Raw genomic sequence first — 54805 nt, forward strand, 5'->3', positions numbered from 1 at the left:
CAAGGTCCCGGTCGGCCTGGTCGGCATCGACTGCAAGCGCGGGGTTGAACAGCGCGGATACGCACCCCGTCTCTCTGCCCTTGCCATCACCCCGGACGAAGCCTCACAGCTCCTGGAAGTCCTCGTGCGGGAGATGGAAGAGCGCTTCGACACCCTGAGCGCCCACGGAGTCTCGGACCTCTGGGACCTGCCGGCCAAAGCGCGGCCGGTGCCGTTGGTGGTGCTAGTGGACGAGGTGGCTGAACTCTTCCTCGTTGCCGTGAAGAAGGACGAGGAACGCCGGGACCGCATGGTCATGCACCTTGTGCGCCTCGCCCAGATGGCCCGTGCGGTCGGGATCTATCTGGAGATCTGCGGGCAGCGCTTCGGCTCCGAGCTCGGCAAGGGCGCAACCATGCTCCGCGCCCAGCTCACCGGCCGCGTCGTCCACCGCGTCAACGACAAGCAGACCGCCGACATGGGCCTGGGCGACATCGCCCCGGATGCGGTCTTCGCTGTGACCACGATTGCGCCGGACCGTCCCGGTGTGGCCGTTGCGGGCGACTCCTCGGGGGGCTGGTCCCGCATTCGCACCCCCGAATTGTCCGCCGCCGACGCCGTGGCCATCTGCCACGAATACGCGCACCTGACTCCCGACGTTCCGGCTCTGGCCCCGTTCCGCCCGGTCGTCCGCACCGCCCCGGGGTCGGCTTCGCCGCTGGGCGCCCCGGTCACCGCGTAGCACCGCACTTCTCCCCCGGAAAGGAGGTGCCCTGATGTCCCGCAGCATCCGCCTGGACGCCGTGCTCGTCCAGGCTGTCATTGCCGGTGCGCTGTCCTTCGCCCACCTGCATGACCTTGCCGAAGCGGCCGGACAGGACGGCTGGAAAGCCTGGGCCTACCCGATCAGCGTGGACCTGCTCCTCGTCGCCGCCTGGCGCCGCATGCGCACCCACGCCGACAACCGCGCCGCCTGGGTCTGGTTCGTCATCGCCCTCGCCGCGTCGCTCGGCGCGAACATCGCCACCGCCGGACTCCTCGACCTCGAAGCCGTTCCAGCCTGGCTCCGCATCCTCGTCGCCGGGTGGCCTGCCCTCGCCTTCCTCGGCGGAACCCTCCTCGCCCACGCCCCCACCACACCGGAGCCCACGGCCCCGGACACTGCACCGCTGGCCGCTCCGGAACCCGAAGAAGCCCCGGGCCTCACGGTGGAACGGGCCCCCGAACCTGCCCCGGAACTTCCGCCGGCACCCGCCCCCGTGCCCAAGCCTGCCCCGGTGTCCGCGCCGACTGTGGCTGTTCCTCCGGCCCTGCTCGATCACGCACAGAAAGTCGCCGACACGCATCACGCGACGACCGGCGGCCGCATCGACTCAGCCACCCTCCGCGCTCGCCTCAACGTCCCCGCACCGCTCGCTGACGCCATCACCGCCCAACTCGCCTGAGCAGAAGAGGAGGTACCGCTATGCCGCGCCCGAACCGCTTCACCGACGTGATCCGCATAGGCCCTGTCCAGGTCGGCACGTACTACGACGGCCGAGGCCGCACGAAGCACACCGCGGCCTGCACGGCTCCCGGCTGCAACTTCTCCGCCGACTACCACGGCCGTCCCGCCGCCGAGTTGGCCGCTCGCACTCACCGCTGCAATCCCTGAGAGGAGAAACCCATGTTCACCCCGAAGTACCCGGCCCCGGACACCGCGCCCACCGCAGACACATCCCTCGTTCAGCCGCTCACCGGCCTCGTGCACCCCCCGGCCTGCGACTGCCCTCACACCACCACGGCGGCCCCCGGGCCCGTGCCCGCTCCGGTTGCGGTCGGGCGGCCCTCGGTGCAGTTCACGCCCGGCGCCCTGGTCGTCGCCGCCGCGGGCGGGACCGCCTTGGTCCTCGTGGTGGGAACGGTCCTGGTCTCGATGCTCCTCGCGGTCGCCATCACCGCCGCGTCCGTCGCGATCTGCGCCGTCGTCCTGCGCTCGCTCCTGAACCACCAGCACAACCGCTGACAGCCCCCGGGGCGGCCTCAACCGCCAAGTTTCCGCCGCCCCGGGCGCCCAACCCAATCCAGATCCAACGGACCCGAAAGGGAGCTCCATCATGCCCCAGCACACCCGCCCCCGGCCGATCTGCGCCCACTGCGACGGCTTCCCCACCGTGGCCGTCACCACCGGCCAGACCACCCCGACCGGGCACCGGCAGACCATCACCGCAGCCTGCCCGGCCTGCCACGGCACCGGCCACAGCCTCCCCGCTCGCTCCCGCACCCGCGTCGGGGTGTGAGCCCCATGGCACTCCTGGACTGGAGCGACAACCACCCGCCCGAGGAGAACCAGTGACGGACACCGCCACTGCGGCGGGCCTGGACCCGGCCACCCTCGCCGATGTGCTGAGGGTGGCCGGGTCTACCGGCTTCGACCGCTGGGAAGAGCAGATCCGCCGCACCCAAGGGTGCGCACAGCCCATCCACCTCACCGGCGCCACCAAGACCACCGACCGGGCAACCGGTACCCTCCTGCACCACTACACGACCGACACCGAGCCCGGCGGCCGGTTACGCATCGCCTGCGGCAACCGCCGCGCGTCCCGCTGCCCCGCCTGCGCCTGGACCTACGCGGGCGACACCTACCACCTCATCCGCGCAGGACTCACCGGAGACCCCGACAAAGGCACCCCGCACACCATCCGCGATCACCCCCGCGTCTTCGCCACCCTCACCGCACCCTCGTTCGGCCCCGTCCACAACCGGCCCGGAAACCGGCCCTGCCGCTGCGGCACCCACCACCCCGAGACCGCCCCGGAACTCGGCACCCCGCTCGATGCGGCGACCTACGACTACGCCGGTGCGGTGCTGTGGAACAACCACGCCTCCGACCTCTGGCGCTACTTCACGATCTACCTCCGCCGCGAAATCGCCCGCCGCGCCGGCCTCACCCAGAAAGCCGCCCGGGAACAGTCCCGGCTGTCCTTCGGCAAGGTCGCCGAGTACCAAAAGCGCGGAGCGGTCCACTTCCACGCGGTGATCCGCTTCGACGGACCTGACGGGCCCGACTCGCCGCCCCCGGCCTGGGCCACCCTCGATCTCCTCGACGACGCGATCCGCGCGGCTGCCGCCCGGGTCGAAGTCACTGTGCCGGCCAATCCGGCTGCCGGGATCGCCAATGACTGGGTGCTGCGCTGGGGCACGCAGCTCGACGTCCAGCCCATCGGCGCGTTCGGGAACGGTGAGGACCTCACGGAGCAGGCCGTGGCCTCCTACGTCGCCAAGTACGCCACCAAAGCGGCCGAGACCACCGGCACCGTCGACCACCGCATCGGCAACAAAGAAGCCCTGATCCTCCTCGACGTGCCCGAGCACCCACGGCGGCTGATCGAAGCGTGCCTCGACCTCCACCACGCCTACCCCGACCGCAAGCTCCGCGACTGGGCCCACATGCTCGGCTTCCGCGGTCACTTCTCCACCAAGTCCCGTCGCTACTCCACCACCCTCGGGGCCCTCCGCCAGGTCCGCGCCGACTACCGCGCCAACCAGCAACGCGAAGCCCTCGGCCTGCCCAACCCTGACGACCACCCCGAAGCCACCACGCTCACGCTCGCCCACTGGACCTACGCCGGGCACGGCCACACCCCCGGCGAATCCTGGCTCGCCGCCAACATTCACCGCGACATCCAACACAACCGCGACACCGCCCGCGAACACCGCGCCGAACTCCAAGCGCTCGACACCACAGGGGAGTGGTGAGCATGGAACGACTGCTCAGCGTTGACCAGGTCGCCGAACTCCTTGGCACGACCGTCCGGTTCCCCCGGCGGCTGATCGAGGAACGCCGGATCACCTTCGTCAAGGTCGGTCGACACGTCCGCATCCCTGAGACGGCCGTAGCGGCTTTTGTCACGGCCAACACGGTGGAGCCCGTGACGATCCGGCGAGCCGGACTCCGGAGGGCTGCCTGATGACCAACAAGAAGGGCATCCGTCGGCGCTTCGGCTCCGTTCGGCAGCTGCGGTCTGGCCGTTGGCAGGCTCGATACCGCGACCCTGCGACGGGGCAGCTCCGCAGTGCCGAGCAGACTTACGCGACCAAGACAGACGCGGACGTCGCGCTGACCCACATCGAGGCGGACATCTCGCGTGGCCAGTGGGAAGACCCGGACAAGGGCGTTGTCCCTTTCACGACGTACGCCGATGCCTGGCTTCGGGACCGCAAGCTCGCCGACCGCAGCAGGGAACGGAACGAGGCAGTCATCCGGCTGCACATCACGCCGACGTTCGGATCCGGATCTCTGGCCGATGTGACCACGTCCCGAGTCCGGGCCTGGCGCGGAAAACTGCTCGCGGCCGGAGTGGGGGAGCCGACCGTCGTCAAGGCTTATCAGGTCCTCCGAGCGATCATGAACACGGCGGTTGATGACGAACTGATCCGTCGTAACCCCTGTCGGGTCAAGGGCGCAGACCGCTACGACGTGCCCGAGCGGCCTGTGTTGACCGTGGCTGAGGTGTACGCCGCTGCCGACGCCATCGCTCCCCGGTACCGGCTGCTCGTCCTGCTCGCCGCGTTCACCACGTTGCGCTTCGGTGAGCTGGCCTCTCTACGCCGCCGCGACATCGATACCGTCGGGCGCGTGGTCCTGGTGCAGCGCGCTCAGGCCGAGATGCAGAACGGCAGGCTCTTCGACAAGGCTCCGAAGTCGGCGGCCGGCGTCCGCCCCGTCGCCTTCCCGGACGAAATCCTGCCCGATGTCATCGAGCACCTGGAGCGCTACGCGGGTGCCGGCCGCGACGGCCACATCTTCCTCGGCCCCCAGGGCGGACAGTTGCGGCGCAGCAACTTCCGGGACGACTGGATCAAGGCGCGTAAGGCCGCGGGCATCTCTGCGGACGTCCACTTCCACGATCTGCGGCACACGGGGAACAACCTCGTCGCTGCGACGGCGAGCACGCGTGAGCTGATGACGCGCATGGGGCACAGCACGGCGCGTGCGGCACTGATCTATCAGCACATGACAGCCGACCGGGACCGCGCGATCGCCGATCGGCTGGGGGCGATGATCCGTAAGCAGCAGGGAGACGCCGGGACGTAGTGGCGCGTCTGTGGCACAGACGCGATCATGCGAAAGGGCCAGTTCGGGAGGATCAAGCCTCCGAACTGGCCCTTTGTGCTGTGCCCCCGGCAGGATTCGAACCTGCGACACCCGCTTTAGGAGTCCGTTCGGGGCACTCCTGTAACCAGCGCTGGAACCCTCACAGGCCGGTTGACCTGCGGATTTGGCTTCTCGTCATATCCCGTGTCATCCCGGCTAATCCCGTTCTCATGTGTACGCAATGTGTACTGAAAACGGGACGGCCCCGGGCGGTGTGCAACCACCTCCGGGGCCTGGCCGGACCCTTCACAGCAAGGAGTCCGAACCATGCGTAACACCATACTGACCAACGGCCCGGCACTCGACGGGCTGGCCTGCATCGACTGCAGCAGCTCTGACACCCCGCAGAAGCCGACGGGCGACCGCTCCCCGAACGGCGCCCAGTTGTTCCGCTGCGCCGACCTCTCAGACTGCAGTGCACGCCGCAGCGTCGACGAACCGCCCGCCCGCTCGTGCGTGCCCTGGTGTACGAACACGAGCGGCAACGAACACGAGTGGTGCGAGGGCGCGCACGCCGAGATCGCTACCGCCTCTCACGGCGCAGCCCTCTCCGCCTACCTGTTCAACCTCAGCGCCGGCAACCCCGTACTGGCCGTCTACGGCGAGGGGGCATCCGGCAGTGAGCTCGACCTCGCCGGGGCCGACGCGCTGATCGAGAACGTCGAGGCGTTCCTGCCGCAGCTGCGCGCGATGCGGCAGCAGCTCGCGGAAAGCGCCGCCGCGCCGGCCGCTGCGGAGCTCCAGTGACTGCCGAGCGCACCGTTACGGTGCCGACCGTCGACCAGGGCAACGTCACGATCACCGAACCGTCCTGGTGTACCGGGCACGAGGGGCAGGTTCCGCACCTACTGTCCGACACCGGGCACATCGGTGCCCCGCACCGCGCCAAGTTCGACGGGGAGGAGCTGGCGTTCGCCGCGCTCTCGCAGGACCCGTTCGCCGTGAAGTCCGACCGTGGTGTCGGTGTCCACGTCGAGATGGGGGCCCTTGCTTGCTCGCTCTCCCCGTCCGAGCTCGACGACCTGGCCGTGGTCCTCGTCAACTACGCGGGGACGCTGCGGCACCTTGCCCGCCAGCTGTCCGCGCTCCGTGCCGGTGGTGAGGGCCGATGAAGCGCGTCGTCGACCCTTCCCGCGCACTGGCTATCGCGGCCGGGCTGGTCATCATCGCGCTGACCGCCGTCGCGTTCTGGCTGTCCTACGCGCACCTGGCAGAAGTCGCCTTGGCTCACGGGCTGGGGCAGGCCAAGGCGCGCGCCTGGGCATGGCCGGCCACCCTCGATCTGTTCATCGTCGCCGGGGAGCTGATGATGCTGCGGGCCGCACTGGCACAGCGGGTCGACTGGTGGGCGATCGGGCTTACAGCGGTCGGCTCGGTCGGCTCGATCGTGTTGAACGTCGCCGGGGTGACCGGCGTCCGTGACCCGGGCATGGTGCCGATCCTTGACTTCGTCGTTGCCGCGGTACCGCCGGCCGCCGCCCTGCTCGCCTTCGGAGCGCTCATGCGGCAGGTTCACCAAGCTCTCGCCGGGCACGGCGACGAGGAGCCGGTGACCGACGTGGTTACCACCAAGGTGACCGTCGACCGGGCCGACGAGGATATGCCGTCCGTCGACGAGGAGCCCCCCGCCGTGGCTGCTCGCCCGGTCATCGAACTGCCCGCTGCGATCCCGATGTGGGACGGCTTCACCACCTCGAAGGTGGCCACTGCGGTACCCGCTGAGAAGCCCCGCCACGTGGTCACCGAGGTGGTGACCCGCACACCGGCTGACCTGCGGCGAGAAGCTGCCCGGCTGCACCGCCAGGTGGTCAGGTCGGGTGGGCGCGGGGTGACCATCGCGCAGCTGCAGGACGAGCTGGGTCTTTCCCGCCGCGACGCTACTGAGCTGCGCCGCCAGGTGGTCACCGAGGTGACCGCATGAGCAACCTCGACAAGGCGTCACAGGACGCCATCGACGCTGCAGCGAACAGTGAGCAGGTGGCTCTGATTCTCGCCGTCCTGCAGGCGCAGCAGCTCACACAGCAGCCGGTCACCCCGCCCGCACCGGCGCCCGCCCCCCGGACATCCGGCGGAACGGCCAAGTGGATCGGCATCGGGGCCGGCGGATCCGTGTTCCTCCTCGCCCTAGCCGTGTCCGCGGTCGCCGTCGCGATCAGCGCGGTCGCCCTCACCATCTGCGTCCTCGTCCTGCGCTCCGTCTGGCAGGACATCCGCAAGGGCTGACGACTGCCACGGCGCCCGGAGTGTGACCGGGCGCCAAGGGGAGCCGGGACAGCCCGGCCCCACATATCCAGGAGGACCCCATGACCGAACAGAACCACAAGTTCGACCTTGCCGAGCTCGCCGCCGAGGCCGCCCAGTGGGATGCCGCCGCACGGGCCGAATACCTGGCCGCTCACGGGCCCATCGACCACCAGGAGGCCATCTACGGGTGCCACGGAAGCCACGGCAGCCGAAGCGTCCGCTGACCACTGACGATCAGGAAGGACACCCCATGTACAGCTACACCCGAGCCGAGTCCCGCGAGCGTGGCCGCCTGTTCCGCAAGGGCTTCCACCAGGCCATCGGAGACAACCTCGACCCCGCGGTGACCCGCCGCATGCACGAGATCGACGCGAAGGCCGCCGAGCGCGGCGCACGGGAACTGGCCGCGCTGCAGTCCAAGACGGACGCCGACCGCCAGGCCGTCGCCGACGCCAAGGCCGCGGTCCGCACCAGCAAGTGGGGGCCCGACCGGGCCGCCGCCCGCGACGTGCTGCGCGCCGCTGAGAAGCAGCTCAGGCGCAGCGAGCGCGTCCTGCACCGCGCCGAACAGTCCTAGCCACGCCACGGGGCGGCCGCACATGCTGCCAGGCCGTCGGCCGCCCCGTGTCCCTGACCAGCCAACAGACCAGCAGGAGAGACCATCATGACCGACGCCCTCATCCGCCCCCTGAACGGGCACACCATCGAGAAGCTGCACCCGATCCCGCCGGAAGCCCTCGACACCCCGGCGCCCGTCATCGCCGAGCAGGCGCCGGCCGACGCCGAGGCGCCCGCGGTCGTCGAAGCGGTCGACCGCCCGGACAATCCGCTCGCCGACTGGCTGACCGTGCCCGACGCCCCCGTCCTCCCCGCATGGGCGCGGTCCGCCGCCTCGATCAAGGCGAACGTCGGCGCGTTCGTCCGGCTCACCTGGTGGCAGGCCCGCTACCACGGGATCCGCACCCCGAAGTACCTCGTGAAGACGCTGCTGTTGGCCGCTCGCGGCTTCTACCGGGCGACAGTGAGACTGTGGCCGACGCTGTCCGCGCAGGACCACAGTGCGGCCGTGAAGGCGCTTCGCGTGCAGAGCAAGGCCAAGCCCGAGGACGTCGAGTTGGCGCTGCGGCTTCAGATGGCGCACGCCAAGCGAACCCAGACCCGGCGGTGGCGCTTCGGTACGGCGGCCGTCGCGGTTGCCGCGGCAACGATTGGTATCGCGCTCGCTGACCCGCTGTTGCAGATGGGCATGGCGGGGGCGATCGTCACCCCGCTCGCCTACCTCGGCCGCGGGAAGGAGACTCACCTCCTGGACCACGGCGCCCCGCCGCTGCGGGTGGACATGTCCGCGCAGCAGCTCAACGACGCGTTGCGGGCGGCCGGCCTCCTGAAAAGCGGCCGGGCCTCCGACGACGAGAAGGACGCTCCGCGGGTCTCTTGCTCGATGGGCCCGGTCCGTGACGGCCGCGGCTGGGCTGTGATCTTCGACCTGCCCCGGGGTGGCGGCAAGACCGCCTCCGACGTCCTGGCGAAACGGGAAGTCATCGCGCAGGAGCTCGGTGTCGACGAGATCCAGGTCATCATGTCCCGCGTCCGTGCGGCCAAGGGCGGCAACGCCGGCCGGGTGTCCATGTGGGTGGCCGACGACGACCCCTACCTCGGCACGCCGAACCCGTCGCCGCTCGCGTCCGCCGAGACGTTCTCCATCTGGGACCCCATCCCGTTCGGCCAGGACGCCCGCGGCAACCGCATCGAAGTCCCGGTCATGTGGCAGAGCATGTTCTTCGGCGGCCTGCCCCGCCGGGGCAAGACGTTCACACAGCGCCTGATGACCGCGGCCGGGCTGCTCGATGCCTACGTGCGGCACTACGTCGCCGACGGCAAGGGTGGCGCCGACTGGATGCCCATGCGGGCCGTTGCCCACCGCCTGGTCATGGGCGCAGAGGACGATGCGATCGAGGCGCTCAAGGCGATGCTGCAGGAGCTCCTCGTCGAGATGGAGCGCCGCTTCGCGATCCTGCGGGAACTGCCCACCAGCATCTGCCCCGAGGGGAAGCTGACGCCGGAGATCGTCCAGCGGTACAACCTGCCGGTCATCTTCGTGACCATCGACGAGCTGCAGGAGTACTTCACCGCGATGGAACGTGAGGACCGTGAGCAGGTCATCAACGACCTGTGCCGCATCGCCCGCCGGGGGCCGGCCGCCGGGTTCGTGTCCAACTTCGCCTCCCAGCGCCCGGACGCCGACTCGGTGCCCACCAAGCTGCGGGAGATCATCACCCTGCGGTACTCCACGCAGGTCGTCGACCGGGCCAGCTCCGACATGGTGCTCGGCAAGGGCAAGGCCGCCCAGGGCGCCGACGCTTCCGTCCTGTCCGAAGACCACGTAGGCACGGGCGTCCTCGTCACCGGGCCCGCGTCCTACGTCACCGTGCGGGCCGACTACCTCGACGGCCCCGGCTTCGCCACCCTGTGCGCGAAGGGCCGCGCCCTGCGGCAGGCTGCCGGCCAGCTCACCGGGGACGCGTCCGGAGACGTCACCGCGGCCGCCGACGCCGCCGGGGTCAAGCTCGCCCCGATCCTCTCCGACGTCCTCGAGGTCATGCGGCACTCGCCGCGCATGTTCACCACCGACCTGCTCGCCGGTCTCGTCAACCTCGACGAGGACGTCTACGGAGACTTCAACGCCGAGCGCCTGGCCGCCGAGCTCGAGACGGCCGGCGTCAAGCGCACCAGCAAGCAAGTGAAGATCAGCGGCACGAACGCGGCCGGGTACCAGCGGCGCGACATCGAGGGAGCCGTGCCCGCCGAGATCCTCCTCGGGTAGAGGGACCTCCCCCTACCCGGCCCCAATACGGCCCCTGCTACCGACGCCCTCAACGCTCTTCTGAGGGGCCCGGAAGTAGCGGGGGCCCATTACCCCGGTAGCGGGGGCGGTAAGGGCTTCTGACCTGCTAGGTAAAGCGGGTAGAGGGGGCCGTACCCACATACGAGGAAGGCCCCCAGACGTCAGCCTGGGGGCCTTCCTCCTGTGCATGGGGGACGGTCAACGCCGGTGGCATGAGCAGTCGCACCGGTGAGATTCGATCGGCCGCTCCCACGCCGGGGCACCTGGCCGGCGAATGACATAAGGGCCGGAACACTCTCGGTGCTCACCGATCCGGCAGGCCGGAGCAAGCGCGACCGGCGTGGTTGTCACGGCTGGTCGACATACGAGGCAAGCCCGCGCTGCTCCCGGCACGGGGCACACGCGTACAGCCCGGCCCCCGGACCCGAACCCTGCTCAATCACACGGATCAGCACCGCAGTGCCGGACGGCCCCTCGTGCCAGTGGCACCAGCCGAACCCCGCGGAAGTCGAAGGGCCGCCAGTAGTCTCGGTCATGGCTTCCTGCTCTCTCAGGTCGTCCACGCCCCCGAGCCCGGCCAGGCTGCGGGGGCCTTGTCGTGCTTCCGCAGCGTAGAGCACTTGTATCGCTCTGTCTCGGTGCGTCTCTATACGTATCTCAAGATGCCGACACATGGTGCTCTACCTAGCTTCGGACCATGGCCACCAACCCGGACGCCGAGATCGACCACGAAGGACCAGTGACGCCGTACCGGCAGCTCGCCGAGATTCTCAAGTCGCGCATTGCCCGCGGCGACTGGGCGGAGGGTCGGCCGATCCCGTCCGAGAACCGGCTCGTGCAGGAATACGGGCTGGCCCGCTCGACCGTGCGGCGAGCGATTGCCGCGCTCGTCGACGAGGGCGTCGTCTGGACCGTGCAAGGGCGCGGAACCTATGTGGGGCAGCCGGGCGAAGACGCAGAGCAGTAGCGGCGCCCCTGGGGGGTGACTCCCCCTCCCCACCCCCCGCGCCGCCCGGGAGGTGCTGCTGCTGTCCGTCTGTACGGGTCTGGGGAAAACGGCCCGACGGCCCTTTCCTGGCTCTCAGCGCCCGCTCTGCCGCCCGTTCGCCGGGCTTCCGGGGTGTTTCGGTCCCTCCGTGCGGCACGCGGGCGCCTGTCGCTTCGGCGTGTCGCCGGACCACATAACCCCTGGTCGGGCGGCTGGAAGCGTACGCCGGTAGAACGGCGAAGCGCCCCGCCGGCCGGGATGGCTGACGGGGCGCTTCGGATCAGTCAGGCCGCGGGCGGCCGGTCGTCGTTGCTCTCCCACTCGGACAGCCGACCGCGGGCAGCGGCGCCACGCGTGCCGCCCTGCTGCGCGATGTGCGCGAGCTTGATCCGGTTCATCCGGGAGTCGTTGAGAGCGCCGAACTCTTCGGCGGGGGTATCGGTGCTCAGTGGCCCGAGGAGCTCTCGGTACAGCTTCCGACCATCGGCCTCAATGTCCCTTTGGCGCCTGCTGGTGTCGGTCATGATGTCGCCTCAGCCTTCGATCGTCTGGAACTGGACGTACGCGTCGCCGTCGCCGTTGACGTGCCGTGTCGGGATGCGCCGCGGTTCTCCGGTCGTGCGCGTCTTGGGTGCTTCCCCGTCGCGCTTCGCAGCTTCTTCGCGCTGGTCTTCGTACGCCTTCTTCAGCTCACCGATCGTCGGCACCCATGGCCGAACCGTCGGGTTTGTCAGCAGCCACATGAGCCATTCGCGGTCGTGCTGTACGTGGAAGGGGCGGTTCGGGCTGCTTGCAGGCCACGGCGGTCGGATGGGGTGTTCGCCGTGCGGGGTCGGTGTCCACTCGGGCCAGACTTCGGTGACGTTCTGGATCTCGGACCAGACGTTGAAGACCGTGTTGAAGCCGATGTGACCGGTCTTGGTGGCGACGTCCTGCCCGATCGCCATTCGGGTGATCGTGTGTTGTGCGCTACGGATGGCGTTGTAGCGGGAGATCACGTCAGCGAACCCGGACCAGGCGGCAACGGCGTCGGGGCCCCGGTCGATGGCGGTCTGTGCGTCGTGCACGTTGCAGAGTGCTGCCGCCATGGGCCGCGCCTGGTCGAGCAGCTCGTCGAGGACGGGGCGCAGGGCGCGCAGGCCATGGTCGGCGCCGGCCCTCGCGGTGTTCTCTCCGTGGTTCTGCAGTCGCTTCGCAACGCCGAGGAGTACCTGCAGTTCGTTGTCACGGAACACGTCGGCCTGCTGTGCCTCCCATGCTCGGCGGCCGACGTGGTCGGGGATGGGCTTGCCCGAGGTGATCGCCTCGAACGTCTCGGCGCCGAGGTCGACGGGTGTCCGGCTGGTCGAGGAGCGCAGTTCGGTGATCCGCTCCTGCAGGATGGTGTCGGCGGCTTGCACTGCGCGGAATCCGGGGATGGCGTCGCGTGCGACTTCGAGCGGTTCGCGCTCGGTCATGGCGGTGTCGGTCATGGTGGTGCCTTTCATGATCAGGTTGCGTCGGGGTTGCAGTTCGGGTGGGCGGTCTGTCCGGGCTCGATGAGCGCCATCGGAAGCCCGCACTCAGCACAGAGGGAACTCTCAAGTTCAGAGAGGGGCTGCGAACGAGCACCCGCAGCACCCGCAGCACCCGCAGGCTCGTGTTCGGGCACGTCAGGCAGGGTGCTCGCTGCGGGTGCTGCGTCGACCGGAGCACCCGCGCTAGCGCCCGCAGCGCCCGCCGACTGCCCGCTGCGGGTGCTGGATTTGCCGCTGCGGGTGCTAGCCCTTGACGCAGCACCCGCGCGTTCGTGCTGGTCAGCGGCGGTGGCGGGCGCTGCGGGCGCTGCGGGTGCTGTCTTGCGCCTACTCTCCGATGACGTGAGCTGGTAGAGGCGCGATCGGTTGCCCTTCGGCTGTCGCTGCGAGTCATCCACGTTGACGCCGACCGTGCGCAGCGCAGGCGCGAGACGCTTGAGCTGTCCGGCGGCACGGGTGGAATCCTTAGGCCACTTCTTCGGTAGACGCTCAGGGGTGGGCACGGCTTCGAGGAGTTCCTGCGCGGTCAGAGTCACACCGTCGGGGCCGGCCGCGTCGACCAGGGCGACAACGGCTTGGGCGAACGGCTCGCCGTCGAGGACGTCCGCGACCGCGTCCCGTGCGCTGCTCTTGTACGAGTCGAGGGTGTGCCATCCCTGCACCTGGTCGACTGCGGCCAGGACGCGGGCAAAGTCCGCCATGCGGGGCCGCTCGGTCAACTGGATGTCGGGCAACACCTTGAGAACCTGCGCGAGCAGATCGAACAATGAAGCCAGGATCGAGGCGTGTGCCTCCGCGTATACGGCGTCCAACTCGGCTTCCTCGCGCCGCTTATGGTCTGGAATCAGGTTCAACTCGATGGTCAGTAGCCGTTCGGCCAGGTCGCCCGCGAGAGCGCCGGCGTCGATCGTCGTCATGGCGAGCACCCGCCGGAACTCCAGGACTACGACATCGTCGTCGGTGTAGAGCGCGCGGTCGACGATGCCGTCTCCGGTCACTGCGCGGCACAGCGCGTCGGACAGCCAATCGGCGATGATCGACACATTGTCGAGGCACAGCGCCCACGAGTTGAACGCCTGCGTTGCCCACGACTTGATATCGCGGGGAGCCGTACGCTTCGGGGCCCCAGACGGGTCGATGATGCCGATGACCATCGCGGCCCCCTTCGACTTCCCCGTGCCCTGCTCCCCGCGGAAGGTGAGGATCGGGTGCGGTAGGTCAGGGATGAACGTCGCGACGAGCCACCCGACGAGCAGCCGAAAGCCCTCATCGCTGGTGTTCATCAGGTCCCGCAGCTTGGTCAGGCCGTCGCCGTCGGCGAGCGGTTCGGGCAACGGCTTCATGGCACCCGAGCGCCGGAACAGGACCGGGGAGCGTGCGACGCGCTGCCATCCGTCCGGGCTGATGACGACGCACCGGCCGTCGGCGGTCGCGAGGTCGACGACGATCGAGTCACCGTCCCGGGCGACCCGGACGTGGGGCACGCGGGGTTCGGCGGACGCCGCGACGCCTTCGAGCACGGTCATAGCGTCGGCGAGGGCCGACTGCGAGGGAACCGCGCCGCCGTTGTCGTCGGTGTAGATCCGGGCGAGCTGGGAGCGGAGCCCTGCCCGACCTCGCAGGGGCAGAGCGATGTTCGCGCCGTCGTGCTTGACGCCGTACGGCCGCCCGTCCTCGGACATGAAGAGCTCGTACCGTTCCCGGGCCAGGGCGACGAGTTGTGATGCCTGCGAAGGGCCGCGGCCCTTGCTGTCGTCGGCGAGCCCGGCCCGCTGCAGGATCTCGCGGGCCTTCTCGTCGATGTTCTCGTCGTCTTTGCTCATGTGCGGTTCCTTGAGGGTGCGTGGCGTGCGCTCGCGACCGTGCGCGACGCCGCGGCTTCCGGGTGCCCTGCCGCGACTGCGGCGTCTACGAGCGCGTTGGTGACGGCGACCGGGTCGACGCCGGTCTCGAAGGCTCGGCAGGCCGCCCAGTAGAGGCGGTTGTTCAACTGGCCTTGCGGGGCGTTGAGGATGTGCCGGATCAGGCCCGTGAGCACGGCAGAGCGGCGCCGCAGGGGGATCTGTACGGGCCTGGGAGTCTGTACGGGTGCGGACTTAGGGATCATGAGGCTGATGAGCCATGCGGGGGCCTGCGCCACCGGGTGCATGTGCTCGACGCGGTAGGTGCCCTTTGGTGTCCATGAGCCAGGGCCGACCAGGTATCCGCCGTATCCGCGAACGTCGATTCCGGGCCCGAGCTTTCCCGCGCTGTTCTGCACGAGGGCTGCGGCCGGCCCGGTCAGCCACAGGTGCAGTCCGCCGCTCGGAGTGCTGATCACGACGGTCTCGGGCACGCTGGATCCGTGCTCGTCGGCCAGGGCCTTGAGCGAGGCGACGCCGTCCACGCCGTTCTTCCGGTCGAGGTCGACCCCGAGCAGAGGCCGCTCGCCGCGCCCGCAGGCGATGCCGTAACCGGTGGCGTGCGGGGCCGCCGCGAACAGTTCGGCGAGTCGCTGCGGGTCGCCGGTGGCGTCGTGGACGCCGTGGCCCGGCCGACCGCATTCCGCTCGACACTTCGGTGTCCCCTTAGGGTCATCGCGGTGCGGTGAGCGGATCGCGGGCATCTTGGTGCGCCCGATCGGGAAGACGTGCATGCCGCGGCGGGTCGCTTCGGTCGCGTCGCGCAGGGCGTTTCGCCACCGGTCGCCGTGTGGCACCATGTCGAGTGACTCGCCCGCCAGGTAGTCACTTGCCCCCGCGACCTGTTCCCGCAGGCCGGGGGTGTTTTCGTTCGTGTGGCTCATGCGGCTGCCCCGGTCTCGACGGTGCGTGAGCACATCCAGGCTTCGACCGCTGCGCGGTTGTAGCGGATGCGCCCGCCCCGACCGGGCGTGAGCTTGATGTACGCCGGGCCAATGCCCTGCCAACGCCAGTTGGCGAGCGTCTGCGGACTCACACCCATCAGTTGGCCGGCCTGCGCCGGTGTGAGCTTTTCCGATCCCATGTGAACTCCTGTCGAGATTTTCTCGATGAGTACTTGCATCATCGCGGTAAAGTCCGTGATGATGTGGAGCGTAGCCGGGATGATCCCGGTCTGCAAGATCCGGTTTTCTGTCGAGAAAAGCTCGACTGATAACGTCCGGATCATGACGACAGGACGTATCGAGTTGGGACCGACCGGGCGGACAGTTGCCGCCAACGTGAAGCGTCTGCGAGAGGCGCGCGGGCTCACCCTGCGCGGCCTCTCAGCAGAATTGAAGGAGCGCGGCCGGCCTCTCAGTGCCGACGCCCTTAACAAGATCGAGAACGGCGCGCAGGCTGACGGCCGCGCAGTTCGGCGGGTCGACGTCGACGACCTGGCTGCGCTGTCCGCAGCCTTCGGTGTCGGCCCCCTCGCGCTGTTGCTGCCTGTCGACACCGAGGCGTCCACCGCGGTGCATGTCACCGGCACGCAGCCCGTCAGTGCCCACTCGGCGTGGATGTGGGGCACCGGCGAGGGGCCGATCGAGATGCCGCAGGAGCGTGGCACCGCTGCATCTGGCAGGGCCCTATACGCAGCCGTTTCGCACTACCGCCTGCACGGCCTGCCTCACTGGCTCGCCGAACTGCAGGATGCCCAGCATGACCAAGGTGCACGAATGGCCGCAACAGAGGCGGTACGCGAGGCCGGCGGGTACATCGGGCCGGAGCGCTATCGGCCGAAGCGACCTGGGGGTAGCGATGGCTAGAGTCTGGATCGAGGACCGACAGAACCACGCCGACTACCAACAGGCGTGGGAGAAGTGGCAGGAAGCGAAGAAGGCTGGCAGTAAGCGGCAACCGCCCGGCCGGTGGCGCGTCCGCTGGTACGGGCCGGACAACAAGCCGAAGGCCAAGACCTTCGGCAAGCTGCCGCAGGCCGAGGCAGAGAAGCAGCTGCTTCTCGGTCGTCTCGACAAGGGTTCGTACCGCGACCCGCAGTCGGCTAAAGCGGCGCTGCGCGTGGTGGCCGAGGAGTGGCACGACTCGCTGCGGAAGCAGGGGCGGCGCACGAAGGACGACTACCGGGAACTGCTTGATCTGTACGTCCTGCCGAGGTGGGGGGACTGGCAGGTTGGCTCAGTCCAGTGGGCCGACGTCTCCGAGTGGGTCAACGAACTGTGCCGCCAGCCCGGGAAGGCCGGCCGCCCGCTCAGCCCGTCCCGGATCGCGAAGACGTACTACGTGCTCAGCGGCGTGATGAAGCACGCGGTACGGACGCACCGGATCGCGGCAAGCCCGGTCACCAATCACGACCTGCCGCGTGCGGTCGACGACGAGGATCACGTCTACCTGTCGCATGGCCAGCTCGAGGAGCTGGCCGAAGCTGCAGGCCGGTACCGGACGTTCGTCCTCGTCCTCGGCTACTGCGGCATCCGGTGGGGTGAGGCGATCGCGGTTAAGGTCGGACGACTGCAGCTTGAGCAGCGGCGCATCCGGATCGCGCAGGCGTACTCGGACATCGACGGAAACCTTGAGCTGGGACCGGTGAAGAATCACGAGAAGCGGTCGGTACCGCTGCCGCGGTCGTTCGCCGAGGAGCTGCGGCCGCTGACCGTAGGCCGCGCTCGGGACGAGCTGTTGTTCACCGCGCCTGAGGGCGGACCGATGCGCTACCCGAACTTCCGCCGGCGCGACTTCGACAAGGCAGTCAAGGCGGCGGGGCTTGCCGAGCTCGGGGTGACGCCGCACAAGCTGCGGCACACTGCGGCCTCGCTCGCGATCCGGGCCGGTGCCGACGTGAAGGTCGTGCAGACGATGCTCGGGCACAAGTCGGCGGCCATGACACTGGACGTCTACGGGCACCTGTTCCCGGACCGACTGGACGAGGTGGCGGACGCGCTCGATGCGGGCCGCGCTGCCGCTCTCGCCAGGCGCACGGCGCCGATCACGCTGGGAGGGTGATCGAAACCATGTGTACAAAATGCGTACTGCCCGCCCGGGCTTCCCCGAACGGGCAGTGACTAACTGGCCTGTGACCAGCGCTTTACCGCTGTGCCCCCGGCAGGATTCGAACCTGCGACACCCGCTTTAGGAGAGCGGTGCTCTATCCCCTGAGCTACGAAGGCCGGGATCTGCCGGGCCGTGTGTCCGAAGGCCGGGTGGTGACCGGTGGCCTCGGGCAGCTGGTTTCCAGCAGTTTCGTGGTGGTGCGCCCGACGACGGCCGCCTCACCGCTGACAGTGTAGCGGGTGGTCGCCCGGCGGCCGGAGGGTCGTGCGGCGGGGGCGTGGCCGGGCGGTGTGCGACCGTGGGGCGCCTGTCCGGCCGGGCAGGCGGGACGGACTCCGCGGCTGGGTCCGGGGACCGGGAGAGGACGGTCTGCGGGATGCGGCGCGGGTGCCTTGACCGGGCTCAGGTGCGGGCATAGCGTCGCCGGATCGCTGAGCCAGTACGTGGAGAGGCCGTTCGTGCCGCACACCGACCCCAGCCGTTCCTCCGACCCGGCGGCCCTCGCCCGGATCGAGGCGGCCCTGACCGGCCCCGGGGCTCCGTTCGCCGTGGCGCGGGCGGAGCACGGGCCCCTCGTCTACGCGAACGGGCCCCGCACGCTACGGGAGTTCGTGGAGACCACCTGGGCGTTCGGTGACCAGCCGTTCCTGGTCTCGGGTGAACGGACCGTCTCGTACGGGGACTTCTTCGCGGCCGCCTCCTCGCTCGCCCGGCGGCTCACCGGGACCTACGGGCTCCGCCCCGGGGAACGGGCGGTGGTGGCGATGCGTAACCGCCCCGAGTGGCAGATCGCGTTCTGGGCGGTGCAGCTGGCCGGTCTCGTCGCCGTGCCGCTCAACACCTGCTGGACGGAAGGGGAGTTCGGTTACGCCCTCGACGACTGCGAGCCTGCGGTGTTGCTGGTCGATGCGGAGCAGCTGCCGAAGGTCGCGGACCGTGGGCGGAGGTCAGGGGCGCGCTTCGTCGTCTTCCACGGCGGGGAGGCTGTCCTCTCCGGTGGAGGAGGCGTTCTCTCCGGCGGGGAGGAGCTGCCCGTACGGGCCGAGTGGTACGCGGCCCTGCCGGAGCCCGACCCGTCGGCGGCACCGCCCGGGGTGGAGATCCGGCCCGAGGACGATGCCACGATCATCTACACCTCCGGCACCACCGGGCGGCCCAGGGGCGCCGTGGCCACCCACCTCGCCCAGGTGGGTGCCGCCCTCAATCCGCGCTACCAGGCGGCGGCCTCCGCGCTCGGCCGTGGGGCCGTCCCGGGTCAGGGACCGGCACCGGTGACCCTGATGACGTTCCCGTTCTTCCACGTAGCCGCGTTCACCAGTCTGTACGCGGCGATGGCGGTGGGCGGCACCCTCGTCCTGATGCCGGAGTGGGACGCGGGTGAGGCCCTGCGGCTGATCCGCCGGCACGGGGTCTCGCATTACGCGGGCGTCCCGGCCACCGCGCTCCAGCTCCTCGCGGCGGCGGACCGCGAGGGTGACGGTCTGGAGGGCCTGAAAGGGCTGGACACCGGCGGGGCGGCCCCGCCGGCTCTGGTCACGCGGCTCACCGCCCGGTACGGCGAGCGGATCGAGCCGCGCAACGGTTACGGCCTGACGGAGACCAGCGGCGGCGTGCTGGCCGATTCCGGCGCCGCGTACCGGGCGTACCCGGATTCCGTGGGCACTCCGACGCCGGTCACCGAGGTGCGGATCGCAGGCCCCGGGGGCGAGTCCCTGCCGGACGGTGAGCCCGGCGAGCTGTGGCTTCGTGGGCAGTCCCTGGTCCGTGGCTACTGGCGTGACGAGGCCGCGACGGCCGAGGCGTTCACCGGCGGCTGGTTCCGTACGGGGGACCTCGCAGTCGTCCGGGACGGGCGGGTGGCCGTCGTCGACCGGATCAAGGACATGGTGGTCCGGGGTGGCGAGAACGTGTACTGCGTGGAGGTCGAGGCCGCTCTGCACGAGCACCCCGATGTCGAGGACGCGGCGGTGCTCGGTGTTCCGCACCCGGTGCTGGGAGAGGAGGTCGCGGCGGTCGTCCTGCTGCGCCCGGGTTCCGCCGTCACGGCGGAGACACTGCGGGCGCATGTGGGCCGGAGCCTGGCCGCGTTCAAGGTCCCCGCCCATGTGCTGGTGACGCGGAAGCCGCTGCCGCGGAACGCGGCGGGGAAGATCCTCGAGCGGGAGCTGCGCGGAGCGCTCCGGGAGTACGCGGGCGAGGGCCCGGGTGAGGGCCGAGGCCCGGGGCCGAGGGCTCGGGGCCGCGGGCTCACGGCCGGGTGATCCGCACCCGGTAGTGGCCGTCGGCGTGCTTCGCCAGCACGGATATGCGTATGCCGTTGGCCCGGTCGGTGAACGTCTCGCCGGGTTCGAACGGGGCGTCGGAGAGCTCGGCGTGGACGTTGGGCCGCCGGGTGCAGCCGCCGCTTCCCTCCGTACTGTCCTCGACGGCGACCGGGCCCCGGCCCGTGTCGACGTCGGCGCTCACCTTGTAGATGAGTACTCCCGGCCGGCAGACCGCTTCGTCGTTGCCCTCCGCGGTCCGTACCTCCACCGCGTAACCGGACTGCGCGCTCACCGGTACGAAAGCCAGCTTCGGGCCTCCTGCCGTGGCCAGCGGCTCGAGGACGTGTTCGCTGGTGCCGGGCATGGCGGCGCAGCTGACCTGTTCGCCGCCCAGCCAGCCGAGCTTCCACTTGTGCCAGCCGAGGAGGTCGTTGTCGGCCCCCCAGTCCTCGGACATGATGTCCCAGTGCCCCACGGAGCCGCCGCCCTCCAGCGTGTAGAGGTCGGGCAGCCCGAAGACATGGCCGTTCTCGTGGGGGAGGACCCGGTAGCCGGTCTCCTCGTACGAGCCCGAGCCGTCGTCCTGGCGGCTGTAGACGAAGGACGTGTTGGCGAGCGGAACGCCGTCGGCGGACGGGGCTTCGTCGTTGCCGGCGAAGGTCACCGACAGGACGGTGTCCAGCGCGGAGGGGCCGGCGTTCGGGGTGACGAGCACGTTGACCAGGTCGTACTCCGAGAAGTCGACCTTCGGGTCGGCGACGGACACCAGATCCTTGACCATCTTGCGGTAGCCCGGTTCGTACGGGGCGCCGCGCTCTATCCCGTACTCGGAGAACGGCAGCGGCATCCGCAGCCAGTCGTCCACGGGGGCTTCGGGCTGGTAGACGAGCCGGCCGTAGGAACTGGTGCGGAACCAGTCGGAGGTCTGCGGAAAGAATTCCGCCAGCCGGTCCGCCGCCGGTTCCGTCGCCTGTGCGTCGGGGAAGTCGATCATCAGGTTGAGGGCTCTGATCCGGCCGGTGGAGCGTGCGTAGCCGGGTGGTGTCGGCATGCCCTCCGACATCTGCACGCCCATCGCCGTGGGTATGCGGCATGGTGCGAGGCCGGTCCCGCGGGGTGCCGCCACGGCCCCCGGGGAGGCCTGGCCGACGGCGGGGAGGGTGGAGCTGGCCGATGCCGTCGCCGCGATGACCAGGGCCGTCGCCCCGGCGAGCACGAGGGGGCGGCGGCGTCCGCGTATCCGGTGGCGTGACTGCTGCATAGGCGTCGCCTTCGGGTCCGCGGCAGCCGGCCGGGTCCTGACTGCGCTCTGGCGATCAGCCTCTTCCGGGTCGTGGAGGACCGCTCGCTGGGTGCGCCGATGGAGGGTTTTTGCCCCATGGCCCGTGTGAGCCGGGCCGCATGGCCCGTGTGCCTCAAGCCGCATGGCTCATGTGACGCAGACCACATGGGTCCGGGAAATAACCGGGGACGCTCTCCCCGTTTGCACCTGTGTCCTCGGGAACCGGGGACGCGGTCCCCGGTTGCAGCGGTGGGCCGTCGCACACGCCGGAAGGGGAGGACCGTGGTCGTGAAGCCGTCCGTCACCGGAACCGCCACCTGCGCCGCGCGGGGCCGTGCGTCCCGTCCGCGGGCCGACGCCCTGCGCAACCGGGAGCGGATCATGGCGGCCGCGCTCGAGATGTTCGTCGAGTTCGGGCCGGACGTGCCGCTCGACGAGGTCGCACGCAGAGCCGGAGTCGGCAACGCCACGCTCTACCGCAACTTCCCCGACCGGGCGGCTCTGATCCATGAAGTCGTCCTCGCCGTCACCTCCCGCACCACCGACCGGGCGCAGGAGGCCGTCGCGGCCGAGTCCGACCCCTTCGCCGCGCTCAGCCGCTTCGTGCACGCGGCGGCCGACGAGCGGATCGGGGCCCTGTGCCCGATGCTGTCCGGCGGCTTCGACAACGACCACCCCGAACTGCTCAGCGAGCGCCGTCGCCTCGAAGAGGCCGTCGAAGGACTCGTGGAGCGTGCCATGTCCGCAGGGAGGCTGCGCACCGACATCGCCGTCGGTGACGTACTCGTCGCCCTCTCCCAGCTCACCCGGCCCCTGCCCGGCATCGCCTGCCTGGACATCGACCGGTTCACCCACCGCCATCTGCAGCTCTTCCTGGACGGCCTGGAATCCCCGGCCCGCTCCGAACTGCCCGGATCGGCGGCGACCTTGGAGGATCTGCGCAGCGGGCGTTGACCCCCGCGCACCGGAGAACCGACCCACAGCCCCGGCCCGCACCGGCCCAGAAGCGGGCCGGACCTGACACGCAGGTCCGGCCCTGGTGCCCTCACCCTTTTCCGTCGTCTTCCGCGCGTCCGATTCGCCGACTTCGCAACTCTTCGTGTCTTTAGGTGGCTATTCCCATGCCGAAAACAGCCGGCACCCTTCCGGATCCCAGTCGCTGGAAAGCGCTGAGTTTCATCGCCCTCGCCCAGCTGATGGTCGTGCTCGACGCGACCATCGTGAACATAGCCCTGCCCTCCGCCCAGACCGACCTGGGTATTTCCGAGGGGAACAAGCAGTGGGTCATCACCGCTTACGCCCTGGCGTTCGGCGGTCTCCTGCTCTTCGGCGGGCGCATCGCCGACCTCTGGGGCCGCAAGCGCACCTTCGTCGTGGGTCTGCTCGGCTTCGCCGCGGCCTCCGCGCTCGGCGGCGCGGCCCAGAACGAAGCGATGATGTACGGCTCCCGTGCCCTGCAGGGTGTCTTCGGCGCACTGCTCGCGCCCGCGGCCCTCTCGCTGCTCGCCGTGATGTTCACGGACGCCAAGGAACGCGCCAAGGCCTTCGGCATCTACGGGGCCATCGCCGGTGGCGGTGGTGCGGTCGGCCTGATCCTGGGCGGATTCCTGACCGAGTACCTGAACTGGCGCTGGACCTTCTTCGTCAACATCCCGTTCGCGATCATCGCCGCGGCCGGCGCCTACTTCGTCATCCGCGAGCCGGCCGGCAGCCGCAACCGCTCGTCGCTCGACGTCCCCGGCGTCGTCCTGTCCACCCTCGGCCTGGTCGCGCTGGTCTACGGCTTCACCCGCGCCGAGTCGGCCGGCTGGTCGGACTCGCTGACCATCGGCATGTTCGTCGCGGCCGCGGCGCTGCTGCTGGCCTTCGTGGTCACCGAGGCGCGCGTGAAGTCGCCCCTGCTGCCGCTGCGCGTCCTGACCGAACGCAACCGCGGAGGGGTCTACCTCTCGCTGGGCCTCGCCATCATCGCGATGTTCGGGCTCTTCCTCTTCCTGACGTACTACCTGCAGGTGGTCAAGGGCTACACACCGGTCAAGACCGGCTTCGCCTTCCTGCCGATGATCGTGGGCATGATCACCGGGTCCACGCAGATCGGGACCCGGCTGATGACCCGGGTCCCGCCGAGGCTGCTGATGGGCCCCGGTTTCCTGGTGGCGGCCGTCGGCATGCTGCTGCTGACCCAGCTGGACGTCAACACGTCCTACACGACCGTCATCCTGCCTGGCCAGCTGCTGCTGGGCCTGGGCATGGGCACGGCGTTCATGCCGGCCATGTCGTTGGCCACGCACGGCATCGAGCCGCGTGACGCAGGTGTGGCCTCCGCGATGGTGAACACCTCGCAGCAGGTCGGTGGCGCCATCGGCACGGCGCTGCTCAACACGATCGCCGCCGGCGCCACCACCGCGTACGTCGCTGACCACGCCGCCGGCGCGAGCGACCCGAAGCTGCTCCAGCTCCAGGCCATGGTCGCCGGTTTCACCGGCGCCATCTGGTGGGCGGTCGGCATCCTGGTCGCCGCTTCGGCGATCGCGGTGGTCCTGATCAACACCGGGCGTCCGGGGTCGGGTGCGGTCGGCGGCTCGGGGGACCTGGCGGACGGGATCGAGGAAGAGTTCAAGATCCCGGTCGTCGCGCACTGACCGCGCTTGCGCACTGATCGTGTCCGCGGACCGGCCGCGCTCGCACACCGGCCGTGTCCGCGCACCGACCGGCGGCACCGGACCGGGATGCCTGGTCCGGTGCCGAGCCGGTCGGAGTGACGCTCGACGGATCCGGGGCCTGTCCCGGCCTGCCTGCCCTGGCTCCGCTCAGCGGAGCCAGGGCAGGTCCGCGTCCGTGTCCTCCGGCTGCAGGCCGGTCGCGATGATCTGCATGATCTCGCCGAGACTCTGTACCTGCTGGGGGCTGAGCCGGTCGAACATCGCCTGCCGTACGGCTTCCACGTGTCCCGGTGCGGACCGCGCCAGCATGTCGTAACCCTCGTCGGTGAGGATCGCGTTCTGGCCGCGCTTGTCGGAGTGGCAGTCCTCGCGGCGTACCCAGCCGTTCTTCTCCAGCCGGGCGACGGCGTGGGAGAGGCGGGAACGGGTGATCTTGACGTCCTTGGCCAGCTCGGTCATGCGCTTTCGCCGCCGGGGGGCCTGAGAGAGGTTGACGAGCAGGCCGTAGTAGATGTGCGGCATGCCGGCGTCGCGCTGCAGCTGACGGTCGAGGTGGTCCTCCATGAGCGTGGTGGCGTGCAGATAGGCGCGCCACGCGCTCTGTTCTTCGTCGGTGAGCCACCGGGGCCCGCCGGGGGATGCCGTGGTCATGTACTCCACTGTACGACCTTTTCTTGAAAGTTGAACTAAATAGAGCTAAGGTCTCTGGTAGTTAGAACTTGAAGATTCAAAGACTAGGGCTCACGGAGCCGGTCGCCGAATCTCCGGTGCTCGTGCAGGTGCCGGTGCCCGGTACCTGTAGAGAACACACATACCTTGATCGGCAGAGGAATGGGAGTGTCATGAACGTCACCACGGAACGTATGCCGGCCCTCTATCTTTCTCACGGCGCCCCGCCTCTCGCCGATGACCCCCTCTGGCCCGGGCAGCTGGCCGCCTGGTCGGCGGAACTGCCGCGCCCCAAGGCGATCCTGATGGTCTCCGCACACTGGGAGGAGGCTCCGCTGGCCCTCGGCGCCACCGAGGCCGTGCCGCTGGTCCACGACTTCTGGGGATTCCCCCCGCACTACTACCAGGTGCGGTACGCCGCCCCCGGGGCCCCGGGACTCGCGGACGACGTCCGCAAGCTGCTGCGCGGCGCCGGGACCCCGGTGCAGGACATCCCCGGTCGCGGACTCGACCACGGGGCGTACGTGCCGCTGGTCGAGATGTTTCCGGCTGCCGACATCCCCGTCCTCCAGGTCTCGATGCCGACGCTCGACCCGCAGGAACTGATGGCTGTCGGACGCAGGCTGGCCCCGTTGCGTGACGAAGGTGTGCTGATCGTCGGCAGCGGCTTCTTCACGCACAACCTGGCGGCGCTGCGGCACTCCGGCGGCGGCATCCCCAGCTGGTCGGCGGAGTTCGACGACTGGGGGCACCGGGCGATCCAGGCGCAGGACATCGACTCCCTGCTGGACTTCGAGCACGCCTCGCCCGCGGGCGGACTCGCCCACCCCCGCACCGAGCACTTCGCGCCGCTGTTCGTCACGCTCGGGGCGGCCGAGGGGGATCTCGGTCAGGGGCGCAGTGTCATCGACGGCTTCTGGATGGGCCTGGCGAAGCGCTCGGTGCAGTTCGGCTGAGCAGCGGTTCCCCGTGCCGGTACGCGCCGCGGCGCAGGCCGCCGCCCGCCTCCCCCGGGTGGCACGGGCCGTCGGCGGCACGGCCGGGGACATGTCGCGAGTCGTGCCGGGTATCCGGGTCCTGAGCAACCAGCAGCCTGTGGAGCCCGTCTTCCGGGTGGGAGCGCAGCCGGGGCACATGTTCCGCGGGGTGGAGGCGCCGCGTGGAATGTGAGCGCGGTCTCACGGGCGTCACGGCTGCAGATGCCCGCGAAGGCCTGTGGGTCGGCTTCGGCGCCCTGTTTGACCTGCGCTTCTGTGGGTATCTGCGGCATCTGTCCTCTCCTGGGGGCCGACAGGGTACTGCATGATCGCGGAATTGAATGGGCGTCGTGGGAATTCTGTCCGGATTCCAGTCGTTGTTTCCATCGGATGCAGGGCACCCGAGAGGGTGTCGCGACCTACTCAGCAAGGGAGCACGCATGGCAACCCGTGCCGTCGCCCGTCGTTCGTCCGCCAGCACCGGCGGGACCGACCGGGCAAGCAGTGTTCGCGCCGTGGGCGGGGAGATCGCCGATCGCGACCTGGTCGGCATGTACCTGGACGAGATCGCTCGCACACCGCTGCTCGACGCCGCCAAGGAGGTCGAGCTCTCGCAGGACATCGAGGCGGGCGTCTATGCCCAGCAGATCCTCGCAGGCGAGGTGGAGAGCGACGCCGGCGGAGCGACGCGTGAGGAGCTCGAGGCGCTCGTCGCCGGGAGCGAGCGCGCCAAGGACATATTCATCCGCTCCAACCTCCGGCTCGTCGTTGCCGTGGCCAGGCGCTACCCGAGGGCGGGTCTGCCCCTGCTCGATCTGATCCAGGAGGGGAACGCGGGCCTGGTGCGCGCGGTCGAGAAGTTCGACTACGCCAAGGGCTTCAAGTTCTCCACGTATGCCACGTGGTGGATCCGGCAGGCCATCACCCGTTCCATCGCCGATCAGTCCCGCACGATCCGGCTCCCCGTCCACCTCGTGGAGGAGCTCGGCAGGATCCGGCGCGTGCAGCGCGAGTTCAACCGTGAGCACGGGCGTGACCCCGAGCACGCGGAGATCGCCGCCGAGCTCGACTCCAACGCCGAGCGCGTCGGCAACGTCCTGGACTGGGCCCGTGACCCGGTCAGCCTGAACATGTCCGTGGACGACGACGGTGACACGCAGTTCGGGGATCTGCTGGAGGACACCTCGGCCGTGTCGCCCGAGCAGTCCGTGATGACTCTGCTGCGAAGCGAAGAGCTCGAGGACCTGATCGGCAAGCTCGACAACCGCACCGCCTCCATCATCAAGATGCGTTACGGGATCGAGGACGGCCGCGAGCGGACCCTCACCGAGGTGGGCAAGCAGCACGGTCTGACGCGGGAGCGGATCCGCCAGATCGAGAAGCACGCACTGCTCGAATTGAAGCGAATGGCTCACGACACGGGCTTTGACGCTGCGGCGTGAGCCGATAACCCGTAATCTCCCCATCAAGCCGGTTCGCACCGGCCCGACGACCGGTCTCCTTCCGGTCCCCTGAGCTGAGTCCCGGCGCCCACCCCCCCCCCGGCGCCGGGGCTCATTCATGTCAGCCCCGCCGCCGGCCGGCCGGACCGGGCCGCCCGGGAGAGGCGCGCGCCCAGAGCGCCGAGGCGCTCCACCAGCTCCGGCGGGCCGTGCGCCTCGAACGCGCAGTCCACCAGCGCGAGCCGCAGAGCCACCCACTCCGTCGAGCTCCGGGAAGTCGTGCGCAGTCGGCAGCCGTGTGCGCCGACCGGCTCCAGCGTGCCGAGCTCCGCAGGCAGCCGGGCCGCCACGAAGCCGGCGGACGCCTCGAACGTCACATCGATGTGCAACTCGGGCTGATTGCGGGACAGCGCCCTGGAGAGGATTTCCGCACCGTTCTCGCTCCCGGCGGGCAGCTCGCGTGGGGTGAATCGGGCGCCGGTGGAGAACGGCTCACTCACCCGGTCCACCCGGAAGGTACGCCAGTCCTCGCGGTCCAGGTCGTACGCGACGAGATACCAGCGGCTGCCCGTGCTCACGAGGCGGTACGGCTCGACCTGCCGCTTCGACGCGGCGCCGTCCCCCGCCCGGTAGCCGAAGCGCAGCCGCTCGCACGCCGTGACCGCCGAGGCGATCACCGTGAGCGTCCGCGGATCGATGGCCGCGCCGTCGCCGCGGGTGAGGGGGGTCGTGGCGTTCTGCAGGGCGGAGACCCTGTGCCGCAGCCGTGACGGCAGCACCTGTTCCAGCTTGGCCAGGGCCCGTACGGACGCCTCGTCGATGCCCTCGATGGCATGTCCTGCTCCCGCACGCAGCCCCACCGCGATGGCCACCGCTTCCTCGTCGTTCAGCAGGAGCGGCGGCATGGCGGCGCCCGCGACCAGGCGGTAGCCGCCGACCGAACCGCGCGATGCCTCGACCGGGTAGCCGAGGTCGCGGAGCCGGTCGATGTCGCGGCGGACTGTGCGCGGGCTGACGTCCAGTCGGCCGGCCAGCTCGCTGCCGGGCCACTCGCGCGGCGTCTGGAGGAGCGACAGCAGTTTCAGCAGTCGTGCCGGGGTGTCGGTCATGGAGAAAGGGTGCCCGTCCAATAGGTCATCAACTGACCTGTTGGGCCACTAGCTTCCTCTCATGACTTCTTCCGAACCCCTGCCGCCGACGGCAGCCGACCGCACCGCGCCGACAGGGCCGGCCACGCCACACGATCCGGCGGACAGCCGCCGCTGGATCGCACTGGCGATCGTGATGACCGCGGCCTTCATGGACCTGGTGGATGTCACCATCGTCAACATCGCCATCCCGAGCATCACGCGGGACACCGGTGCCTCGTTCACCTCGATCCAGTGGATCACCGCCGGATACGCGCTGGCCTTCGCGGCCGGTCTGATCACAGGCGGCCGACTGGGTGACATCTACGGCCGCAAGCGGCTCTTCCTCATCGGGATCGGCGGCTTCACGCTCGCCTCCGCCCTCTGCGGCTTCGCCGCGAACCCGGAGATGCTGGTCGCCTCACGCATCCTGCAAGGCGGTACGGCCGCGCTGATGGTGCCGCAGGTGCTGTCGATCGTGCACGCCACCTTCCCGGCGCACGAGCGCGGCAAGGTCTTCGGGCTCTTCGGTGCGATCGTGGGGCTCGGCGCGGTCTCCGGGCCCCTGCTGGGCGCCCTGCTCACCGAGTGGAACCTCTTCGGTCTCGAATGGCGGCCGATCTTCCTGATCAACCTGCCGGTCGGCATCGCCGGGCTGTTGCTCGGACGGAAGTTCATCAGCGAGTCCAAGGCACCGAAGGCGCTCCGGCTGGACCTGACCGGAGTGGCCCTGGTGACGCTCGGCCTCCTCATGCTGCTCTACCCGCTCACCCGGGGACGCGAGCTGGACTGGCCGCTGTGGGGCCACGTGTCGATGGCCGCCAGCCTTCCGGTGTTCGCGGCGCTCGTCGTGTTCGAACGCCGGAAGGCGCAGCGTGACGGTTCGCCGCTCATCGAACTGTCGCTGTTCCGGATGAAGAGCTTCGCCGCGGGCACCGCCGTGCAGCTGGCCTTCGGTATCGCCCTGGGCATCTTCTTCCTGGTCTGGACGCTCTACCTCCAGACGGGACTCGGCTGGAGCGCCCTGCGGGCCGGCTCCACGGGAATCCCGTTCTCGATCGCCGTCTCGTGCGCAGCCGGGATCTCGGTACAGAAGCTGGTGCCCCGCTTCGGCCGCAAGGTCCTGCAGGCGGGCGCGCTGCTGATGATCGCCGGGCTGTTGCTCTACATCTGGGAGGCCGGGCGCTACGGACTGGACATCAGCCCCTGGCAGATGGCACTCCCCCTGGTGGTCATGGGCGCGGGCATGGGGCTGATCGTGGCCCCGCTGACGGACACGGTGCTCTCCGGAGTGCCGAAGGAGCACTCCGGATCGGCATCGGGGCTGATCAACACCGTGCAGCAGATGGGTACGGCGCTGGGGCTCGGCCTCGTCTCGGTCGTCTTCTTCGGCTCGGTCAGCGACCGGCTGCCGCCGGAAGCGATGGGTGCGGCGTTCGTGGACGCGTTCCAGCAGTCGCTGTGGTGGGTGACCGGGGTGCTCACGGTGATCTTCCTCGTGATGTTCGCTCTGCCTGCCAGGCCACAGGTGCATCTGGAGGACGGCGGGGACGGTACGGACCCCGTACAGGCCCAGGACGATGCGAGCGCGAAGGAGCCTGTGCTGACGAGCTGACGAGCTGGCCGCGTCAGCAGATCCGGGTGCGGTCCTCCATGGCCAGACGCGCGGTCTGCTCGTCGTCGTACACCTCGCACATGTGGCGGCCGTCGGACGTGGCCGTGTGCTCGACCTCCCACAGGCTCGTCTCGCTGCCGTCCAGGAGGAGGAAGGCGTGCTCGTAGAGCGTGAAACCGGCGTCCCGTCCGTCGACGCGGTACTGACGGCCGAATACCTGGGTGATGTGGTGGGCGAAAGCCGCCCGGAGGAGCCCGGCGGTCCGGGCGCCGGGCCGGTCGCCGTTCTCCGCGCGGCGCAGGACGCGGCGGGCGTGGTCCGCCGAGTTGTCCTGGGCGTACATGCGGGGCAGGGGGGCCGGGGGGACGCTCATGAGCAGGGTGAGCGCCTCCATGTCCTCCCGGAGGCTCTCGTCCCCGAGGGCGGGGGTGTCCCAGAAGCTGCCGGCGAGGCGGGCGGCGGCGATCTGCGCGTCACCCTCGTCGTCGTACAGCTCGTGGCGACGCGGGGCGGGGACCTCCCTGCCGCCGCCGTGCACCAGCTCCCACAGGGTGAGCGTGCTGCCGTCGGAGAGCAGATAGGTGTGCCGGTAGGTCTCCCGGTGGAGCACGGAACTGTGGTGGGACGAATGGAGGGCGCTGCTGTGGGCCAGCGCCGTGCCCAGCCGGTCGACCGTGGTGTCGGACAGGTCGAAGGAGTTGAGGGCGCATCGCAGGAGTCGCTCGAGGTGCTGCTCGGTTGTCTCGTACGGATCGCTCAAGGTGCTGTCTCCAGGCCGTTGCCGCGTGTTACCCGATGCGTGCATAACGTAGTCCCTGGGTCTGACATCGTGACCGGGGTTCGCGAAAAACGTACCGCGTACGCGGAAAGTTCCCAGCCTGTTCGAAACGTCGCGCAAGAGGTTCCCGGACTCGCCGGGGCGCGCCGTGGAACTCGCTGTACGACGGGAACGCGCCTCCCGGCCCGCCTGTTCCCCGGGTCGCCCTGACGGCCTTCACGAGGGCGCGGGCGGCGGCGTCCGCCCCCGCCGCCGGGATGGCGTCGAGTACGGCGAAGGGCTGCGGAGGCAGCGGCAGGTCACCGCTGGAGAACGCGAAGACGGTGTCCTCGCCGGTGAGGAGGTGGACCGGCCGGGCGGCGCGCGCGAGTCCGTCGTGCGCCGTGCCCGCGAGCTTCTGCGCCTGGGCGCGGGGGAGAGCGGCGACGACGGCGGGCGTGGCGTGGGAGACGCCGCTCGTCCGCGTGCCGCCCCCTCCGCCGGCTTCCCCCACGTGCCCCGGACCTCCGCCGGCTGCGCGCGGCTTCGTGCGCCGAGGGCGCGGGATGCGCGGACGGCTCTCCCGAGCCGTGCTTCCCGTGCGACACCCCCCGTCCGCGGAACGGCGACGGAGCCCGCCGCGCCGACGACGGCCAGGGCGGCGACCGTGGGCCCGGAGGCCAGGCGCACGTGCCGGTACCGCCCTTGGTCCGCCCGGCCGTCGCCCGGTACCGGCGCCGACCGTACCCCCGGGGGCCGGTACGCCCGGCTCGGAGGGGGCGAGAGGTGACGCGCTCACCCTTTCGATGCCAAAAGGGGACTATCCGTGCTTTTCGGCCCTACGGTGGCGGGGTGACCGAGCCACCAGAAGTGCGCGCCGCAGCGGAGCGACCCGACCCCGGTGCCCACACCGACCCTCCCGGCGGTCCGGACCTGCGGCAGCCGAGCCGGAGCTCCGCCGCCGTCGCGAAGGCCGCCGGGGCGCTTCCACGGTCCGTCAACGGCAGGGCGGCTCTGGCCGGTGCCGTCGTCTCCGCGCTGTTGGTCCTCGCCATCGTCCTCGGCAGCCGTCTGCTGCACGACTTCGACTCCGCCCTCCTCCCGTACGCCGTCGCCACCGTCTTCCTCGCGTTCGGAGTCGCCTACCGCTACACGGTCTGGGTCTCGGCCCCCGGTGCCCGACGGCTCTTCAGGAGCGGCTGGCGCAGCCTGTTCTCGAAGGAGAACTTCCGCAAGGCACCCACCGCCCTGCCGAAGATGACCGCGACCTATCTGGGCTTCCAGAAATTCCTCGGCGCCCGCTCCCACGCCCGCTGGGCCGCCCACCAGCTGATCTTCTGGGGCTGCGTCCTCGCCGCACTCATCACCTTCCCGCTGACCTGGGGCTGGTTCACCTTCACCTCCGGCAGCGGCTCGGGGCCCGGTTACGAGATGCGCATGTGGGGCATCAAGATCATCGGGTTCGACTCGCTGAACATCGTCGGCTGGCTGATGTTCCACGGCCTGGACATCGCCGCGGTGCTCGTCATCCCCGGAGCGGGGTACTTCCTCTGGCGCAGGATGAAGGACCGCGGGGCCGTCACCGGACAGCGCTTCGCCTACGACATGGTGCCGCTGCTCGCTCTGATCACCATCTCCGTCACCGGGCTGCTGCTCACCTTCTCCTCGATCTTCCTGCGCGGCGGAGGCTACGAGTTCCTGGCGATCCTCCACATGGTCTCGGTGGTCTTCACCCTCATCTACATCCCGTTCGGGAAGTTCTTCCACATCGTGCAGCGCCCGGCAGCGGTCGGCATGCAGCTCTTCAAGTACACCGGGCGCCAGGACGACGAGATCTTCCCCTGCCGCCGCTGCGGGGAAGCCATCGACACCGGTCCGTACGTCGAGAACCTGCGCGGAACCATGCGTGATCTCGAACTCGGCTTCGACGCATGGGCCGAATACTGCCCGCGCTGCAAGCGGGTGCTGCGCGGTAACGCCTATCTCCACCAGGTCAAGAAGGGTTTCAAGTGACCGCGGATCCACGCCCAGCCGCCGGCCGCACGGCCGTCCCCCTCGATCCCGCGATCGCGCCACCGGGCTCCCAGGGGTTCCGCGACGCGGGCGGGATCCCGGCCGACAAGTGGCACGCCGACCAGCACGGCGAAACGCTGGTTCCCACCCACTGCTGCTTCTGCGGCGTCCAGTGCGGCATGTATCTGCGCGTGGACCGGCACGGGAAGGTCTTCGGCGTGGAGCCCCGCAACCACGACATCAACCGCATGCGACTCTGCCCCAAAGGCATCCACGCCTACCAGCAGGTCAACCACCCCGACCGGCTCACCGCACCCCTCATGCGCCGCTCCCGGGACGAGGAACTGCGCGAGGTCACCTGGGACGAGGCACTCGACTTCACCGTCTCCGAGATCAAGCGCATCCAGAAGGAACACGGGAACGACGCCTTCGGGGTGCTCGGCGGGGCCAGTCTCTTCACCGAGAAGTCCTACCTGGTCGGCAAGTTCGCCCGGGTGGCGATCAAGACCCGGCACGTCGACTACAACGGCCGGCTCTGCATGGTCAGCGCCGCGGGTGCCAACAAGCTCGCCTTCAACATCGACCGGGCCGGCAACCCCTTCTCCGACATCCTCCTGACCGACTGCCTGCTGCTCGCCGGAGCCAACGTCGGCGAGTGCTTCCCTGTGCTGACCCAGTACGTCTGGGGCGCCAGGGACCGCGGCGCCACCCTGATCGTGGTCGACCCGCGTGAGACGGCGGTCGCGCGCACAGCCGACATCCACGTCGCGCTCAAGTCGGGCACCGACTCGGCCTTCTTCAACTCCGTGCTGCACGTGATCATCGAGGAGGGCCTCACCGACGAGGCCTACCTCGCGGCCCACGCCACGGGCTGGAAGGAGGTCAAGGCCAACGTCGCCCAGTACCCCCCGTCCCGCGCCGCCGAGATCTGCGGCATCCCTGAGGAACAGGTCCTCCAGGTCGCCCGTGCCTTCGCCCGCGCGCCGAAGGCCATGGCCTTCCACGCCAGGGGCATCGAGCACCACACCCAGGGCGTCGAGAACTGCCTCTCCGTGATCAACCTCTGCACCGCTACCGGCCACATCGGCAAGCCCGGTGCCGGTTACGGCACTCTCACCGGTCAGGGGAACGGCCAGGGGGGCCGCGAGCACGGCCAGAAGGCGGACCTCCTTCCCGGTGGGCGCTCGATCCTCGACAAGGAGCACCGGCGGCAGATCTGCGAGGTCTGGGGCATCGAGGAGTCCGAACTCCCGGGCCCCGGAACGTCCATGATGGAAATGGTCTGGCAGATGCAGCGCCAGGAGATCCGCGGCCTGATCGGCATCTGCAACAACCCCTTCGTCTCCCTCCCCAACTACGCCGTGGTCAAGGAGGGGTACGACACCATCGAATTCCACGCCCAGTTCGACTTCTTCCTCTCGGAGACCGCCGCCAACGCCCACGTCGTCTTCCCCGTGACCGTCTGGGCCGAGGACGAGGGGGTGATGGCCAACGCCGAGGCCCGCGTGGTCAAGCACAACAAGGCGCAGGAGCCGCCCCTCGGCGTGCGGACCGACACCTGGGTGATGTGCGAGCTCTCCCGGCGCCTCGGTGCCGGTGACAAATTCGCCTTCGGCCGCACCCGTGACGTCTTCGACGAGCTGCGGCGTGCCTCCGCCGGCACGGTCATCGACTACTCGGGCATCACCTACGAACGGCTGGAGGAGACCGGCGGCCTCTCCTGGCCCTGCCCTTCCACCGACCACCCCGGCACTCCCCGGCTGTTCGAGGACGGCACGACCTACCACGCCGACGGCAAGATCCATATGCAGGTCGTCGAATGGCACCCGCCGGCCGATCCGTACGACGACGAGCACCCGATGACGCTGACCACCGGACGCACCGTCGCCCATTTCCTCTCCGGTAACCAGACGCGGCGGCTGGGCGGCCTCGTCGAACAGACTCCGCGCCCCTGGGCCGAGGTCCACCCCTCCCACGGTTTCCGCAACGGCGAACCCGTCCGTGTCGTCACCCGACGCGGCAGCGAGGTGTTCCCCGCGCTGGTGACCGAGGCGATCCGGCCCGACACGGTGTTCATCCCTTACCACTGGCCCGTTCCCACAGCGGCCAACGCACTCACCGTCGACGCCCTCGACCCCCGCTCCAAGATCCCCGAGTACAAGGTCTGCGCCTGTCGCATCGAGCACGCCGGAGCGATCGACGAGGTCCCCGCACCCCCGGTCGCGCCCGGCCATGTCGCCTATCCCGAGACCCAGGTGTCCCGTACCGACCCGTTGCCGCCCACGGCCCCGCAGGGCCGCGGCACCTCGGAGAGGAGCTGATGCCGGGATGATGGGCAGAACGATGTTCATCGACCCGGGGCGCTGCATCGGCTGTCAGGCCTGTGTCTCCGCCTGCCGGGAATGCGACTCCCACCGGGGCAAGTCGATGATCCACCTCGACTACACCGACGAGGGCTCCTCCGTCGCCTCCCTTCCCACGGTCTGCATGCACTGCGAGGACCCGGTGGCCCCCTGCGCCGAGGTCTGTCCGGCCGACGCGATCCTGGTCACCGCGGACGGCGTCGTGCAACAGGCCGACACCACCCGTTGCATCGGCTGTGCCAACTGCGTCAACGCCTGTCCCTTCGGGGTCCCGAAGATCGACCTGGAGGCGAAGCTGCAGTTGAAGTGCAACCTCTGCTACGACCGCACCGCCTACGGGCTGGCCCCCATGTGTGCCACCGTCTGCCCGACCGGGGCCCTCTATTACGGCACCGTCGAGGAGCTCCAGGCGGAACGCCCCGGGGTGCAGGTCGCCGACACCTTCGTCTTCGGCGAGAGCGAGGTCCGCACCGGCGTGGCCATGGTCGTGCCCGCGGAACGGGTCCAGTGGCCGGTGCCCGGCGGACTTCCCGTCGTCGAGATCAACGGGAAGGACGTCCGCCGATGAGCGTCACCGAACAGCAGCTTCCGGGCCCCGAGCACGGATCGGGAGGTGACCCCCGCGAGGCGTTGCACGACAGGATCGCCACCGACTCGCTGACCACCCGGCGCGACTACCTCCGGATCGTGGCCACCGTCTCCGGCGGCCTCGCCGTGGGCGGGCTGGCCGTGGCGGGCGGCATCCTCCACCGGCACGGGGAGACGGAGGACGGTAAGGCGCCGGTCCCGAAGCGGATCGCCGCGCAGCTGCTGCCCGGCGAATCCCTCGCTTTCCGCTACCCGGGCGACGAGGACCGGGCGGTCGCCGTGAGGATGGACGACGGCACGCTCGTCGGCTACTCCGCCGTCTGCACGCACCTGGCCTGCGCCGTGCTCTGGCGCAAGGACCGCGGTACGGAGGGCGAGCTGTACTGCCCCTGTCATGAAGGGATCTTCGACGCCCGCACCGGTGAGGTCACGGCCGGCCCTCCGCCTCGCGGGCTGCCCAAGGTGGCCCTGACCGAGCTGGAGGACGGCAGCATCTGGGCCGTGGGCACCACCCGCTCCGGCGAGAGCCTCGAGGAGGGGCTGTGCCGTCAGCTCGGCGAGGACCGCCCGGACCTCGCCGACCGGATCGGCTGCCCCGGCACCGGAGGCGGGGTCGAAGCGCCGCCCGCGCCCGCCGCCACGACCCCGGACAGGCAGTCATGACCGAGCCCCTGGACCCGGTCGGGCCGCCCCGTCCCCCCAGGCCTCAAGGCTCGGCCTATCCCGCATACCACCCGGGCAGCGCACGTGCCGAGCTGAACCGGCCCCTCCATGAGCGATACCCCCAGATCCGGCCCACCAGCGGCTATGCCGATCCGCGAGTGCGTCACACCGGCCCGGGCCCTGGGGCGGGTACGGAACAGGAGCCCGAGCGGTCCGCGAAGCTGACGGCCCGGCTGGTGCTGGCGATGAGCGTCGTGATCGGTCAGCTGTGGGCTCTGACGGAGGTCGTCAACGTGTGGATGGAGGGCGACACGGGCACCGCCTGGTGGGGCGCCGGATTTCTGTGCCTGTCCTTCCTCGTCGTACTGGTGCTGTGGCTGCTCGACCCGAAGGACCGCTGAACTCGGCCGTACCCTGGAGGTATGAGTGCCGCCCCCACCCCCGGACCACGAGAGCCGAAGCCGCCGCAGCAACGGCCGCCGCAGGAGTCCAGGCCAGAGCCGCCGGCTCTGGTCTTCGACGATCCGCTGGACCGGCAGTCCTCGGACGACACGGACCAGGGGTGGGGCGAGCGGGCTCCGGCAGGCGGCGGCGCGGCCGATCTGGCGCGCTTCCTCGACGAGAAGCCGCCCCACCACATCTGACGTCGGCTGCCGGCGACGGTTCCGGCCGGCCACGCCTGGCCCCTTGGGCGAGGCGCGTGTCCCGCATCCCCTTCAGCACCTTCGGCCCGCTCACCTCCAGCGGAAGGGCGAGCCGACGTGCTACCCGCGCTGTCCGACATGGGAGACCGCCACCGCGAGCCGTCCTGAGGCGCCGGCACCTGCCAGGGCAGCCGCGGTGTCCCGCTCCACGGACAGGACCACCAGCGCGCCGCCGCTCACGCCCGCCCCTCCGTCAACCGTCAGGGACGAGACCTCCCCGCCGGGGGCCGACGCCTTCCCGCCACCCGCGTCGTGCGGGATCTCCGCCACCCGCACGTCGCGTGCCACCACCCTGGCCTCCGCATCCCCGTCGACCGCGGCGATCACATCGACCCGGTCGCCGCGCCGCAGCAGCCCGACCGTCGCCGCGTCGGCGATCCGCACCGGGGCGGAGACCAGCCGCACGGCCCGCCGCTCAGACCCCGGTGGCGCGCCCCCGGGGAGAGCGGCCGCCCCTCTCTCACCGCCCGGCCCCGAAGCGGCGAGCACGGCGGAGGCCAGCGCGAACCCGGCGGCCAGCGCCCGGCGGCGGCCGCGGAGCGCCCGCCGCAGTCGTTGCGCGCCGCCGCCCCGCACGCGCAGGGGCCCGAAGGGCGGGACGCTGCAGGGCGCGGGAGGCGCGGGATGTGTGTCGGGGACCGAAGGAGACATGGCCAATACCACCTGCCGTGAGGGAAGACCCGCGGGTTTCCCCGCCGGACTCGCACCACGATCCACCCTCCGCGAAAACCCCGCTCGGCCCTGTGGACAGCCCACAGGATGTGGATAACTCGGCCACCTGTTCGAGTTTGCCCGCGGGCCCGTAAGCGCGCCTGCGGCCCCCTTCGCGCGGGGCGGCCCCCTTCGCGCGGGGCGGCCCCCTTCGCGCGGGGCGGCCCCCTTCGAACGCGGCCCGCCCCGCACGGACCGGCAGCCGACAGGACGCGAGCCGACCGTGGACCGACCGCGACCACCAACCGGCCATGACCGCGACCGCGATCCGACCGTGGCCATGAGCCCCGTGTGCGCTACGGCAGCGCGATCCCCGTAGCGATCCCGTCCAGTGCGTGCGCACAGACGCAGTCGCGGTCCTCTTCCGCGGGCAGGGCCGCCACCGCGTCGAAGAGCACCGACCGCAGCCGGTCCACATTGGCCGCGAACACCTCCAGCACCTCCGCGTGGTTGACGCCCTCACCGGCCTCGGCCCCCGCGTCCAGGTCCGTCACCAGCGTCAGCGTCGTGTAGCAGAGGTTCAGTTCACGGGCGAGCACCGCTTCCGGGTGCCCCGTCATGCCGACGACCGACCAGCCCATCGCCGCGTGCCAGCGCGACTCCGCGCGGGTCGAGAAGCGCGGTCCCTCGACCACGACCAGGGTCCCGCCGTCCACGGGTTCCCAGCCGCGGCCGCGCGCCGCCGCCAGGGCCGCCTTGCGTCCTTCGGGGCAGTACGGATCGGCGAAGCCGAGGTGCACCACGTTCGGCCGGGACCCGTCGGCCAGGGGCTCACCGTCGTAGAACGTCTGTGTGCGGGCCTTGGTGCGGTCGACCATCTGGTCCGGTACGAGCAGGGTGCCCGGCCCGTACTCCGGCCGCAGACCGCCGACCGCGCAGGGACCGAGGACCTGCCGTACGCCGACGGAGCGCAACGCCCAGAGATTGGCGCGGTAGTTGATCCGGTGCGGGGGGAGGTGATGGCCGCGGCCGTGGCGCGGGAGGAAGGCCACCCGGCGGCCCGCGAGTTCACCCAGGAAGAGGGAGTCGCTCGGTGCCCCGTACGGGGTGTCGACCTGGACTTCGGTCACGTCCTCCAGGAAGGAGTAGAAGCCCGACCCGCCGATGACACCTATTTCCGCCGTACCCGTCTTTGCGTTCACCATGCGGTCACACTAACCGCACGCGCACGACCGGGACCCCGCCGAGTCGATCGACGGGGTCCCGGTGAAACGTGTGTGCGCGGGGGCTCAGGCGGCCGACGTACCGCTCGACGACGTGGAAGAAGCCGGGGAGGGGGCCGAGGACGACGCCGAAGAGGCCGGTTTGGCGTCCGGCTTCGACGAGGAAGACCCGCTGGACGAGTCGGACGTCTTGGCGGACGACGACGTGGCCGGCGTGCTGCTCGACGAGGAGCCGCGGCTGTCGTTCCGGTAGAAACCGGATCCCTTGAAAACGATGCCGACGGCCGAGAACACCTTCTTGAGGCGTCCCTCGCAGTTCGGGCACACGGTCAGGGCATCATCGGTGAACTTCTGCACCGCTTCGAGGCCCTCGCCGCATTCGGTGCACTGGTACTGATAGGTCGGCACTTGCTCCTCCTGGCACTCTCACTCAATGAGTGCTAACGACGCTCCATACTGACGTATTCCGAGCGATCAGTCCACTGTGACCGGCTCGCGGTGACCGATCCCACGTGCCGCCTCCCGCCCCCGGGACGGCGGCGTCAGCCGCGAACGCAGCGCCAGCAGGGTCACCAGCGCCAGTGCCGTACCGGCCAGCGGGACCAGGAAACCGGTGCTCGCGCCATGGACGTCCGCGAGCTGCCCGGCCACCGTGACGGCTGCCGCCTGGCCGAGTGCCACGGCGCCCGTAAGCCAGGTGAAGGCCTCGGTCCTGGCGGACGCGGGGACCAGTGCGTCGACCAGGGTGTAGCCACTGATCAGCGCGGGAGCGATGCACAGGCCGACCAGCAGCCCGAGTCCCGCCAGCAGTGGCACGGAGTGCACGGCCCAGAGCCCGGAAGCGGTCAGTGTCAGGGCCACGTAGCCGGCGATCAGCCGGCGGCGCGGGCTGATCTTCCACACGACGGCCCCGCAGGCGAGGCCGGCCAGCATGTTGCCGGCCGCGAAGACGCCGTAGAGCAGCCCGTTCACACCGGGCCGGCCGATCTCCTCGGAGAACGCCGTCAGGGAGACCTGCATGCCGCCGAAGACGGCGCCGATGCCCAGGAAGGTGACCGCGAGGACGCGCACCCCGGGTACGGAGAGAGCCGAGCGGTGGGGCTCGGCCGTTGTGGCGGCACCCCGGGGAGCGGGCTGGGTGGAGCGCCGGGCCGCGAACAGGAGACCGCCCAGGAGCGTCAGAGCCGCCTCGGCGATCAGCCCGGCCGCCGGGTGTACGCCGGTGCACAGCGCCGTCGCGAGCACGGGGCCCACGACGAAGGTGAACTCGTCCGTCACGGACTCGAAGGCGGCGGCCGTGGTCATCAGCGGGGAGGCAGGGCGTCCCGGGGCGGCGCCGAGCCGGGCCGCCCAGCGGGCCCGCACCATGGGGCCGATCTGCGGCACGGAGGCCCCGGTGGGCACCGCCGCCAGGAACAGGACCCACAGGGGCGCGTCCGCCAGGGCGAGTGCCGTGAGGGCGCCTACGGAGGCGGCGTGCACCAGCACGCCGGGCAGGAGCACGGCGCGCTGGCCGAACCGGTCGGCGAGCCTGCCGGTCTGCGGCGCGAACAGGGCCATGGAGACACCGGTGACGGCGGCCACGGCGCCCGCGCTGCCGTACGAGCCGGTGGTGTGCTGGACGAGGAGCACGATGCCGATGGTCAGCATCGCGAAGGGCTGCCGGGCGGCGAAGCCCGGGAGGAGGAAGGTCCACGCACCCGGGGTGCGCAGCAACTGCCCGTAACCGGGGCGGTCGGAGACCGTGGACGCCACGGTCCATGCCTTTCTGCCGCCTGGTGGCCATGTCCCGGGGCTCCCCCGCACCGGGGTGCGGGGGCGTGCGGGAACTGCCGAGAGCTGTCCTCTTCGCGCGGGACTGCGGTAGATGCCGGGCGCTCGCTCCAGAGGCGAAGGCGCCACGACCGCCATACGGTCGCGCCAGCTCTGCATCAGACAGAGTTGGTCGATCAGGTTCGAATCGTGTGGATCATGGGATCCGGTCCTTCATCTTACAGGCCGCTGCCCCTGGGGGCCTGCGATCCTCCACAGGGGCCGCCCCCGGTCAGTGGGGGGCCCGTCTGCCGCCCGCCTTCTCACCCGGGCGGTTCTCGCCGCCCTTGCCCAGCTTCCTGGCCAGTTTCGCGAGGTGCGGCCCGTGCGCCGAGCCGCTGTTCTGCCGGCCCGCACCGTCGGTGCCCAGCCAGCCGGCCAGCTTGCCGCCCTCACCGATCGCGCGCAACCGTGCCTCGGTCGCGTCACGCACGGGGTCGGTCGCGACGACCAGCAGCTCGTCCCCGCGGCGCAGCACGGTCGAGGGAGCGGGGACGAAGCTCTTCCCCTCCCGTACGACGAGGGTGACCGCGGCCCCGGCGGGCAGCCGGAGTTCCGCGACCTCCACGCCGTGCATCTTGGACCTGCCGGGAACGGCGACGGACAGCAGATGACCGCGCAGCCGCTCCAGGGGGGCCGACTCGATGCCGAGGTCCGCCGTTTCGGACGGGTCCTCGGAGATCTTCAGGGCCCTGGCCAGCCAGGGCAGCGTCGGTCCCTGGATCAGCGTGTAGACGACGACGAGCACGAAGACGATGTTGAAGACCCGGGTGCTGCCCTCGATGCCGGAGACCATGGGAATGGTCGCCAGGATGATGGGGACGGCGCCGCGCAGTCCGGCCCAGGACATCAGGGCCTTCTCGCGCTTGGGCAGGCGGAACGGCGCGAGGCTGATGAAGACCGACAACGGCCGGGCCACGGCGGTGAGGACGAGTCCCACGATCATGGCGGGCCAGAAGTCGGCGATCAGGTCGTGCGGGGTGACCAGCAGGCCGAGCAGGACGAACATGCCGATCTGCGCCAGCCAGCCGAGCCCGTCGGCGAAGCCCCGGGTGGCCGGCCAGTGCGGCAGCTTGGAGTTGCCGAGGACCATCGCGGCCAGGTAGACGGCCAGGAAGCCACTGCCGTGGGCCATGGCGCCCGCGGCGTACGCGGAGACGGCGATGGCCATGACGGCGATCGGGTAGAGCCCGGACGCGGGCAGCGCCACGTGGCGTATCCCGAGGGAGCCGAGCCAGCCCACCGCGAGACCGATCGCGGCACCGATGGCCAGCTCCAGGGCTATCTCGCCGACGAGCACGTACCAGTGCTCCACGGGGCCGGCGGCGGAGAAGGCCACCACCAGGATGACCACGGGGGCGTCGTTGAAGCCGGATTCGGCCTCCAGGACGCCGGTGATCCGGGAGGGGAGGGGGACCTTGCGCAGGACGGAGAAGACGGCCGCCGCGTCGGTGGAGGAGACGACGGCGCCGATGATCAGGGCCTGCCGCCAGTCGAGACCGACGAGGTAGTGCGCCGCACTCGCGGTGACGCCCACGCTGATGCCCACGCCGACGGTCGACAGCGCGGCCGCCGCCGGCAGCGCGGGTCTGACTTCCTTCCACTTCGTGCCCAGGCCGCCCTCGGCCAGGATGACGACCAGGGCGGCGTAGCCGATCACCTGGGTCAGCTCGGCGTTGTCGAACTTGACGTCGAAGATGCCGTCCTGCCCCATGGCGATCCCGATGCCGAGGTACAGGAGCAGGCTGGGGAGCCCGCTGCGGGACGAAATGCGCACGGCCGCCACGGCGACCAGCAGGACGACCGAGCAGACGAGCAGAAGTTCGTTGAGCGCGTGGACAGTCAGGGTCCGTTCCTTCCCTGCGTAGGAGCATCCGGCAATCGGGGGACGGGAGACGGATGCTCTGAGCCCTCCGGATCGGCCTCCGGCGGCCAGTACTTCGTTACCTTACCTAATCTTTAACGCTTTCTTGACGCCTTCGAGTGTTCGTGCGAACCGGTGCGCAAATGGATGCATCCCCCTACCGCGTCCGAGTGGCTTCGGCGGGGCGCCTATGGTTGCTCCTGCACTCCCAGGACCACCCTGCCCCTCGAAGGACAGCGATGCCCGCCAACACAACCGCCCCTCCCGGGCCTTCCGACGCGAAGAAGGCCGGCAGGAAGAAGGGGCGACGCGCCCGCCTGCTCGTGATCGTCCTGGTGCTGGCGCTCGTCGCGGGTGTCGGCTACGGCGCGTTCTGGTCCGTTTCCACGGTCCGGGCCTCTTACCCGCAGACCACCGGCTCGATAGACCTCAAGGGTCTGACCGGCGACGTCACCGTCGAACGCGACGACCACGGAATCCCGCAGATCTACGCGGACACCGACAGCGACCTCTTCCGTGCCCAGGGCTACGTACAGGCCCAGGACCGCTTCTGGGAGATGGACGTACGCCGCCACATGACGTCCGGACGCCTCTCCGAGATGTTCGGCGCCGGCCAGGTCAAGACCGACTCCTTCCTGCGCACGCTGGGCTGGCACAAGGTCGCGCAGAAGGAGTACGACAAGGTCCTGGACGAGGACACCAAGAAGAACCTCCAGGCGTACGCGGAGGGGGTGAACGCCTATCTGGACGGCAAGGACGGCAAGGACCTCTCCGTCGAGTACGCGGCGCTCGGCCTCACCAACGACTACAAGCCCGCCGAGTGGACCCCGGTCGACTCGGTCGCCTGGCTGAAGGCGATGGCCTGGGACCTGCGCGGGAACATGCAGGACGAGATCGACCGCTCGCTGCTGACCAGCAGGCTCAGCAAGAAGCAGATCGAGGACCTGTACCCGGACTACCCGTACGAGAAGAACAAGCCGATCGTCGAGCAGGGCGGGGTCTCCCCGGCCACCGGAAAGTACGACCCGGAGGCCGAGCCGTCGGACGAGTCCGGCTCGCAGACCGCCGAGGGTGCGACCGAGGGCCTGAACGCCCAGCTCTCCGCGCTCTCCGACACCCTGGACGAGATCCCGGCGCTCCTCGGCCCCAGCGGCAACGGCATCGGTTCGAACTCCTGGGTCGTCTCCGGCAAGTACACGACGACCGGCAAGCCGCTGCTGGCCAACGACCCGCACCTGGCGCCTCAGCTCCCCTCGCTCTGGTACCAGATGGGTCTGCACTGCCGGCAGCTCTCGGAGACCTGCCGGTACGACACGGCCGGTTACACGTTCTCCGGGATGCCCGGTGTGATCATCGGTCACAACCAGGACATCGCCTGGGGCTTCACCAATCTCGGAGCCGACGTCACCGACCTCTTCCTGGAGAAGGTCTCGGCCGACGGCTACCTGTACGACGGCAGGACCCGGCCCTTCATCACCCGCGAGGAGACCATCAAGGTCGCCGGCGGCAGGAGCCGGAAGATCACCGTCCGCGAGACCGACAACGGTCCGCTGGTCTCCGACCGCAACGACGAGCTGGCGAAGGTCGGCAAGAAGGCCCCTGTCGGCAACAACGCGCCCGACCGCGGAGACGGTTACGGGATCTCCCTGAAGTGGACGGCGCTGGACGCGGGCAAGTCCATGGACGCGGTCTTCGAGCTCAACCGGGCCGAGGACTTCGAGAGCTTCCGGAAGGCGGCCGCCCACTTCGAGGTGCCGTCGCAGAACATGATCTACGCGGACACCAAGGGCAACATCGGCTACCAGGCGCCGGGCAGCATCCCGGTCCGCAAGCAGGGCGACGGCACGGAGCCGAGCCCCGGCTGGAGCCCGGAGTACGGCTGGGAGAAGGAGTTCATCCCCTTCGACGAACTGCCGTACGAGTACAACCCGGAGCGCGGTTACATCGTCACCGCCAACCAGGCGGTCATCGGTGACGGCTACGCGCACATGCTCACCGAGGACTGGGGCTACGGCGCCCGCAGCCAGCGGATCAACGACCTGATCCAGAAGAAGATCGACGGCGGCGAGAAGATCTCGACCGACGACATGCAGACCATGCAGATGGACAACCAGAGCGCGATCGCCACGCGGCTGGCGCCCGAGCTGAAGAAGATCAGCATCTCCGATCCGTACGTCCGCGAGGCACAGAAGCTGCTCGACGGCTGGGACTTCACCCAGGAGCCCGACTCGGCTGCAGCCGCGTACTTCAACGCCGTCTGGCGCAACATCCTGAAGCTGGCCTTCGGCAACAAGCTGCCCAAGGAGATGCGGGCCAAGGGCGACTGCGTCTACGTGGAGCCCGTCGCCGGCACCGGACCCGTGGACGAGCAGGACAAGCTCGTACGCGAATGCGGTCAGCGCGCCCCGGACGCGGCGCAGCCGGACGGCGGCGACCGCTGGTACGAGGTGGTCGAGAGCATCCTGGACGACCAGGACAACGAGTGGTGGAAGGTCCCGGCCAGGGGGCGCGAAAGTGCCGTCGACAGCCGTGACCAGCTCTTCGCCCGCGCCATGGAGGACGCGCGCTGGGAACTGACCGCCGAGCTCGGCAAGGACATCACCACCTGGAGCTGGGGCAGGCTGCACCAGCTGACCCTGCGCAACCAGACGCTCGGCACCGAGGGGCCGGACCTCCTGCAGCGGGCCCTCAACCGGGGCCCCTGGGACCTCGGCGGCGGTGAGGCGGCGGTCAACGCCACCGGCTGGAACGCGGCCGGGGGTTACGAGGTCATCTGGGTCCCGTCGATGCGGATGGTCGTCAACGTGGGCGACTGGGACAAGTCCCGCTGGATCAACCTCACCGGCGCCTCCGGGCACGCCTTCAGCGCGCACTACACCGATCAGACCGACAAGTGGGTCGACGGCGAACTGCTCGACTGGTCCTACGGCAGGGAGGCGGTGAAGGAGTCCACGGTGGACACCCTCACGCTCAGGAAGCCCTAGGCCGGTCCCGGTTCCGGGGCGGGAAGCGCCGTGCTCCGGCGGGCGTGACCACGGCATCCACGAGGTGGTCGTGCGGTTCCTCGGGAACCCGCGCGACCACCTCGTCGTCGTGGAGCAGGACGACCAGGGCGGGGTGCGCCCCCGCCGCCGCGAGCCGGGCCAGCACCCTGTCGTAGCTGCCGCCGCCGCGTCCCAGCCGCATCCCGCGCCCGTCCACGGCCAGCCCCGGCAGCAGAACCACGTCCGCGTCCAGGACGGCCTGTGGCCCGAGGCGTACGCCGTCCGGCTCCAGCAGGCCCCGGCCGGCGGGTTCGAGGTGCTCCGCGCCCTCGAACACGGCCCAGTCCAGATCGTTGTCCGCCATGAGCACCGGCAGCAGCACGCGGACCCCCCGTGCTCGCAGAGCGTCCAGGAGCGGGCGGGTTCCCGGTTCGCGTCCCACGGAGACGTAGGCCGCCACGGTGCGGGCCGCGGCCAGTTCGGGAAGATCCGCAGCGGTCACGGAGAGAACCGCGGCGGTCCTTGCGACGTCTTCCGGGGTGAGAAGTGCCCGCGCGGCGAGCAGCTCACGCCGTAGTGCTGCTTTTCGTGACATGTCATGGTTCAACGGGTGCTCACATAACTCGTCTATATGGATGTATGAGAACGAAGTTAACCGGACGCTCATCTTCCGCCCATACGTAACGGTTACAGTTCTGCGCATGACTCAGTCGCGCCCCAGGATCAGCAAAGCTGTCATCCCAGCTGCAGGTCTCGGCACCCGGTTCCTGCCGGCCACCAAGGCCACTCCCAAAGAGATGCTGCCTGTCGTCGACAAGCCCGCCATCCAGTATGTCGTCGAGGAAGCGGTCACCGCCGGTCTCTCCGACGTACTGATGATCACCGGTCGCAACAAGCGTCCCCTGGAGGACCACTTCGACCGGAACTACGAGCTGGAGTCCGCGCTGACCCGCAAGGGGGACGACGAACGGCTGTCCAGGGTGCAGGAGTCCAGCGACCTGGCCACCATGCACTACGTACGCCAGGGTGATCCGCGCGGTCTCGGGCACGCCGTCCTCTGCGCCGCGCCGCACGTCGGCGACCAGCCGTTCGCCGTCCTCCTCGGTGACGACCTCATCGACCCGCGCGACCCCCTCCTCTCCCGGATGGTCGAGATCCAGGAGCGCGAGGGCGGCAGCGTCGTCGCCCTGATGGAGGTCGACCCCGCGCAGATCCACATGTACGGCTGTGCGGCCACCGAGGCGTCCACCGACAGCGACGTCGTCCGGGTCACCGGGCTCGTGGAGAAGCCCGACCCCGCCGAGGCGCCCAGCAATCTCGCCGTCATCGGCCGCTACGTCCTGGATCCGGAGATCTTCGACATACTGCGACGGACCGAGCCCGGACGGGGCGGCGAGATCCAGCTCACCGACGCCCTCCAGCTGCTGGCCGGGGACGAGGAGGCCGGCGGCCCCGTGCACGGCGTCGTCTTCAAGGGCCGCCGTTACGACACCGGTGACCGAGGCGACTATCTGCGTGCCATTGTCAGACTCGCGTGCGAACGTGAGGACCTGGGCCCGGACTTCCGGACCTGGCTGCGCAGTTACGTCACCGAGGAGTTGTAACAGCTTGAGCAGCACGATCTGGTCGGTGGACGAGCACCTGGACGACATCCTCGCCGCGGTGAAGCCGCTCGAACCCCTCGAGCTGCAACTGCCCGACGCCCAGGGCTGCGTCCTGGTCGAGGACGTCGTGGTGGAAGTCGCCCTGCCACCCTTCGACAACAGCTCGATGGACGGCTATGCCGTCCGGATCTCCGATGTCGAGGGCGCCAGCGAGGAGTTCCCCGCCGTCCTCACGGTCGTCGGCGACGTCGCGGCGGGTGACGAGGGCCTGGCCGAGGGCCGGTCCGTCGGTCCGGGCGAGGCCGCCCGCATCATGACCGGTGCTCCGCTGCCCGCGGGCGCCGAGGCGGTCGTCCCGGTCGAGTGGACCGACGGCGGCACGGGCGGCGGTCCCGTCACCGCCATGCGGGCCCGCAGCGACGCCCCGGAGGGGGCGAGCGGCGAGGTCCGCATCCACCGCCCGGTCAAGCCCCGCGCCCATGTCCGGGCCAAGGGAAGCGACGTACGGCCCGGTGACCTGGCGCTGCGCGCGGGTTCGGTCGTCGGGCCGCCGCAGATCGGCCTGCTCGCCGCGATCGGCCGCTCCACGGTGCGGGTGCGGCCCCGTCCGCGCGTCGTCGTGCTGTCCACCGGGAGCGAGCTGGTGCAGCCGGGCGAGGAGCTGACCGGCGGCCGGATCTACGACTCCAACAGCTTCGCGCTGACGGCCGCCGCCCGGGACGCCGGGGCCATCGCCTACCGCGTGCCGGCGGTCGCTGACGACGCCGAGACGCTGCGGTCGACGATCGAGGACCAGCTGATCCGTGCCGACATCGTCGTCACCACGGGCGGTGTGAGCGTCGGCGCGTACGACGTGGTCAAGGAGGCCCTGTCGTCCGTGGGTGACGAGGACGAGGCCGGCAGCGGCATCGACTTCCGCAAGCTCGCGATGCAGCCGGGCAAGCCGCAGGGGTTCGGTTCGATCGGCCCCGACCACACACCGCTGCTGGCGCTGCCCGGCAATCCGGTCTCCTCGTACGTCTCCTTCGAGCTGTTCGTGCGGCCGGCGATCCTGACGCTGATGGGCCTCGAGGACGTCCACCGCCCGAAGGTGCGGGCCACGCTCAGCACCGGCGAGGCACTCGCCTCGCCGGCCGGCAAACGCCAGTTCCTGCGCGGCAGCTACGACGCGGAGGCGGGCACCGTGACACCCGTCGGGGGGCCCGGATCGCATCTGATCGCCGCCCTCGCCCAGGCCGACGCGCTGATCGTGCTGCCCGAGGACGTCACGTCAGCCGAGCCCGGCACGGAGACCGAGGTGATCCTCCTCCGCTGACTCCGGCGCGGTGGCGGTACGGTATCTGGCGCTGTGCCTTACCGGGGGAAGCCCCCGGGCCCCTCGGTCCGCGCCCCGCGCGGCGCGGGCGGGCAACCGGCCGCCCTACCGCTAGGCGGAGTGAGTTGAGTACGCAGAACAGACTGACGCACATCGACGAGGCGGGCGCCGCCCGCATGGTCGACGTGTCGGAGAAGGACGTCACGGCACGTGTCGCCCGGGCGAGCGGCCGGGTCCTCGTGTCACCGCGTGTCGTCGGACTCCTCAGGGGCGAGGGCGTCCCCAAGGGCGACGCCCTCGCCACCGCGCGCATCGCGGGAATCATGGGGGCCAAGCGCACCCCGGACCTGATCCCGCTCTGCCACCCGCTCGCCGTCTCCGGTGTGAAGGTCGACCTGAGCGTCGCCGACGACGCGGTGGAGATCCTGGCCACCGTGAAGACCACGGACCGCACGGGGGTCGAGATGGAGGCCCTGACCGCCGTGTCGGTCGCCGCGCTCACGGTGATCGACATGATCAAGGCGGTCGACAAGAGCGCGGTGATCACGGACGTCCGGGTCGAGGCGAAATCGGGCGGCAAGTCCGGTGACTACCGGCGCCCCGCACCGGAGGGGGCGGACGCATGACCGCGCCGGGCAGCCCTCCCGCCACCGGTGGGCACCGGGCCCTCGTTGTGACCGCTTCCAACCGCGCCTCCGCCGGTGTGTACGCCGACAAGGGCGGCCCTCTCATCGCCGAGGCCCTCACCGGTCTCGGGTTCGCCGTCGACGGCCCGCAGGTCGTGCCCGACGGGGACCCGGTGGAAGCAGCCCTCCGGGCAGGGGCGGCCGCGGGCTACGACGTGATCGTCACCACCGGCGGTACGGGCATCTCGCCCACCGACCGCACGCCCGAAGCCACCCGCAGCGTCCTGGACCGTGAGATCCCGGGCATCGCCGAGGCGATCCGTGCCGAGGGCCGGGACAAGGTCCCCACCGCCGCGCTCTCCCGCGGTCTCGCGGGCGTCGCGGACCGCACCCTCATCGTGAACCTGCCCGGCTCGACCGGTGGCGTGCGCGACGGGCTCGCGGTCCTGAGCAGGCTCCTGGTGCACGCCGTCGACCAGCTGCGCGGCGGCGACCACCCCCGACCGGGGAGTCCGAGCTGAACGTACGGACCTGGCCGGTGATCCTGACCGACGGCGCCGTCACCCTCCGGCCGATGAAACTGCGCGACCGGAACACGTGGCGCGAGGTCAACCGGCGCAACCGGGAATGGCTGCGCCCCTGGGAGGCGACCGTCCCGCCGCCGGCCCCCGGCGGCCCGGTGGCCCAGCGCCCCACTTACCGTCAGATGGTCCGTCACCTGCGCACCGAGGCCCACGCCGGCCGGATGCTGCCTTTCGCCATCGAGTACGAGGGACGTCTCGTAGGGCAGTTGACGGTGGCGGGCATCACCTGGGGCTCGATGTGCTCGGGCCATGTCGGCTACTGGGTCGACCGGAGCGTGGCGGGCCGCGGTGTGATGCCGACGGCGGTGGCGCTGGCCGTCGACCACTGTTTCCGGACGGTCGGACTGCACCGGATCGAGGTGTGCATTCGGCCCGAGAACGGCCCCAGCCGAAGAGTCGTGGAGAAACTCGGATTCCGTGCGGAGGGACTGCGTCCACGCTATCTGCACATCGACGGGGCGTGGCGGGACCATCTGGTCTTCGCCCTTACCGCGGAGGAAGTGCCCGACGGGCTGCTGCGGCGTTGGCACAGGGTGCGGCCCGGTGCGCCCGGATCGTCACACTCGTCCGAGGAAATGAAATAAGTGTTCGAATTTAATCGCTCTCCGACGGTAATCAGCCTCACTTTCGGCGACCGCTGACCCGAACAATCACAAAAAAAGTCCGTCATATCAGCCGGATCGTGCGACACACCGGGCCAATTGGCGGATGCCGCCGTGCAAACACCTCTACGGTGTGAGCGTGAGCAGCAGCGGCCTGATCTACGCAGTCATTGTCGGGGCCTGGGCCGCCTACTTGGTGCCGATGTGGCTCCGCAGGCAGGACGAACTCAATGAGGCCCGTCCGACGGAACGCTTCAGCACCGCCATCCGGTTGCTGTCCGGACGGGCGGCCATGGAGCGCCGTTATGCCAAGGAGCTACGGGAGCGGGATGCCGAGGAGGCGCCTGGCGACGTCGACCCGGATGCCGTCACGGACGTGATCGAGTCCGTCGACGTCCGGGCCTTTTCCGCGCCCCCGGCACATACGGAAGCGCGGTTGCGCGACCCGGCGCACGACCGGCCGGGCCGTCTGGCGCCCGTGCGGCGCCGGCGCCCTTCCGGCGCGGAGTCCGAGCGCGAACGCCGACGGCGTTCGCAGGTTCTGGCGCGCCGTCGGCGCACCACCACGGTCCTGTTCATGGCCTTCACGCTCGGTGCGGTCGTCGCGGCGGTGGGCGGCCTCCGCTTCCTGTGGGCGCCGGCCGTTCCGGCCGTGCTGCTGAGCGCGTACATCGTGCATCTGCGCACCCAGGAGCGCCGTCGGTTCGTCTTCACCATGGACCGGCGCCGGGCCGAGGTGGCCGCGCAGCGGCTGCGCGAGAACCGCACCCGCAGGCACCAGCCCGCGTCCTCGGCGCCGCCCGAGTCCGACGAGGAGCCCGAAGCACCCGCGCCCGCTCCCGCGGTCTCCCCCCAGGAGGCGGGCCGCCGTGCCCTCGTCGAGCAGACGGACCACGCGGAGTGGGTCGACCAGCAGCGCGAACGCGGACCGGCCCAGGGCGACAGCTGGGAACCGGTACCGGTCCCGCTGCCGACCTACGTCACCGCCCCCGTCGCCCCGCGTGCCACGGGCGGGGTGGAGGTCGGCGACCCGGAGACCTGGAGCGCGGCCCGATCCAGCCCGGCCGAGCCCACCCGGACGGGCAGTCACGACACCACCACCCCCGCCGCCGACCCGGCCCCGCGCCGCCGCGGCAGCGCGCCCAAGCGCACCCGTGACCGCGGCCGGACGCCTCTCTTCGACCAGTACGACGACGAGGGCCGGCCGCGCGCGGCCAACGAGTGAGGCCGGCGGGGACCCGACTCGGTGACCTGCCGGGATACGGATTTCCGAGCACCCCGATGAGGGTGCTAGAGTTTCACTCGTTGCAAGGGCCTGTGGCGCAGTCTGGTAGCGCACCTCGTTCGCATCGAGGGGGTCTGGGGTTCAAATCCCCACAGGTCCACCGCACACAGAGATCCCGCCCGATCGAAAGATCGGGCGGGATCTCTGCTTTCCGGAAGTCTGTGCGACAGGTCCGGACGTCGGCCGGAATCAGCCCGCGCACCTGTCGAGCACGAGGCCGGGGCGCCCGGCACGAACGCCTTGGTCTCGCGCGACGCCACGATCGGCCACGACGGTTTCGGGCCCTCGACGAGGCTGCCGGTCCCCCTGATTCACGGCCGCCCCCCTCAACCGCACGCCGGGGGCGGCTTCCGCCGGTGTGACCGCCCGGTAATCTGGGTCGTCCTCGCTCACCCGCCCCGCCGGTGACCGCTGTTGAGGGCCGCGTCGGCCGGGTGCGGGTCGCCTGTTCGTGGTTCCGTCTGGAGGGCGCACTGTGACAGCAGGTATACCCAGCTCCCCGATCGACACCGGCAAGCCGCACCCGGCACGGGTCTACGACTGGCTGCTCGGCGGGAAGGACAACTACCCGGTCGATCAGGAGGTCGCCGAGAAGCTGCCCGCCGAGGCGCGGGCGAACGCGGCGCGGAACCGGGCGTTCATGCACCGGGCCTCCGCGTGGCTGGCGCGGCAGGGCGTCGACCAGTTCCTGGACATCGGGACCGGCATCCCCACCTCGCCGAATCTCCACCAGATCGTGCAGGCCGTCAATCCGGGTGCCAGGGTCGTCTACGCGGACAACGACCCCATCGTCCTGCGCCATGCGGAAGCATTGCTGGTGAGCAGTCCCGAGGGCGCGACCGACTACGTCCACGCGGATGTGCGGCAGCCGGAGGAGATCCTCGAACGCGCGTCCCGGTTGCTCGACTTCGGGCGGCCGGTCGCGTTGTCCCTCATCGCGCTGATGCACTTCCTGCCCGACGAGCAGGATCCGTACGGCATCACCCGCACGCTTGTCGGGGCGCTGCCGTCGGGGAGCTGGCTGGTCCTCTCGCACGGGACCGCCGACCAGCACCCGGAGCTCGAGCGGGAGACGGAGTCCGCGTACAAGAAGGGTGCGATCGCGCTGCGCATGCGGACGCGTGAGGAGGTCCTGCCCTTCTTCGAGGGGCTGGAGCTCGTCGAACCGGGGCTCGTCACGGCACCCGAGTGGTACCGGGAGGAACCGGCGCCGGTGTACGGGCGGAGCGGGTTCCACGTGGGCGTGGCGCGAGTGCCCTAGGGGGCCGAAAGCGGCTTGGCCATGCAGATGCTGCTGTCGTACGTACGGTAGTACCCGAACTTCTCGCAGCGTGTGTAGCCGCTCGACGTGTAGAGCGCGATCGCCTCGGGCTGCTGGTTCCCGGTCTCCAAGACCATGCGGGTGCGGCCCGCCGCGCGGGCGTCGGCCTCCAGGGCGGCGAGGATACGGCGCGCGAGGCCCTGGCCGCGGCCCTCGGGGATCACGAACATCCGCTTGATCTCGGCGTCACCGTCCGAGTAGCCCTCCTCGTTCTGCTCCTGGCTGCGCCAGCCGCCGGTGGCCAGGGGGCGGTCGTGCTCGTCGTACGCGAGCAGATACAGTCCGCGAGGCGGATCGAACATCGTGGCGTCGAGCGGCGTGACGTCGCCCCCGTCGCCGTAGCGCTCGGCATATTCGAGCTGCACCAGGTCGTTGAGTTTGACGGCGTCGGGGTGGTCGAAGGGCCGAGGTTGGATATTCATGCGACATATCGTACATGTATGCAGCACGTGTGTGTAGGTACTGTATCGGGATGCTGACTGTTACCTCCGTGAACGTGAACGGGCTCCGTGCCGCCGCGAAGAAGGGCTTCGTCGAGTGGCTGGGGCAGACCGCCGCCGATGTGATCTGCCTCCAGGAGGTCCGCGCGGAAGCGCAGCAGCTCCCCGAAGAGGTGCGTGAGCCCGGGGGCTGGCACGTCGTGTTCGCCCCGGCCGCGGCCAAGGGACGCGCGGGGGTCGCCGTCTACACGCGGCACGCGCCGGAGCGTGTCCAGATCGGGTTCGGCGGGTTCGGAGTCCCGGGGAGTGAGGAATTCGACACCGCCGGCCGCTATGCCGAGGTCGATCTCCCGGGGGTGACGGTCGCCAGCCTCTATCTGCCCTCCGGCGAGGTCGGTACGGAGAAGCAGGAGGAGAAGGAGCGCTTCATGGCGGCCTTCCTCCCCTATCTCCAGGGGTTGAAGGGGCGGGCGGCCGCCGGGGGGCGTGAGGTGGTCGTGTGCGGGGACTGGAACATCGCCCATCGCGAGGCCGATCTGAAGAACTGGAAGGCGAACAGGAAGAGCTCCGGCTTCCTCCCCGAGGAGCGGGAGTGGCTGTCCCGGGTGTTCGACGAGGCGGCGTACGTGGACGTGGTGCGCTCGCTGCATCCGGAGGAGGAGGGGCCGTACTCCTGGTGGTCCTACCGCGGCAGGGCCTTCGACAACGACACGGGCTGGCGGATCGACTACCAGGTGGCCACCCCCGGCCTGGCCGGCCGTGCAGTGAAGGCCTGGGTGGAGCGCGCCGCCGCACACGGCGAGCGGTGGAGCGACCACGCACCGGTGACGGTCACCTACGGACGGCCGTGACACATCGGCCGGTGGCCGCCGCCAGGGTGTCGGCCTGCGCCCTGGTGGTCCGGCTCCCGCCCTGCCCGGATCCCGTTCGGCAAGACGCTGGATCGTCGGGCGCGCCCGCCTCACGGTGACGCCGCGAGCGATCGCCCGTCAGGGCCTGCCGTGCCCGTCGAGGCCTGTGAACCGCCCTGCCGCCTGGCTGGCTTCACCACGGTTCGGACCCTGGGCCAGGACGGCCGCGGCGAGACCGGCGCACGCGTGGGGGGCCTGGTGAAGAACGTCCCCGGGGATCCGGGGACGGACCACGCGCGGACTTCCGGCGGGCTGGGCGTCACCGTGGGGTACTTCCGTGACGCCGGCGCGCCCGGGGAGTGGCGGACCGGCGCCGAGCACCGTGAGGCGCGGAAGCGCGGGCGGGCCGAGCGGTACCGGAGCTGCACACCGCACGTGGCGAAGGCGGACCGGAGTCGCGGGTTCGTGCGACCCCCGGCGCCGCAAGGGCCGACGGCGGGGTGACCGGGCGTCACTCCTGGGGATCGTCCGGGGCCTCGTCCTCGCGCAGCCTGCGGTCCAGCGCCATCGACAGCTCGGCGTCCACCACCGCCTGGGCGAGCGTGCGCAGTTGCTCCGGCTCGGTCTGCGAGGTGTGGGCGCGCAGGACGCGTACGAAGAGATCGGCGAGGGCGTCGGCGTGCTCGCGTACCCGGCGGCCCGCGGAGAGTACGGCGTCGAGCGGGACCCCGGCCCGCACCAGCTCCGACGAAGCCTCCAGCAGGCGCCGGCTGATGTGGACGATCTCGTCGCCGTCGACGCCGAGATAACCCAGCTCCATGGCGGCGGCCAGGTTCTCGGCCGTGGCCTGGTCC

At 70.3% G+C, this 54805-nt stretch carries 58 protein-coding genes and 2 tRNA genes (2 of these 60 running past the window's edge); 41 read left to right on the forward strand and 19 right to left on the reverse strand.

Annotated features, from left to right (window positions below; genetic code table 11):
* From ACF1FZ_RS12630 to ACF1FZ_RS12705, 16 genes are all read left to right on the forward strand, one after another.
* On the forward strand, positions 1–721 hold the 3' portion of the coding sequence (locus ACF1FZ_RS12630) for an FtsK/SpoIIIE domain-containing protein (protein ID WP_391773360.1). The gene continues 626 nt to the left of window position 1, outside the view; 721 of the gene's 1347 nt are visible here — the last part of the coding sequence; the start codon falls outside the window, past its left edge; the stop codon is at positions 719–721.
* A 34-nt stretch (positions 722–755) separates the two neighbouring features.
* Positions 756–1424: a DUF2637 domain-containing protein gene (locus tag ACF1FZ_RS12635; protein ID WP_391773361.1), complete on the forward strand. Its 669-nt coding sequence runs from the start codon at positions 756–758 to the stop codon at positions 1422–1424.
* Between the two features lie 20 nt (positions 1425–1444).
* Positions 1445–1633, forward strand: coding sequence for a mobile element transfer protein (locus ACF1FZ_RS12640; RefSeq protein WP_391773362.1), 189 nt, complete (start codon positions 1445–1447; stop codon positions 1631–1633).
* A 12-nt stretch (positions 1634–1645) separates the two neighbouring features.
* A complete protein-coding gene (locus ACF1FZ_RS12645; RefSeq protein ID WP_391773363.1) occupies positions 1646–1984 on the forward strand; it encodes a SpdD protein in 339 nt (112 codons plus the stop codon).
* A 91-nt stretch (positions 1985–2075) separates the two neighbouring features.
* Entirely contained in the window at positions 2076–2258 is a 183-nt protein-coding gene (locus tag ACF1FZ_RS12650; protein WP_391773364.1) for a hypothetical protein, read from the forward strand.
* Between the two features lie 52 nt (positions 2259–2310).
* A complete protein-coding gene (gene repSA / locus ACF1FZ_RS12655) occupies positions 2311–3717 on the forward strand; it encodes a replication initiator protein RepSA (protein WP_391773365.1) in 1407 nt (468 codons plus the stop codon).
* A gap of 2 nt (positions 3718–3719) precedes the next feature.
* Complete coding sequence (locus ACF1FZ_RS12660) at positions 3720–3929, forward strand: excisionase family DNA-binding protein (protein WP_303260791.1); 210 nt, start codon at positions 3720–3722, stop codon at positions 3927–3929.
* On the forward strand, positions 3929–5056 hold the full coding sequence (locus ACF1FZ_RS12665) for a tyrosine-type recombinase/integrase (protein ID WP_391773366.1): 1128 nt from the start codon (positions 3929–3931) through the stop codon (positions 5054–5056). The genes ACF1FZ_RS12660 and ACF1FZ_RS12665 overlap by 1 nt, the downstream gene beginning before the upstream one ends.
* Positions 5057–5383: 327 nt before the next feature.
* Positions 5384–5863: a hypothetical protein gene (locus ACF1FZ_RS12670; protein WP_391773367.1), complete on the forward strand. Its 480-nt coding sequence runs from the start codon at positions 5384–5386 to the stop codon at positions 5861–5863.
* Positions 5860–6228, forward strand: a complete 369-nt coding sequence (locus tag ACF1FZ_RS12675) for a DUF6907 domain-containing protein (RefSeq protein ID WP_391773368.1) — start codon at positions 5860–5862, stop codon at positions 6226–6228. Before ACF1FZ_RS12670 ends, ACF1FZ_RS12675 begins: the two co-directional genes overlap by 4 nt.
* Entirely contained in the window at positions 6225–7037 is an 813-nt protein-coding gene (locus ACF1FZ_RS12680; protein WP_391773369.1) for a DUF2637 domain-containing protein, read from the forward strand. The genes ACF1FZ_RS12675 and ACF1FZ_RS12680 overlap by 4 nt, the downstream gene beginning before the upstream one ends.
* Positions 7034–7339 (forward strand): hypothetical protein, encoded by a 306-nt coding sequence (locus tag ACF1FZ_RS12685; RefSeq protein WP_391773370.1) that lies wholly within the window; start codon positions 7034–7036, stop codon positions 7337–7339. Before ACF1FZ_RS12680 ends, ACF1FZ_RS12685 begins: the two co-directional genes overlap by 4 nt.
* Positions 7340–7419: 80 nt before the next feature.
* A complete protein-coding gene (locus ACF1FZ_RS12690; protein WP_391773371.1) occupies positions 7420–7584 on the forward strand; it encodes a hypothetical protein in 165 nt (54 codons plus the stop codon).
* A gap of 26 nt (positions 7585–7610) precedes the next feature.
* Positions 7611–7937 carry a hypothetical protein gene (locus ACF1FZ_RS12695; protein WP_391773372.1) on the forward strand — a complete coding sequence of 109 codons (327 nt, stop codon included), beginning with the start codon at positions 7611–7613 and terminating at the stop codon, positions 7935–7937.
* Positions 7938–8024: 87 nt separating this feature from the next.
* Positions 8025–10184 (forward strand): FtsK/SpoIIIE domain-containing protein, encoded by a 2160-nt coding sequence (locus ACF1FZ_RS12700; protein ID WP_391773373.1) that lies wholly within the window; start codon positions 8025–8027, stop codon positions 10182–10184.
* Positions 10185–10902: 718 nt separating this feature from the next.
* Positions 10903–11172 (forward strand): GntR family transcriptional regulator, encoded by a 270-nt coding sequence (locus ACF1FZ_RS12705; protein WP_391773374.1) that lies wholly within the window; start codon positions 10903–10905, stop codon positions 11170–11172.
* A 305-nt stretch (positions 11173–11477) separates the two neighbouring features.
* Here ACF1FZ_RS12705 and ACF1FZ_RS12710 read toward each other — a convergent pair whose 3' ends face one another.
* From ACF1FZ_RS12710 to ACF1FZ_RS12730, 5 genes are all read right to left on the reverse strand, one after another.
* Positions 11478–11717, reverse strand: a complete 240-nt coding sequence (locus ACF1FZ_RS12710) for a hypothetical protein (protein ID WP_391773375.1) — start codon at positions 11715–11717, stop codon at positions 11478–11480.
* Between the two features lie 9 nt (positions 11718–11726).
* Positions 11727–12665, reverse strand: a complete 939-nt coding sequence (locus ACF1FZ_RS12715; RefSeq protein ID WP_391773376.1) for a hypothetical protein — start codon at positions 12663–12665, stop codon at positions 11727–11729.
* 17 nt (positions 12666–12682) lie between these two features.
* Positions 12683–14533 carry an ATP-binding protein gene (locus tag ACF1FZ_RS12720; protein WP_391773377.1) on the reverse strand — a complete coding sequence of 617 codons (1851 nt, stop codon included), beginning with the start codon at positions 14531–14533 and terminating at the stop codon, positions 12683–12685.
* The gene (locus tag ACF1FZ_RS12725; RefSeq protein WP_391773546.1) at positions 14530–15411 is read right to left on the reverse strand and encodes a bifunctional DNA primase/polymerase; all 882 of its coding nucleotides are present in this window, start codon (positions 15409–15411) and stop codon (positions 14530–14532) included. Before ACF1FZ_RS12725 ends, ACF1FZ_RS12720 begins: the two co-directional genes overlap by 4 nt.
* A gap of 80 nt (positions 15412–15491) precedes the next feature.
* Positions 15492–15695: a helix-turn-helix domain-containing protein gene (locus ACF1FZ_RS12730; protein ID WP_391773378.1), complete on the reverse strand. Its 204-nt coding sequence runs from the start codon at positions 15693–15695 to the stop codon at positions 15492–15494.
* A gap of 25 nt (positions 15696–15720) precedes the next feature.
* On the opposite strand from ACF1FZ_RS12730, the gene ACF1FZ_RS12735 reads away from it, so the two are divergent.
* Both ACF1FZ_RS12735 and ACF1FZ_RS12740 read left to right on the forward strand, forming a co-directional pair.
* Complete coding sequence (locus tag ACF1FZ_RS12735; RefSeq protein WP_391773379.1) at positions 15721–16419, forward strand: helix-turn-helix domain-containing protein; 699 nt, start codon at positions 15721–15723, stop codon at positions 16417–16419.
* On the forward strand, positions 16412–17614 hold the full coding sequence (locus ACF1FZ_RS12740; protein WP_391773380.1) for a tyrosine-type recombinase/integrase: 1203 nt from the start codon (positions 16412–16414) through the stop codon (positions 17612–17614). The genes ACF1FZ_RS12735 and ACF1FZ_RS12740 overlap by 8 nt, the downstream gene beginning before the upstream one ends.
* Before the next feature lie 91 nt (positions 17615–17705).
* Here ACF1FZ_RS12740 and ACF1FZ_RS12745 read toward each other — a convergent pair.
* A tRNA-Arg gene (locus ACF1FZ_RS12745) sits at positions 17706–17778 on the reverse strand.
* Here ACF1FZ_RS12745 and ACF1FZ_RS12750 point away from each other — a divergent pair.
* Entirely contained in the window at positions 17752–17898 is a 147-nt protein-coding gene (locus ACF1FZ_RS12750) for a hypothetical protein (RefSeq protein ID WP_391773381.1), read from the forward strand. The genes ACF1FZ_RS12745 and ACF1FZ_RS12750 overlap by 27 nt on opposite strands.
* A gap of 222 nt (positions 17899–18120) precedes the next feature.
* Positions 18121–19923, forward strand: a complete 1803-nt coding sequence (locus tag ACF1FZ_RS12755; RefSeq protein ID WP_391773382.1) for a class I adenylate-forming enzyme family protein — start codon at positions 18121–18123, stop codon at positions 19921–19923.
* Here ACF1FZ_RS12755 and ACF1FZ_RS12760 read toward each other — a convergent pair.
* Complete coding sequence (locus tag ACF1FZ_RS12760; protein ID WP_391773383.1) at positions 19910–21187, reverse strand: M6 family metalloprotease domain-containing protein; 1278 nt, start codon at positions 21185–21187, stop codon at positions 19910–19912. The genes ACF1FZ_RS12755 and ACF1FZ_RS12760 overlap by 14 nt on opposite strands.
* Positions 21188–21496: 309 nt before the next feature.
* Here ACF1FZ_RS12760 and ACF1FZ_RS12765 point away from each other — a divergent pair, with 309 nt between their 5' ends.
* Positions 21497–22162 carry a TetR/AcrR family transcriptional regulator gene (locus ACF1FZ_RS12765; RefSeq protein ID WP_391773384.1) on the forward strand — a complete coding sequence of 222 codons (666 nt, stop codon included), beginning with the start codon at positions 21497–21499 and terminating at the stop codon, positions 22160–22162.
* 167 nt (positions 22163–22329) lie between these two features.
* Positions 22330–23850 carry an MFS transporter gene (locus ACF1FZ_RS12770; RefSeq protein ID WP_391773385.1) on the forward strand — a complete coding sequence of 507 codons (1521 nt, stop codon included), beginning with the start codon at positions 22330–22332 and terminating at the stop codon, positions 23848–23850.
* 168 nt (positions 23851–24018) lie between these two features.
* Here the strand turns inward: ACF1FZ_RS12770 and ACF1FZ_RS12775 are convergent, their stop codons facing one another.
* Entirely contained in the window at positions 24019–24531 is a 513-nt protein-coding gene (locus ACF1FZ_RS12775; protein ID WP_391773386.1) for a MarR family winged helix-turn-helix transcriptional regulator, read from the reverse strand.
* Positions 24532–24713: 182 nt separating this feature from the next.
* On the opposite strand from ACF1FZ_RS12775, the gene ACF1FZ_RS12780 reads away from it, so the two are divergent.
* Both ACF1FZ_RS12780 and ACF1FZ_RS12785 read left to right on the forward strand, forming a co-directional pair.
* Positions 24714–25496: a dioxygenase gene (locus ACF1FZ_RS12780; protein ID WP_391773387.1), complete on the forward strand. Its 783-nt coding sequence runs from the start codon at positions 24714–24716 to the stop codon at positions 25494–25496.
* A gap of 461 nt (positions 25497–25957) precedes the next feature.
* The gene (locus ACF1FZ_RS12785; protein ID WP_391773388.1) at positions 25958–26959 is read left to right on the forward strand and encodes an RNA polymerase sigma factor RpoD/SigA; all 1002 of its coding nucleotides are present in this window, start codon (positions 25958–25960) and stop codon (positions 26957–26959) included.
* Positions 26960–27075: 116 nt separating this feature from the next.
* Here the strand turns inward: ACF1FZ_RS12785 and ACF1FZ_RS12790 are convergent, their stop codons facing one another.
* The gene (locus tag ACF1FZ_RS12790) at positions 27076–28068 is read right to left on the reverse strand and encodes a helix-turn-helix transcriptional regulator (protein WP_391773389.1); all 993 of its coding nucleotides are present in this window, start codon (positions 28066–28068) and stop codon (positions 27076–27078) included.
* A gap of 61 nt (positions 28069–28129) precedes the next feature.
* Between ACF1FZ_RS12790 and ACF1FZ_RS12795 the strand changes: the two genes are divergently transcribed.
* Positions 28130–29701: an MFS transporter gene (locus tag ACF1FZ_RS12795; protein ID WP_391773390.1), complete on the forward strand. Its 1572-nt coding sequence runs from the start codon at positions 28130–28132 to the stop codon at positions 29699–29701.
* Between the two features lie 13 nt (positions 29702–29714).
* On the opposite strand, the gene ACF1FZ_RS12800 is transcribed toward ACF1FZ_RS12795, so the two are convergent.
* Both ACF1FZ_RS12800 and ACF1FZ_RS12805 read right to left on the reverse strand, forming a co-directional pair.
* Positions 29715–30461 carry a DUF6227 family protein gene (locus ACF1FZ_RS12800; RefSeq protein WP_391773391.1) on the reverse strand — a complete coding sequence of 249 codons (747 nt, stop codon included), beginning with the start codon at positions 30459–30461 and terminating at the stop codon, positions 29715–29717.
* A 28-nt stretch (positions 30462–30489) separates the two neighbouring features.
* Positions 30490–30972 carry a P1 family peptidase gene (locus ACF1FZ_RS12805; protein WP_391773392.1) on the reverse strand — a complete coding sequence of 161 codons (483 nt, stop codon included), beginning with the start codon at positions 30970–30972 and terminating at the stop codon, positions 30490–30492.
* A gap of 338 nt (positions 30973–31310) precedes the next feature.
* Here ACF1FZ_RS12805 and ACF1FZ_RS12810 point away from each other — a divergent pair, with 338 nt between their 5' ends.
* The 6 genes from ACF1FZ_RS12810 to ACF1FZ_RS12835 are packed head-to-tail and all read left to right on the forward strand — an operon-like array spanning position 31311 to position 36729.
* Positions 31311–32471 (forward strand): MFS transporter, encoded by a 1161-nt coding sequence (locus ACF1FZ_RS12810; protein ID WP_391773393.1) that lies wholly within the window; start codon positions 31311–31313, stop codon positions 32469–32471.
* Positions 32468–34792, forward strand: a complete 2325-nt coding sequence (locus ACF1FZ_RS12815; protein ID WP_391773394.1) for a molybdopterin oxidoreductase family protein — start codon at positions 32468–32470, stop codon at positions 34790–34792. Before ACF1FZ_RS12810 ends, ACF1FZ_RS12815 begins: the two co-directional genes overlap by 4 nt.
* Before the next feature lie 7 nt (positions 34793–34799).
* Positions 34800–35402, forward strand: a complete 603-nt coding sequence (locus ACF1FZ_RS12820; RefSeq protein WP_391773395.1) for a 4Fe-4S dicluster domain-containing protein — start codon at positions 34800–34802, stop codon at positions 35400–35402.
* The gene (locus tag ACF1FZ_RS12825; RefSeq protein ID WP_391773396.1) at positions 35399–36085 is read left to right on the forward strand and encodes a ubiquinol-cytochrome c reductase iron-sulfur subunit; all 687 of its coding nucleotides are present in this window, start codon (positions 35399–35401) and stop codon (positions 36083–36085) included. The genes ACF1FZ_RS12820 and ACF1FZ_RS12825 overlap by 4 nt, the downstream gene beginning before the upstream one ends.
* Entirely contained in the window at positions 36082–36486 is a 405-nt protein-coding gene (locus ACF1FZ_RS12830; RefSeq protein ID WP_391773397.1) for a hypothetical protein, read from the forward strand. Before ACF1FZ_RS12825 ends, ACF1FZ_RS12830 begins: the two co-directional genes overlap by 4 nt.
* Positions 36487–36507: 21 nt before the next feature.
* Complete coding sequence (locus ACF1FZ_RS12835) at positions 36508–36729, forward strand: hypothetical protein (protein ID WP_391773398.1); 222 nt, start codon at positions 36508–36510, stop codon at positions 36727–36729.
* Positions 36730–36849: 120 nt separating this feature from the next.
* On the opposite strand, the gene ACF1FZ_RS12840 is transcribed toward ACF1FZ_RS12835, so the two are convergent.
* From ACF1FZ_RS12840 to ACF1FZ_RS12860, 5 genes are all read right to left on the reverse strand, one after another.
* Complete coding sequence (locus tag ACF1FZ_RS12840) at positions 36850–37440, reverse strand: hypothetical protein (protein WP_391773399.1); 591 nt, start codon at positions 37438–37440, stop codon at positions 36850–36852.
* A 356-nt stretch (positions 37441–37796) separates the two neighbouring features.
* A complete protein-coding gene (locus ACF1FZ_RS12845) occupies positions 37797–38645 on the reverse strand; it encodes an S-methyl-5'-thioadenosine phosphorylase (RefSeq protein ID WP_391773400.1) in 849 nt (282 codons plus the stop codon).
* Positions 38646–38729: 84 nt separating this feature from the next.
* Positions 38730–39071, reverse strand: a complete 342-nt coding sequence (locus tag ACF1FZ_RS12850) for an FmdB family zinc ribbon protein (protein ID WP_391773401.1) — start codon at positions 39069–39071, stop codon at positions 38730–38732.
* Between the two features lie 66 nt (positions 39072–39137).
* Positions 39138–40418 carry an MFS transporter gene (locus ACF1FZ_RS12855; protein WP_391773402.1) on the reverse strand — a complete coding sequence of 427 codons (1281 nt, stop codon included), beginning with the start codon at positions 40416–40418 and terminating at the stop codon, positions 39138–39140.
* Between the two features lie 289 nt (positions 40419–40707).
* A complete protein-coding gene (locus ACF1FZ_RS12860) occupies positions 40708–42261 on the reverse strand; it encodes a potassium/proton antiporter (RefSeq protein WP_391773403.1) in 1554 nt (517 codons plus the stop codon).
* Between the two features lie 317 nt (positions 42262–42578).
* Here ACF1FZ_RS12860 and ACF1FZ_RS12865 point away from each other — a divergent pair, with 317 nt between their 5' ends.
* A complete protein-coding gene (locus ACF1FZ_RS12865; RefSeq protein ID WP_391773404.1) occupies positions 42579–45323 on the forward strand; it encodes a penicillin acylase family protein in 2745 nt (914 codons plus the stop codon).
* Here the strand turns inward: ACF1FZ_RS12865 and ACF1FZ_RS12870 are convergent.
* The gene (locus ACF1FZ_RS12870; protein WP_391773405.1) at positions 45310–45918 is read right to left on the reverse strand and encodes a 5-formyltetrahydrofolate cyclo-ligase; all 609 of its coding nucleotides are present in this window, start codon (positions 45916–45918) and stop codon (positions 45310–45312) included. The two genes, ACF1FZ_RS12865 and ACF1FZ_RS12870, sit on opposite strands and share 14 nt — an antisense overlap.
* A 106-nt stretch (positions 45919–46024) precedes the next feature.
* On the opposite strand from ACF1FZ_RS12870, the gene galU reads away from it, so the two are divergent.
* From galU to ACF1FZ_RS12910, 8 genes are all read left to right on the forward strand, one after another.
* Complete coding sequence (gene galU, locus ACF1FZ_RS12875; protein ID WP_391773406.1) at positions 46025–46927, forward strand: UTP--glucose-1-phosphate uridylyltransferase GalU; 903 nt, start codon at positions 46025–46027, stop codon at positions 46925–46927.
* 4 nt (positions 46928–46931) lie between these two features.
* Positions 46932–48242, forward strand: a complete 1311-nt coding sequence (glp, locus tag ACF1FZ_RS12880; RefSeq protein WP_391773407.1) for a gephyrin-like molybdotransferase Glp — start codon at positions 46932–46934, stop codon at positions 48240–48242.
* A gap of 125 nt (positions 48243–48367) precedes the next feature.
* Positions 48368–48868, forward strand: a complete 501-nt coding sequence (gene moaC, locus ACF1FZ_RS12885) for a cyclic pyranopterin monophosphate synthase MoaC (RefSeq protein ID WP_391773408.1) — start codon at positions 48368–48370, stop codon at positions 48866–48868.
* Positions 48865–49389 (forward strand): molybdenum cofactor biosynthesis protein B, encoded by a 525-nt coding sequence (locus ACF1FZ_RS12890; RefSeq protein ID WP_391773409.1) that lies wholly within the window; start codon positions 48865–48867, stop codon positions 49387–49389. Before moaC ends, ACF1FZ_RS12890 begins: the two co-directional genes overlap by 4 nt.
* Positions 49390–49406: 17 nt before the next feature.
* Positions 49407–50036 carry a GNAT family N-acetyltransferase gene (locus ACF1FZ_RS12895; protein ID WP_391773410.1) on the forward strand — a complete coding sequence of 210 codons (630 nt, stop codon included), beginning with the start codon at positions 49407–49409 and terminating at the stop codon, positions 50034–50036.
* 124 nt (positions 50037–50160) lie between these two features.
* Positions 50161–51279: a gephyrin-like molybdotransferase receptor GlpR gene (glpR, locus tag ACF1FZ_RS12900; protein ID WP_391773411.1), complete on the forward strand. Its 1119-nt coding sequence runs from the start codon at positions 50161–50163 to the stop codon at positions 51277–51279.
* Positions 51280–51365: 86 nt separating this feature from the next.
* A tRNA-Ala gene (locus tag ACF1FZ_RS12905) sits at positions 51366–51439 on the forward strand.
* Positions 51440–51814: 375 nt separating this feature from the next.
* Entirely contained in the window at positions 51815–52600 is a 786-nt protein-coding gene (locus ACF1FZ_RS12910; protein ID WP_391773412.1) for an SAM-dependent methyltransferase, read from the forward strand.
* Here ACF1FZ_RS12910 and ACF1FZ_RS12915 read toward each other — a convergent pair.
* Positions 52597–53082 (reverse strand): GNAT family N-acetyltransferase, encoded by a 486-nt coding sequence (locus tag ACF1FZ_RS12915; RefSeq protein WP_391773413.1) that lies wholly within the window; start codon positions 53080–53082, stop codon positions 52597–52599. The two genes, ACF1FZ_RS12910 and ACF1FZ_RS12915, sit on opposite strands and share 4 nt — an antisense overlap.
* A 50-nt stretch (positions 53083–53132) precedes the next feature.
* Here ACF1FZ_RS12915 and ACF1FZ_RS12920 point away from each other — a divergent pair, with 50 nt between their 5' ends.
* On the forward strand, positions 53133–53951 hold the full coding sequence (locus tag ACF1FZ_RS12920) for an exodeoxyribonuclease III (RefSeq protein ID WP_391773414.1): 819 nt from the start codon (positions 53133–53135) through the stop codon (positions 53949–53951).
* A gap of 511 nt (positions 53952–54462) precedes the next feature.
* Here the strand turns inward: ACF1FZ_RS12920 and ACF1FZ_RS12925 are convergent.
* Positions 54463–54805: the 3' portion of a MerR family transcriptional regulator gene (locus tag ACF1FZ_RS12925; protein WP_391773547.1), read on the reverse strand. 299 nt of this gene lie beyond the right edge of the window; 343 of the gene's 642 nt are visible here — the last part of the coding sequence; the start codon falls outside the window, past its right edge; it ends in the stop codon at positions 54463–54465.

Origin of the sequence: Streptomyces sp. NPDC014623 (assembly GCF_043088245.1) — a bacterium.
GTDB lineage: Bacteria > Actinomycetota > Actinomycetes > Streptomycetales > Streptomycetaceae > Streptomyces.

Excerpts from the sequence above, each read along its gene's own strand:
- ACF1FZ_RS12830 (WP_391773397.1), top strand. The coding sequence starts at position 36,082 with ATGACCGAGCCCCTGGACCCGGTCGGGCCGCCCCGTCCCCCCAGGCCT.
- ACF1FZ_RS12915 (WP_391773413.1), bottom strand. The coding sequence starts at position 53,082 with ATGAATATCCAACCTCGGCCCTTCGACCACCCCGACGCCGTCAAACTC.
- ACF1FZ_RS12715 (WP_391773376.1), bottom strand. The coding sequence starts at position 12,665 with ATGACCGACACCGCCATGACCGAGCGCGAACCGCTCGAAGTCGCACGC.
- ACF1FZ_RS12720 (WP_391773377.1), bottom strand. The coding sequence starts at position 14,533 with ATGAGCAAAGACGACGAGAACATCGACGAGAAGGCCCGCGAGATCCTG.
- ACF1FZ_RS12685 (WP_391773370.1), top strand. The coding sequence starts at position 7,034 with ATGAGCAACCTCGACAAGGCGTCACAGGACGCCATCGACGCTGCAGCG.
- ACF1FZ_RS12690 (WP_391773371.1), top strand. The coding sequence starts at position 7,420 with ATGACCGAACAGAACCACAAGTTCGACCTTGCCGAGCTCGCCGCCGAG.
- ACF1FZ_RS12760 (WP_391773383.1), bottom strand. The coding sequence starts at position 21,187 with ATGCAGCAGTCACGCCACCGGATACGCGGACGCCGCCGCCCCCTCGTG.
- ACF1FZ_RS12870 (WP_391773405.1), bottom strand. The coding sequence starts at position 45,918 with ATGTCACGAAAAGCAGCACTACGGCGTGAGCTGCTCGCCGCGCGGGCA.
- ACF1FZ_RS12785 (WP_391773388.1), top strand. The coding sequence starts at position 25,958 with ATGGCAACCCGTGCCGTCGCCCGTCGTTCGTCCGCCAGCACCGGCGGG.
- ACF1FZ_RS12670 (WP_391773367.1), top strand. The coding sequence starts at position 5,384 with ATGCGTAACACCATACTGACCAACGGCCCGGCACTCGACGGGCTGGCC.
- ACF1FZ_RS12865 (WP_391773404.1), top strand. The coding sequence starts at position 42,579 with ATGCCCGCCAACACAACCGCCCCTCCCGGGCCTTCCGACGCGAAGAAG.
- ACF1FZ_RS12680 (WP_391773369.1), top strand. The coding sequence starts at position 6,225 with ATGAAGCGCGTCGTCGACCCTTCCCGCGCACTGGCTATCGCGGCCGGG.
- ACF1FZ_RS12740 (WP_391773380.1), top strand. The coding sequence starts at position 16,412 with ATGGCTAGAGTCTGGATCGAGGACCGACAGAACCACGCCGACTACCAA.
- ACF1FZ_RS12770 (WP_391773385.1), top strand. The coding sequence starts at position 22,330 with ATGCCGAAAACAGCCGGCACCCTTCCGGATCCCAGTCGCTGGAAAGCG.
- ACF1FZ_RS12845 (WP_391773400.1), bottom strand. The coding sequence starts at position 38,645 with ATGGTGAACGCAAAGACGGGTACGGCGGAAATAGGTGTCATCGGCGGG.
- ACF1FZ_RS12730 (WP_391773378.1), bottom strand. The coding sequence starts at position 15,695 with ATGGGATCGGAAAAGCTCACACCGGCGCAGGCCGGCCAACTGATGGGT.
- ACF1FZ_RS12795 (WP_391773390.1), top strand. The coding sequence starts at position 28,130 with ATGACTTCTTCCGAACCCCTGCCGCCGACGGCAGCCGACCGCACCGCG.
- ACF1FZ_RS12660 (WP_303260791.1), top strand. The coding sequence starts at position 3,720 with ATGGAACGACTGCTCAGCGTTGACCAGGTCGCCGAACTCCTTGGCACG.
- ACF1FZ_RS12820 (WP_391773395.1), top strand. The coding sequence starts at position 34,800 with ATGATGGGCAGAACGATGTTCATCGACCCGGGGCGCTGCATCGGCTGT.
- ACF1FZ_RS12890 (WP_391773409.1), top strand. The coding sequence starts at position 48,865 with ATGACCGCGCCGGGCAGCCCTCCCGCCACCGGTGGGCACCGGGCCCTC.
- ACF1FZ_RS12695 (WP_391773372.1), top strand. The coding sequence starts at position 7,611 with ATGTACAGCTACACCCGAGCCGAGTCCCGCGAGCGTGGCCGCCTGTTC.
- ACF1FZ_RS12665 (WP_391773366.1), top strand. The coding sequence starts at position 3,929 with ATGACCAACAAGAAGGGCATCCGTCGGCGCTTCGGCTCCGTTCGGCAG.
- ACF1FZ_RS12725 (WP_391773546.1), bottom strand. The coding sequence starts at position 15,411 with ATGGTGCCACACGGCGACCGGTGGCGAAACGCCCTGCGCGACGCGACC.
- ACF1FZ_RS12835 (WP_391773398.1), top strand. The coding sequence starts at position 36,508 with ATGAGTGCCGCCCCCACCCCCGGACCACGAGAGCCGAAGCCGCCGCAG.
- ACF1FZ_RS12710 (WP_391773375.1), bottom strand. The coding sequence starts at position 11,717 with ATGACCGACACCAGCAGGCGCCAAAGGGACATTGAGGCCGATGGTCGG.
- galU (WP_391773406.1), top strand. The coding sequence starts at position 46,025 with ATGACTCAGTCGCGCCCCAGGATCAGCAAAGCTGTCATCCCAGCTGCA.
- ACF1FZ_RS12840 (WP_391773399.1), bottom strand. The coding sequence starts at position 37,440 with ATGTCTCCTTCGGTCCCCGACACACATCCCGCGCCTCCCGCGCCCTGC.
- ACF1FZ_RS12790 (WP_391773389.1), bottom strand. The coding sequence starts at position 28,068 with ATGACCGACACCCCGGCACGACTGCTGAAACTGCTGTCGCTCCTCCAG.
- glpR (WP_391773411.1), top strand. The coding sequence starts at position 50,161 with ATGCCGCCGTGCAAACACCTCTACGGTGTGAGCGTGAGCAGCAGCGGC.
- ACF1FZ_RS12920 (WP_391773414.1), top strand. The coding sequence starts at position 53,133 with ATGCTGACTGTTACCTCCGTGAACGTGAACGGGCTCCGTGCCGCCGCG.
- ACF1FZ_RS12735 (WP_391773379.1), top strand. The coding sequence starts at position 15,721 with ATGAGTACTTGCATCATCGCGGTAAAGTCCGTGATGATGTGGAGCGTA.
- ACF1FZ_RS12780 (WP_391773387.1), top strand. The coding sequence starts at position 24,714 with ATGAACGTCACCACGGAACGTATGCCGGCCCTCTATCTTTCTCACGGC.
- ACF1FZ_RS12650 (WP_391773364.1), top strand. The coding sequence starts at position 2,076 with ATGCCCCAGCACACCCGCCCCCGGCCGATCTGCGCCCACTGCGACGGC.
- ACF1FZ_RS12635 (WP_391773361.1), top strand. The coding sequence starts at position 756 with ATGTCCCGCAGCATCCGCCTGGACGCCGTGCTCGTCCAGGCTGTCATT.
- ACF1FZ_RS12640 (WP_391773362.1), top strand. The coding sequence starts at position 1,445 with ATGCCGCGCCCGAACCGCTTCACCGACGTGATCCGCATAGGCCCTGTC.
- ACF1FZ_RS12700 (WP_391773373.1), top strand. The coding sequence starts at position 8,025 with ATGACCGACGCCCTCATCCGCCCCCTGAACGGGCACACCATCGAGAAG.
- ACF1FZ_RS12645 (WP_391773363.1), top strand. The coding sequence starts at position 1,646 with ATGTTCACCCCGAAGTACCCGGCCCCGGACACCGCGCCCACCGCAGAC.
- ACF1FZ_RS12705 (WP_391773374.1), top strand. The coding sequence starts at position 10,903 with ATGGCCACCAACCCGGACGCCGAGATCGACCACGAAGGACCAGTGACG.
- ACF1FZ_RS12825 (WP_391773396.1), top strand. The coding sequence starts at position 35,399 with ATGAGCGTCACCGAACAGCAGCTTCCGGGCCCCGAGCACGGATCGGGA.